We start from the raw sequence: 55,551 nt of genomic DNA, 5'->3' as shown, positions 1-55,551 counted from the left end.
ATTCTCCGTCCCGGAGGGCGAGTTGCTCGGAGTGATCGGACCCAACGGTGCGGGCAAAACCACGCTGTTCAACCTCATCTCCGGTGTCCTGCGGCCCACAGGCGGCAGTGTGCACCTGGAGGGAACAGATGTCAGCACCGCTCCGATCTCCACTCGAGCACGATCCGGCCTCGGCCGAACCTTCCAGACCTCCAGCCTCTTCCCGGGACTGAGCGTTCGTGAGAACGTGCGCCTCGCAGCGCAGGTGAAAGGCGGGCACTCCTTGTCGCTCGTCCGGTTCCCCCGGTCGTCCGACGCGGCCAACGCGGTCGCGGCAGAGCGTCTCAACGACGTCGGGCTCAGCCACCTGGCGGAGCAGAACGCCTCAGGGCTCTCCCACGGCGACAAGAGAAAGCTCGAGATCGCCATGCTGCTCGCCCAGGACCCGGCGGTCCTCCTGCTCGACGAACCGATGGCCGGCGTCGCCTCCGGTGACGTGCCCGGGCTCGTCGCCCTGATCCGGTCGCTCCACCGCGACCAGGGCAGGACCGTGCTCATGGTCGAACACCACATGGATGTCGTCCTCGGCCTCGTCGACCGGGTCGCCGTCATGCACCACGGCCAGGTGCTCGCCATCGGCAGCCCGGCGGATGTCATGGCCAACCCCGACGTGCAGTCCGCCTACCTGGGAGACCCGCTGTGAGCGCGAACATCCTCGAGGTCTCCAACCTCACAGCATCCATCGGCGGCCAGCAGGTGACCGAGAACGTCACGTTTTCGGTTCCGGCGACCGGTGTCACCGCGCTGCTCGGTCGCAACGGGGTCGGAAAGACAAGCTCGATCCGCGGGATCCTCGGACTGATCCACAGAACGGGCTCCGTCGTCCTCGACGGGAACGAGATCGGGACCCTGCACACCCACCGCATCGTGCAGCGGGGCGTCGGTTACGTCCCCGAAGACCGTGAGGTCTTCGCCAAGCTCACCGTTGCCGAGAACCTTCGTCTTGCCGAACGCGACCGTGAACCCCGCCGGGAACTCGTCGCCGACCTGTTCCCCGACCTCGTGGCGAGGGCAGGCCAGCAGGCCGGCACCCTCTCGGGCGGCCAGCAGCAGATGGTGTCTCTTGCCCGTGCCCTGCTCAACTCCAACCGACTGCTCCTCGTCGACGAACCGACGAAGGGACTCGCGCCGAAGATCGTCGGCGAAGTCACTCAGGCACTCGCAACCGCAGCTGAAATCGTGCCGATGCTCCTCGTGGAGCAGAACCTCCAGGTGGTCCGCCGACTCGCGACGCGGGCGATCGTCCTCGCCGGAGGCCGGGTGGTCTACACCGGTGGTTGCGCTGAACTGCTCGACGATGCCGACCTCACCCGCCGGTACCTCGGTGTCTCAGCAGAGCACGGGGAAACCGCATGAGCACCGTCGTCCTTTTGCTCATCACCGGCCTCGGTCTCGGCGCGCTCTACTTTCTCGTGGCCAGCGGACTCTCGCTCATCTACGGGCTCATGGGAGTCCTGAACTTCGCGCACGGATCGTTCCTCACCCTCGGGGCTTTCATGGGCTGGGAGGTCGCGCGGAGGATGGGCGACGGATCCTGGTTCACCCTGGTCGTCTCCCTCCTCGTCGGAGCCGTCGTCGGCGCCGTGTTCGCCGCTGCGACCGAGTTCTTCCTGATCCGACGGTTGTACGACCGGCACATCGAACAGGTGCTCGTCACCGTCGGGCTCGCGCTGGCCACGGTGGCTCTCTTCGAGGGCATCTGGGGAACCGACCAGATCTATGTGAACGGGCCTGCCTGGCTCGATGGCACCACCAAGGTCCTCGGCGCCAACATTCCGAACAACAGGTTCCTGCTCATCCTCTGCGCCGTGCTCGTGCTCGTCGGAATCGTCCTCTTCCTCAAGTACACGCGCTACGGGCTGATCATCCGCGCCGGAGTGGAGAACCGGTCGATGGTGACGGCACTCGGCATCGACGTGCGCCGGGCGTTCACCCTCGTCTTCGCGATCGGCGGGGCCGCGGCCGGGCTCGGCGGCGTCCTGGCCTCGCACTACACCGGCTACGTCTCGCCTCACCTCGGCGGGTCGCTGCTCATCTTCGCGTTCATCGTCACGGTGATCGGCGGGCTCGGGTCGCTGACCGGCGCCGCCATCGCGAGTGTGATCGTCGCCGTTCTGCAGCAGTTCGCGAACTTCTACTTCGACGGAACCGGCGACTTCGTCGTCGTTCTCCTCCTCGCAGTGGTGCTGCTGGTGAGACCGCGCGGACTGATGGGAGTGAAGGCATGAACGGCATCCTGAACCGGGTGTTCTCCCGGACCACCCGCGGCTGGTGGATCGGCGGGGCACTGGTCGTGGTCATGGCGATCCTGCCGCTCCTCAACCTCTCGATCCCCGGCGTCTTCCCGGGCCCGACCTATACACCAGGCACCCTGCAACTCCTTGCTCTGGCCATGCTCATGTCGGGTCTCGCCCTGTCGTACCACCTGCTCTTCGGCGTCGCCGGGATGCTGTCGTTCGGCCACGCCCTGTTCTTCGCAGCCGGGGCGTACGGTCTCGGCATCGTCCTCAAGCGGTTCGAACTGGAACTGCTCCCGGCCCTCGTGCTCGTTCTCGTCGGCGGACTTGTGCTCGCAAACGTGCTCGGAGCGATCAGCCTCCGGGTCACCGGTATCACCTTCGCGATGGTCACCCTGGCCTTCGCCCAGGCGGGGTCGGTGTGGATCCGCCGCAATTCGAACATCACCGGTGGCGATGAAGGCCTGTCACTGACGACAACACACATCCCGGATGCGCTCGTCGGGGTGCTCAACACCCGCAATCTCTACTGGCTGAGCCTCGCCGTGCTGATCGTCGTCTTCGTCCTCGTGATGTGGTTCGAGAAGTCGCAGGCGGGCCACGTGGCCCTGGCCACCCGGGAGAACGAGCTGCGCGTGCGGGTCCTCGGCGTCCGCCCGTACGCGGTGCGGCTGATCACGTTCGTCCTCGCGTCTACCCTCGCCGTTGTCGTCGGCATGGCGTACCTGCTGCTGCAGTCGGGGGTGACCACGCGGGCGGCGTCGAGCGACTTCACCCTGACCATCCTCGTCATCGTCGTTCTCGGCGGTGTCGGCTCCCGCTGGGGTGCAGTGATCGGCGGGGTCGTCTACACGCTGCTCGACCAGCGGCTCACGGCACTGGCGGCATCCGAATGGATCACCGGCTTGCCCGACGTGCTCCGGATTCCGCTTTCGGAACCGCTGTTCCTTCTCGGTACCCTGTTCATCCTGGTCGTGTTGTTCCTGCCCGGCGGGATCACAGGCTCCGCTGGAAGGATCGCCTCCCGGCGGAACCGCCCGGCGACCGCCCTGCCGATGGAGGAGTTGCGATGAACCCGGATTCCCTGCACACCCTCGGCCGCTGGACGAGCGACCGGGCCGTCGCGACCCCGGACCGGATCGCCGTCGACGACCGGGGTGTGCAGCTCAGTTACCTCGCCCTCGACGCCCGGGCGACGGCGCTCGCCGACGCGCTCCGGGCGGCGGGCTTCGGCATCGGTTACCGCATCGCCACGATCACCGGCAATTCAAGCGACCAGGTGGTGCTGTTCTTCGCCTGCGCCAAAGCCGGCGTGGTGCTCGTGCCGCTGTCGTGGCGGCTCTCACCGGCCGAACTCGCCAGCCATCTCACCGCCTCCCGCCCGGCTCTCCTGCTCGTGGAGGACGAATTCACGTCGCTGGCGGATGCCGCATACGAGCTGCTCGTCGACGGCCCGCCCCGCAGCACGCTCGGTGTCGGCGGCATCGAATCTTCCGTTCCGCCGATCCGGTGGGAGGGGGCGCGCCAGACGCGTCCCGTCCGCGACGACGACGCCCTGCTGCTCATCTTCACCGCCGGCACACTGGGGGCGCCGAAGGGTGCCGTCCTCAGCCACGCCAACTGCTTCTGGACGAACCTGGCACTCTCCCGTACCGCTGAGCTGACCAGCGCCGACGTGGTCCTTGCGGTCATGCCGCAGTACCACGTGGGCGGCTGGAACATCCAGCCGCTGCTCGCGTGGTGGGTCGGCGCGACCGTGGTCCTTGAGCGCACCTTCGACGCCGGTCGCGTGCTCCAACTGATCCCCGACCGCGGCATCACCACCATGATGGGTGTCCCCGCCAACTACCTGTTCCTGGCCGAGCATTCCGATTTCGCCGCCACCGACCTGGGCACGCTCCGCCACGCCATCGTCGGCGGGGCGTCGATGCCCGAGCCGCTGCTTCGCACCTGGCATTCGCGCGGCGTCGCCCTGACTCAGGGGTACGGGCTCACCGAAGCGTCCCCGAACGTGCTCTGCCTCCCCGACGAGGACGCCAGGACGAAGGTGGGCCTCGCCGGCAAACCGTACCCGCACGTCGAGGTGGCCGTGGCCGACCCGGTCACCGGCGAACAGATTTCCGGAGCGGCGACCGGTGAGCTCCTCGTGCGGGGGCCGAGCGTCTTCGCCGGCTATTTCGAACAACCGAACGAGAGCGCGCTCGCGCTGCGGTCCGGCTGGCTGCACACCGGCGACCTCGTCGAACGCGACGCGAACGGGTACTACCGGGTTATCGACCGGATCAAGGACATCTACATCTCCGGCGGCGAGTCGATCGCGCCCGCCGAGATCGAAGGCGTGCTGTTCGGTCACCCGGCTGTGGCCGACGCCGCCGTCATCGGCGTGCCTGACGCCCGCTGGGGTGAGGTCGGCGTGGCCTTCATCGTTCCCCGTCGCGGAGTGGCCACGGATGCCGAGGACGTCACCGCGTGGCTGGGGGAGCGGGTCGCACGATTCAAGGTGCCCCATGGCATCCGGTTCGTCGACAGCATCCCCCGGTCGGCCGCCAACAAGATCCTGCGCAGGTCTCTGCTCGCCGATTACCTGTCGACCGTTCCATCGAATCGAGAACATTCATGAGCACCCTTCCCCGTACCGCCAGGGGCACGCGCACCCGGGCGAAGCTCCTCGAGGCCGCCGAGAAGGTCTTCGCCGACGTCGGCTACCCCGAAGCGTCGATCGTGCGGATCACCGACGAAGCGGGCGTCGGCCAGGGCACCTTCTACCTCTACTTCGACTCCAAACTCGAGGTCTTCAACGAAGTGGTCGAGGACCTCAACCGGCGGGTGAGGCACGCGATGACCTCGGCCGCCGTTCGCGCGCCGAACCGGGCCGAATCCGAGCGTGCCGGTTTTCGGGCCTTCTTCACCTTCACGGCGGAACACCCGGCCCTCTACCGCATCATCCGGCAGGCCGAATTCGTCTCACCTGGCGCGCTCCGACTGCACTACACGCGCATCGTCGACGGCTACATCCAGGGGCTCCGTGAAGCACGGGGCGCCGGAGAGATCGGAGCCATCGACCCGACCGTGGCGGCGTGGGCGCTCATGGGAATCGGCGAGATGATCGGCATGCGCTGGGTGCTCTGGGGCAACTCCGACGCCGACGCCGGGAACGCCGGCGACCCGTATTCGTCGGGAACCAGCGCCGTACCCGACGACGTCTTCGAGCAGATGATGACGTTCATCGAAGGCGGCCTCGGCGTGCGCGACAACGGAATCGGCCGAACCCCGCGGAGCCACTCATGACCGCGTACGTCACCAGCACCGTCCCCGTCGACGGCGGCGACCTCACCGTCGGAATCTGGAACCCGGATGCTCAGGGCACCGCCGTCGTCGCCCTGCACGGCATCACCGCAAGCCACCTTGCCTGGCAGACCGTCGCAGAAAGGATGCCCGGGGTGCGGGTGATCGCGCCTGACCTCCGGGGTCGGGGCAGGAGCAACAAGCTGCCCGCGCCGTACGGCATGGACAGGCACGCCGACGACGTCGCCGCGATCGTCGACAGGTTCGGCCTCACCCGGCCGCTCGTCGCCGGTCATTCCATGGGGGCGTTCGTGGCCATGCAGGCGGTGCGACGGCATCCCGGCCGGATCGGCGGGGTGGTCCTCATCGACGGCGGGCTGCCGCTCGAGACCAGCGCCCAATCGCCCGCGGAGGCGATCGCCGTTCTCGGCCCCGCCGCCGAGCGGCTGTCGATGACTTTCCCCAGCAGGCAGGCCTACCTCGAGTTCTGGCGACGCCACCCGGCGTTCGCCGAGGACTGGACGCCGGCGACCGACGCGTACGTCGACTACGACCTCGACGGCACCGAACCCGAACTCCGCCCGGCCACCAAGGCCGAAGCCATGCTCGAGGACTCCCTCTGGCTCGCCGGTGACGACGCGTGGGTCTCCGACGTCAATGCCTGGGGCGCGCCGATTCCCTTCCTTGTCGCTCCCCGTGGGCTGATGAACGAGCCGGTAGGTTTGTACCCGCGAGAGGCCGTCACGACGTGGTCCTCGCTGCTGCCCGGACTATCGGTGATACCGGTGGAACACGTCAACCACTACACGATTCTCATGTCTGAGAAAGGTGCCGGCGCCGTTCGCACGGTGATCCTGGCAGAACAGAGCCGCATTTCGGCGGCGTACGCAGCAACGGAGGTGCAACAGTGACAATGGACAAAACAGTGGCGAGCGCGGCTGAAGCGGTGGCAGACATCGCCAGCGGGTCGTCGATCGCGGTCGGTGGTTTCGGGTTGTGCGGCAACCCCATGATTCTCATCCAGGCGCTGCTCGAGAAGGGCAGCGACGACCTCTCGATCGTCAGCAACAACTGCGGCGTCGACGACTGGGGACTCGGCGTGCTGCTGGCCAACCGCCGCATCCGAAAGATGACGTCGTCGTACGTCGGCGAGAACAAGGAATTCGAGCGCCAGTTCCTCTCCGGCGAGCTCGAGGTCGAGCTCACCCCGCAGGGAACGCTCGCCGAGAAGCTCCGGGCAGGAGGGGCGGGGATCGCCGCCTTCTTCACCCAGACCGGGGTGGGCACGCAGGTCGCGGAGGGCGGCCTGCCGCGTCGCTACGACGGCTCAGGCGGGGTCGCCATCGCGTCACCGCCCAAAGACGTGCGCAACTTTCCGGTGCGCGGCGAAGACAAACCGTTCGTTCTCGAAGAAGCCATTGCGACCGACTTCGCCCTGGTGCACGCCAAACGCGGTGACCGCCACGGCAACCTGGTCTTCGACAAGTCGGCCCGCAACTTCTCACCGCTGGCGGCGATGGCCGGCCGGATCTGCATCGCGCAGGTGGAAGAACTCGTCGAACCCGGTGAGATCGACCCCGACGCCGTTCACCTGCCCGGCGTCTTCGTGCACCGGGTCGTGCTCGTCGGAGAAGACATCGAGAAACGCATCGAACGTCGAACCGTTCGTTCAACGGAAGGCGACTGAGAACCATGGCACTCACCCGCAACGAAATGGCCGCGCGCGCGGCCCTCGAACTGGCTGACGGCTCCTACGTCAACCTCGGCATCGGCCTCCCAACCCTCGTCCCCAACTACGTGCCAGAGGGCGTCACCGTCACCCTCCAGTCCGAGAACGGCATCCTCGGGGTCGGCCCATACCCGACAGAGGATGCCGTCGACCCGGACCTCATCAACGCGGGCAAGGAGACCGTCACGACCCTCCCCGGCACGGCGTTCTTCGATTCGGCGCTGAGCTTCGCGATGATCCGCGGCGGCAAGATCGACGCGGCCATCCTCGGGGCCATGCAGGTCTCGGCATCCGGTGACCTCGCCAACTGGATGATCCCCGGCAAGGTCGTGAAGGGTCCGGGAGGGGCCATGGACCTCGTCCACGGTGCCGGCCGCGTGATCGTGCTGATGGAGCACGTCGCCCGTGACGGCTCAGCCAAGATCGTGAACGACTGCTCGCTCCCGCTGACCGGACGGGCGGTCGTGCACCGCATCATCACCGACCTTGCCGTCATCGACGTCACGCCCGACGGGCTCGTGCTCGTCGAACTCGCGCCGGGGGTGAGCGTCGACGAGGTCGTCGCCGCCACCGAGCCTCCACTTCGGGTCGCGCTCGGCGCCTGAAACCGACACGGACAAAGGAGTCCACCATGGCCACACTGCTCCCCGGCATCACGGCGAGAACCGTCGCAACACCGCGGCTAGCCGCGAACATCCTCGAACGCGAGACGCCGGGCAGCGGCCCGGTCGTGGTGTTCCTCCACGGCAACGTCTCGTCGAGCCTGTTCTGGCAGCCGCTCATGCTCGACCTGCCCGACACCGTCCGTCCGATCGCCATCGACCTGCGCGGTTTCGGCGACAGCGAGACGGCGCCGGTCGACGCCACCCGGGGTTTGGCCGACTTCAGCGATGACGTGCTCGGGGTGCTCGATGCCCTCGGCATCGAGCGGGCGCACTTCGTCGGCTGGAGCATGGGAGCAGGCGTCGTGCTCCAGCTGATGCTGGACCGGACGGATGTCGTCGCATCCGCCACCCTGACAGCTCCGGTCTCACCGTACGGATTCGGTGGGACGATACTCGACGGCTCGATCCTGTCGGCTGCCGCAGGCACCGGCGGGGGAGGAGCGAACCCCGAGTTTGTCGCCGCGCTCGCGGCCGGTGACATGACAGCGGACTCGCCGACCTCGCCCCGCCAGGTGTTCCGGGCGACCTACGTCGCTGCGGGCTACGAGACCGGGCTTGAGGACCTCTGGGTGGAGTCCATGCTGTCCACCAAGACGGGGGAACACAACTATCCGGGCAACGCGGCCGCCAACGACGCGTGGCCGGGATTCGGGCCCGGCGATCGCGGCGTGCTCAACACCATGACCCCGGACAACTTCAACGTGACGGCCGTCACGGAGCTGGAGAACAAACCGCCGATCCTCTGGATCCACGGCGACGCGGATGCCATCGTCAGCGACGCGTCGTTCTTCGACCTCAACATGCTCGGCGCGGTGGGGGCGATCCCGGGCTGGCCTGGGGCGGACGTGGCCCCGCCGCAGCCGATGGTGAGCCAGACGAGGGAAGTGCTGGATCGCTACCACGCCAACGGTGGCGCGGTCCGTGAGGTGCTGTTCGACGGCTGCGGACACTCGCCGCACCTTGAGCGCCCGGCGGAGTTCCGTGCGGCTCTGCTCGCTCATATCAGAGGGTGAGCCTTCGGCGGCCGCTCAGGAGGCCCGGCGTAGGATGATCGTGTGCCAGCAGTTAATTTGGGAATGCCCAAGGTCCCCGAGGTCCTCGCTCCGCGTCGCAAGACCCGACAGATCAAGGTAGGCAAGGTCCTCGTCGGCGGCGACGCCCAGATCAGCGTCCAGTCGATGACCACGACACCGACCCCGAACATCAACGCGACCCTCCAGCAGATCGCCGAGCTGACGGCATCCGGCTGCGACATCGTGCGTGTCGCCGTGCCGAGCCGCGACGACGCCGAGGCTCTGCCGATCATCGCGAAGAAGAGCCAGATCCCGGTCATCGCCGACATCCACTTCCAGCCGAATTACGTCTACGCGGCCATCGATGCCGGCTGTGCCGGCGTGCGGGTGAACCCCGGAAACATCCGCAAATTCGACGACCAGATCGCCGAGATCGCCCGCCGCGCCAAGGCCGCAGACGTATCGATCCGGATCGGTGTCAACGCCGGCTCGCTCGACCCGCGACTGCTGCAGAAGTACGGCAAGGCCACCCCCGAGGCGCTCGTGGAGAGCGCCGTCTGGGAGGCGAGCCTGTTCGAGGAGCACGACTTCCACGACTTCAAGATCTCGGTCAAGCACAACGACCCGATCGTCATGGTCAAGGCGTACCGCCTCCTCGCCGAACGGGGTGACTGGCCGCTGCACCTCGGCGTCACCGAAGCCGGCCCGTCATTCCAGGGCACCATCAAGAGCGCGACGGCGTTCGGCATCCTGCTCTCTGAGGGAATCGGCGACACCATCCGCGTCTCGCTCAGCGCCCCGCCCGCAGAAGAGATCAAGGTCGGCCTGCAGATCCTGCAGTCGTTGAACCTGCGTGAACGCAAACTCGAGATCGTCTCCTGCCCGAGCTGCGGCCGGGCGCAGGTCGACGTGTACAAGCTCGCCAACGACGTCACCGACGGCCTCGAGGGCATGACCGTTCCGCTTCGCGTCGCCGTGATGGGATGCGTCGTCAACGGGCCAGGCGAAGCCCGCGAAGCAGACCTCGGCGTCGCCAGCGGCAACGGGAAGGGCCAGATCTTCGTCAAGGGTGAGGTCATCAAGACGGTTCCCGAGTCCGAGATCGTTGCGACACTCATCGAGGAAGCGAACCGCCTCGCCGCTGAGATGCCAGCGAGCGAAACGTCGATCGGCGCCCCGGTGGTCAGCGTCAGCTGATCGTTCTTCTCATGGGACGGACTCAATAGACGGGTCGAGTCCTGACTAACCCGACCCGGAACCGAGACGCTGTGTCTCCCGCCGACACGGGGGGTTATGCGCAGTCAGGGAGTAACCGATGATGGGGCGTATGAACCTCAAAGTTCTCACGTCCGGCACACGAGGGACGTTCCGCATCACCACCGTCTCCGGGTCCGAGTATCTTCTCGTCAACGAAGAGGGCCAGCCAGTGACGCTCACCCGGATCCCGCACGAACGCCCGGACGCGGAACCGCTTCCCAAAGACCGCGAACCAGTGCCGGTGATCGACTTCGATACCGTCCGTGTCGGCGAGGAAGCGACCTTCCGCCTTCAACCAGAGAGCCGGAAGAGCAAGCCGGTGAGCAGGATCACAACAACCGTCGTCGAACTCGTCCACATCGAAGCGGCTGCCGGGCGGACCACCTGACACCGGTGCCTGGCTGACTCGGTGGATGACCGCGCAACACCTCGCGCTGCACGTCCGGCAACTTTGTGCTGCGAATTCCCGCGGGGCGTTCGGTCGAGGGGCAGGCGTCTGGTCGACTAAAATTCGGGGATGACGAATCCAGCTCCGATTGACGACGTCGCGATCGGTGGTGAGGCCATTCGACTCGGGCAGTTCCTGAAATTCGCAGGACTCCTCGACTCCGGTGGAAACGTGAAAGAGGCGATCATCGACGGTCTTGTGACCGTGAACGGCGAGGTTGACCGCCGACGCGGAAGGCAGCTGCAGCTCGGCGATATCGTCAGCTTCGATGGACGCAGGGTTCGCGTCTGCCCGTGAGGCTAGCGGCGCGGACAGAGACGGCGACCTCCAGGAGAAGAGTTGGTGATTCGTGGTCGAGTATCGCCAGAGCCTCGCCTCAGCGTCGCCTCTGATCCGCCCTGCGGGAACTCTTCGAGCCCTGCGCCCCCTGAATCGGTGCGACCTGCAGAACGCTCCGACCACCAATCCGTCCAGTCGCTGGAGAAGGACCTCTGCAGCTGGGTCACGGCACGGAGGGAAGACCGCGATTCGGGCACGAACCGATTGTGCGGAGCCGGCCCTCGGATTAATGTGAGCCCATGGTCCGAGCTCGACGGGCAGCGGTTTTCATAGCGGTCATGCTGCTTCTCGCGGGTTGCACCGCACCGCCGGCGTCCCCGGATGGGTCGACGCCTGCAACTCCGGTCCCGGAGCCAGTTCCGTCCGACTCGACGGTAGCTGGGGCGTCAGAATTCATCACGGTCGAACCCGACACGTATGGTCTCGCGCCGGTCGACCAGTCGACGGAACTGGTCGCGACCTGGGCTGAAGAATATTGCGAACTGGCAGGTCTTGCGCCGTGCACAGGAATTGAGGAGCGGGCGGTGCCTCTCTGTATTGAGAGTAGGGACTGCCACCCAGCTCTATTGGTGCCGTTCAACGAAGGGACGGCCGCATTCGTCTCGGGCGGGATCTTCGAGAAACCTCAGATTTTCGCTATATGGCGTCCAGAATCCCACCCCGATCTTGCAGAGTACGGCGGCGCTCAAAAACTCCTGCTGGCCTATCTGCTCACCGTGAACGTATGCCCGGACGTTCCCGATTCCATGCCTCGAGGAGCATCTTGCCCGCTCTAGCCAGAAACGGACAACCCGCCGCTGCTATCGCGGGACCTCAGTTGATGATCTCGCCCCGCTCGTCCGCGCGGAGCGCATCCAAGCGGTCTCTCCACGCCTGTAGCGCCTCGGGCGTCTGTCGCGTCCAATCGGTGACTTCGCCAATGACTCTCAGCGGGGAACTGCTGCGGTATGACCGGGTGGGGTTGCCGGGATACTTCTTGTCGGTCACGTTCGGGTCGTTCTCGAATACCCCCGTTGGCTCAACGGCGTAGACGCGCGGGGCTCCGTCCCCGGGAGCAAGCTCCGCAGCGAGTCCGGCACCGTCGGGAAGAGCGGTGAAGTAGATGTGGTTCATGGTGACTTCGGGACGATAGTTCGATCGGAAACCCGACGTGAGAAGATCTCCGACCCGGAGATCGGCTTTCGTGCCGTGAAAGAACGGCCCCTCGTCCAGCGCGTCGCTCACGGCGACAGTATATGAGATCCCATTCTGTCGGCGTTAAAATTCATCTCATGGGTGAAAAAGCGAGAAGCGTCGAAGAATATCTCGATGCGCTCGACCCCGCGTACCGAACAGAACTCGAACGGATCCGCGCGCTGGTGACAAAACTCGTTCCGGACACCGAAGAGACGATGAGTTACGGGATGCCGACCCTCAAATATAAGAACCGGGCACTGGTGTACTTCACCGCATCCAAAAAGCACATGAGCTTCTACCCCTCGTCATGGGCGATCGAGGAGCTGAAGGACCAGCTCAAGCCATATAAGACCACCGCACACGCGGTCCAGTTCACGCTGGGCAAGACCCTGCCCAGCCGCCTGATCGAAGACCTTGTTCGCGTGCATGTGCGCGAGATCGACGCCAACAGGCAATGAGCCAAACCCCTCGACGGGAATTTCTCGCTCAGGTCGACAGCGGACTGACGTGGTGCCGGCTGCCACCGCAGCTGCCACTGCTGCGGCAGTCGATATCCGCCTCACGGGGGAGGTGAGCCGCAGCCGACGCGCCTACCATCTGTTGTATGACCAGCATGGCTTTCAAGCCCGGAGACGACGTCTTCACTACGAACGTACGCGGCACAATCGTCGATGTTCGCGCTACCCCTTCTGGCAAGTGGGTCTTCGGAGTCGAGGACGCCAACGGCGCGGTGAGCTACTTCACCAGCAAGGCTCTCCGGCTCGCGCGGGACTAAGGGTCGATCCGTCGTCCCACCGTTACCAGGCAGATCATGACCTCAGCCAGCCCAATTCCATGATCATTGACCCTCGTCAGTCAGGTTGGTGCGCGGAAGCGGGGCCTGATCTCACACCTGTCATCCATCCGACGCGGACGTACTGAGGCGGGGGAGGGACGGAGGCAGACGTGACTGAGCCCGCCGCTTGCGCGCCGGGCTCAGTCAGGTCCAGGTCAGTAGTTGAGGCAGGTGAGGAAGTTGAAGCTGTCGCGTGCGAACTCGGCGGAGGCCGGAGCGCTATCGCGCTCGATGACGTAGTACTTCACCTTTCCTTGGGCGGCCTCCAGGATGGGGGCCCAGTCGATGTCGCCTTCGCCCACGTCGGTCAGCAAGCCGAAGCTCTCGAAGCCCAAGGTGTCAGGGGGCAGCGAGCCGTCCTTGATGTGCAGCAGTTCGATGCGATCACCGTATCGCTCGAGGAGGTCGACGACATCGACCTCGGCATCGCTTGCCCAGAACACGTCCACCTCGAAAGTGACGAAACGCGGGTCTGTGTTCTCGGCGATGACCTCCCATACTGGCTTCGTCTCGCCCGTCGCCGGGTCCGTCACGACCGTGGTGAACTCGAACCAGTGGCTGTGGGCGAGGATCTGGCCGGCCCCGCCTCTTACCGACTCCTCGCCAAGGCGGTTCAAAAGGGCAGCGCCGTCGAGGGCCTGCTGATAGGTGGTGGTGCCGTCGAAAATCCCAGCCACGGGAAACACTGCGGCCCCGGTATAGTCCTGGCCGATCGTCTCGGCGTAGTCGATGGCGGCCGGAAACGCCGCCTCGTTGGTGTAGTCGTGCGCGGAGGAGGCTTTGAGATGGTACTTCTTGAGAAGCGCTCGGAATTCTTCCGCTGAGAGCCCCTCGTATGCGCCTCCGTACAGCTCAACGTTCTTGTAGCCGATCGCCGCGAGCTCGGCAAGCACGGCCTCGATCCCGATCTCCTCCTGCCAACTCTGGTAGCTGTACAACTGGAAGGAGATCTTGCTGACAGGAACGGAGCGGCCGGCACAGTCTGCGGCCGCGGACGCTTTGTCGCCCGAGGGCGCCGCGACTGCGGGGGCGGAAGACAGGGCGCCGAACGCGGTAAGGAGAACTGCGGCGCCTAACGCGAGGTTTCGGCGGGCATGGCGGGGGTAAGCGGACATCGGATCGACCTGCTTTCTCTGACGACATTGTCGGATGGTGGATGCTGCCTTAAGGACACGAGGCGCCGCGCGCGAACTGAAATCAAACGTTCGAGCCCCACCAGGGTGCTCCACGTGCTCACGACGCTTGGAGCAACGCCTGCTGCCCCGTGCGTCCTCGAATATCACACGACGGTAACGGCTACTTGTGCCGCGCGTCAAGCAAAAGTCGTCCGCCATCCGCCATCTTCAGCGCATCGCCGGGCAAAAGTGTCACACCGAGAATCCGCCGTCGCTCTTGACAAGCTGTCCTGAAATCCAGCGGCCCTTCTCTGAAACGAGAAAGCCGACGACCCCCGCGACGTCTGCCGGGGTACCGAGCCGCCCGGTGGGTTGCTGGGCGGTTCCCGAGGCCCGGATCTCGTCTGTCATCCATCCGGTGTCGACGGGCCCGGGGTTGAGGGCGTTCGACGAGATACCCAGGTGCCCGAGTTCACGGGCTGCCGCGATCACGATCCGGTCGAGTGCGCCTTTGCTCGCGCCGTAGGGCAGGTTGTCCACGACATGGTCACTGGTCAGGGCAACGATCGACCCCCCGCCGGCCGGAATCTGTCGTGCGAAGGCGGCGATGAGGAGCCAGGCCGCACGAGTGTTCACCGCGAAGTGTCGATCGAAGCTCTCGATCGACGTGGTGAGGATGCTCGAATCCACCGATTCGGAATGGGAAAGCACCAGGGCAGAGACGGCGCCGAGTTCGGCGTTCGCGCGCTCGACAAGGAGGGTCGCCCCGGCGGGGTCTTCGAGGTCTGCCTCCACCGCGAGCACCCGTCGGCCGGTCGCTGCGATCTCGTCCGCGATAGCGGCCGGATCAGTCGCAGAACCTCCGAGCGACATCCGTTCTTCGTATGGTGACCAGTAGCTGAACGCGATGTCCCAGCCATCCTCAGCCAGTTGGAGGGCGATCGCTCGACCAATACCGTTCTTTCGCCCTACTCCCGTGATGCAGGCAACGCGTGAAGTCATCTCCCCACTATGTCAGGGCCGCATTCACTGGTGATGCTCGAACAAAAAACCCTTGAGCTTCGAACCACGCGAGCGCACGCTGAAGAAAGACGCTCCGCTCACCGACACTCCGTGGCATGAAAAGAAGGGATCGAGGGCAGATCATTTTTCCCGATTCGACCAACTACTACGCAACGCCTGAGCTCGCAGCTGCATACGACGAGGACAGTGCCGGACGAAGGGACCTGTCCTTCTATGTCGGGTTGGCGCGCGAGCTTGGTGCCTCGCGGGTCGCTGATATCGGGGCAGGCACAGGGTTGCTGTGCAGCCTCCTGGCGGGTGAAGGCTACGACGTTTTCGGAGTGGAACCAGAACCGACGATGCTCTCGCTGGCCGCCTCCCAGAAGAACGCTGCCTCCGTATCCTGGCTCCACGGAACCGCCGAGAAGCTTCCCACACACTGTGCTGACCTCGTCCTCATGACTGGACACGTCGCACAGTATTTTCTCGACGATGTGTCCTGGGCAGAGGTGGTCGCTCATGCCCAACGTGCTCTGACGCCCGGTGGTCGCGTCGCATTTGAGATTCGGAACCCGGCGGTTGAGGCGTGGAGAGAGTGGGAGACCGGGGCCAGCCGGGTTACCAGTCGCGGTCACGTTCGCACCGAAGCCACGCGCGAGGGCGATCTGGTCACCCACATCGACCACTGGACTCAGGGCTCCCGGGAATGGACCACAACCGAGACCCTCCGTTTCCCCTCGTGGAGGGATGTCATGAGGGGATTGGAAGCGGCGGGGCTATCGCTTGAACGGACGTGGGGCGACTGGGATCGCAGCCCCGTGAACGATACGTCGCCGGAGTGGATTTTTCTCGCCCGATCGAGAGACATCGACCGCGCGAGGTCGACGACGAGGGAGTCTGTGAAAATCGAACCGAAAACGTCGACTGCTCTGCACCAAGCCGTCTCCCACGCCCTGCACCGCGACGTGACCGCGCTGTCGGATGTTCGGCGAGAGCCACTCGAGTACGACGCGTTCCTCGCCCATCGAGCGGTGAGCCGCTTGCGCGGACTCGCGACCGTCGACGGCGAGCACATTCCGTGGTCCCTGATCGAAAAGCGCACCGAAGGACCGGCACTGGCCTCCCCGTACCTGCGCGGCAACGGCGAGCGTGAGTACGACGCCTACGTATCCGGGATGCTCGACGACATCGCGCCCCGCCTCCGCGCCCCACACGCCCACGGCACCCTCGTCGAGCCCGACGGCGGGATCACCCTCTGGCTCGAGGAGATCCACCACCAGGGTCAACGGCCTCTGGACGCGCGCAGCATCGTCGCTGCCGCACATGACGTGGGCGGCCTGGGCGGTCGGTGGGCGGGCCGGGAACGGGGGGAGCCCTGGTTCTTCACCGAATGGATCGACCGACACGGCCAGCCCGAAGCAGTGGAGCAGGGCTTGGCCACAGTGCGCCGCGCACACCCCCACGCGCTCGCTCGGCTCGGCGATCGGCTGCCCCGGATCGAGCAGCTGATCCTCGCGCAGCCGCGGGTCCGCGACGTTCTCGAATCGCTGCCGCACACCCTCTGCCATCACGATGCCGTCGGAGCGAACGTCTTTTCCACCGCGACAGGGACCGTGCTTGTCGACTGGGAGTCCATTGGGCCCGGCCCGGTGGGGGCAGACCTCGCCTCGCTTCTGTTCTCCTCCGTCCGTCGCGGTGATGCCTCCGCGAATGTCGTTGTGCCGCTCGTCGACGAGGCACTGCACGGATACATCCAAGGTCTCCGGGCAGAAGGAGCGAGGATCGAGCCCGCGGATGTGCGCCGTGGGTTCGACGCTGCGGTGGCGCTGCGGTGGAAGCTCGCCGTCGACGTCGTCACCGGCCTGGAGAGCGGGGAGGCGCCGAGACGCGGAAGCCAGCCGAATGAGCCGGCCTCGGAGGCGGAGCGAGAACTGATCCAGCTCATCGACCTGCTGCTGGCATCCGCTGGTCGCGTGCTCGACTGACACCCACGCACGTTCGCTCGCGCGTTCAGGATGCGCAAACGGCTCGCTGGGGGCCGGGAGGGTCGTTCGCTCGCTCAAGGGTGACCTTTCGGGACCGATCGGAGCGCCGAGTTGACGCGTTACGTCGTCCGGGATGCCGCGCAGCAGCATCCCGTGGCGACTCGGTTTCCCCGGCAGCATTTCGTGGCGAATCGAGACGCCGACCAGCGATTCAGGGGCGCCGAAATCACGCCGCGGATTCCCAGCCGGGCGCGGGATTTCGTCTAATAGACTGACCGAATCGTGGGCGGCGCCGAGGCTCCCCACGCGACTCATGGGGAGATGCCCGCGGTGACCCTGACAGCAGAACCCAGCACGCCGCTGCAGCCGGCCGAGCTCGCGCGTGCACACGACATCCTCACCACCATCGTGCGGGCATACGGTGCGAAGGTCGTCGGGCAGTCGAGCTTGCGCACAAGCCTCCTCGTCGCCCTGATGACCGGTGGGCATGTGCTGCTGGAGAGCGTGCCTGGCCTCGCCAAGACCACGGCGGCCGAGGCGATCGCCGACGCCGTCCACGCCCGATTCAAGCGGATCCAGTGCACGCCCGACCTGCTGCCGTCAGACATCATCGGTACCCAGATCTACGACCCGGCGACCGGGCGCTTCGACACCCAGCTCGGTCCTGTGCACGCGAACTTCGTGCTGCTCGACGAGATCAACCGGTCGAGCGCGAAAACCCAATCGGCCATGCTCGAAGCAATGCAGGAGCGGCAGACGTCGATCGGTGGCGTGAACTATCCGCTCCCGCATCCGTTCCTTGTGCTGGCCACGCAGAACCCGATCGAGCAGGAAGGCACGTACCACCTGCCCGAGGCCCAGCTCGACAGGTTCCTGATCAAGGAGAATCTGGGCTACCCGAGCCTGACCGAAGAAGCGGAGATCGTTCGACGGGTGAACTCCGGGATCTATGACGACAACGCCCCCGAGCTGCCGTCCGCTGCCATTCACGATGTGCTGTTCCTCCAGCAGCTCGTCCGGCGCGTCTACCTGGATCCGTCGATCCTCAACTACATCGTGCAGGCCGTCTTCGTCTCACGGAACGCCTCGCAGTACCTCTCGGCCGACCTCGCCGGGTACATCCAGTACGGGGCGAGCCCGCGGGCATCGATCGCCTTCAGCGCGGTCGCCCGCGCGTTGGCGTTGCTCAACGGCCGCGACCATGTGATCCCGGAGGACGTCAAGTTCTTCCGCCACCAGGTGCTCCGACACCGACTGATCCTCGGGTTCGAAGCGGCTGCAGACAACGTCGAACCCGAAACCATCATCGACGCGATCTTCGCGGCGATCTCCGTCCCCTAGGACACTCCGTGGACGAGCTGCTCCACCGCGTCAGAACACGACTGGCCATCCGTGCCCACCGCAAAGTGCGCGGGATGCTCGACGGTGAATACGTCTCGCTCTTCCACGGCAAGAGCCTCGACTTCGACGACCTCCGCGCCTACACCCCCGGCGACGACGTCAAGGACATCGACTGGAAAGCCACCGCACGGGTCGGTTCACCGCTGACGAAGCGGTACATCGCCACGAGAAAGCAGGCGGTGCTCCTCGTCGTCGACACCGGGCGGGACTTCGCCGCGATCGCGGAGGGTGGGATGCCCAAACGCGACATCGCGGTCCTCGCCGCAGGAGTGATCGGATACCTCGCCGTCCGCCACGGCGACCACGTCGGCCTCGTGGCCGGCGACGCAGACACCACGGAGTACGTCCCGCTCCGCGGAACGGAGTCGCACCTGGAGAGGCTGCTCCGGGTGATCCACGCACGCACGAGCCTGAGCGCCGGACCCAGCAGCCTGATGGCCCAGCTCGAGTACGTGCGGCGCACCTTCCGCCGCCGGATGCTCCTCATCGTGCTCGCCGACGACGGCGCGATCGCCGCCGGTCGCGAGGAGGAGCTGCGCCTGGTCCGGCGGCTGCACGCCCAGCATGAGATCCTCTGGATCACCATCGGCGACGCCGATCCCACCCTCGCCGACTACGCCGACCGCAACATGATCGACGTCGCCGACGGCCGGGAGCTTCCGCCGTTCCTGCGCAGGGACAGCGCCCTCCGCGCGGACTTCGCGACCGCCGTGGCGACCCGCACCGCGGCATCCGCAGAGCTGCTCGACCGGATCGGGATCTCCAGCCGCCGCATCACGAGCGACGACGACGTCGTGCCCGGCCTGTTCCGCCTGCTGGAGGTGCACAACCATGCCCGGCGTTGACAGCTTCTACCCGCCGACGATGTACGCGCCGATCTGGGCGATTTTGGGCGGCGTGCTCCTGGCGCTGGTCGTGGCCTGGTACCTCTTCGTCTGGTGGTGGTCGAAACGCAAACACCGGATGCCGGAGGCGCCCGCCGGTGCCAATCCGGTCCTCGACGCGTCGCGGTTGAAGAACAAGTACTACGACCTCATCGAGGAGGTGGAGGAGGCCTGGCGCGCCGAAGAACTGAGCACGAGGGCAGCCCACCAGAAACTGGGCACGCTGGTGCGGTTCTTCGTCTTCGAGTCCAGCGGCTTCAAGGCCCAGGTCATGACCCTCGACGACCTCAACCAGGCGAACCTCCGCTCGGTCGCGGACGCCGTCGAACAGTATTACCCGGCCGAGTTCGCGGCCGTCGAACAGGGTGACCTGCCCTACTCAGCCGATGTCGCCCGTGAGCTGGTGGGCACGTGGAACTGATCTACTGGTGGCTGCCGCTCGTCTGGCTGGTCGCGACCGCCGGTGTCATCGGCCTCGCGCTGTGGCTCCGCGCGCGACGGCGAGCCCGCACCCTTCCCGACGCCGTGCCCGTCGCGCACTCCGACCGGCTCACCGAACTCCCGGCATACCGCGCCGCGCTCGCCCGGTACCGTGCCGTCCTGTACGGCGCCGTCGTCGTGCTCTCCGTCGTGCTGATCGCTGCCGTGGTGATGAGTTCCCGCCTGGTCAGCATCAGCAGCTACCAGCCGGAGATGCGCAACCGCGACATCGTGCTCTGCCTCGACGTCTCGGGCTCGATGATCGACTACGACGCCGCGATCGTGCGGACCTTCCGTGAACTGGTCGACGAATTCGACGGCGAACGCATCGGGCTGGTGCTCTTCAACGCCTCCGCGGTCACCTACTTCCCGCTGACCAACGACTACCGGTTCGTGCGCGAGCAACTCGATCACCTGGAGACCGACCTGTCGTCGCCGCTCTCCGACTACGAATTCATCAACGGCACCCTCCTCGGCGAAGGCTCGTCGCTCATCGGAGACGGTCTCGGCTCCTGCGTCATGCGCTTCGACGATCTGCAGCAGGAACGGTCGCGTTCGATCGTGCTCGCCACCGACAACTATGTCGCCGGTGATCCAATCCTGACCCTGCCAGAAGCGGGTGATTTCGCGACCGAGAACAACGTTCGGGTCTACGGCATCAACCCCGGCGATGTGGAAAGCAAGGACTACATCGCCGAGTTCGCCGACGAAATGAAATCGGTCGTGCTCGGCACAGACGGCGGTTACTTCGCCCTCGCCGATCCGTCGGCGATCCCGTCGATCGTCGACGGGATCGAAGCGCAGCAGACCACAAGGCTGACCGGGGAGCCCATCCTGGTGCGCACCGACGAGCCCACCTTGCCCTTCCTGCTCAGCGTTCTCGGCACCGCGTTGATCATGTATTTCGGTTGGAGGCTCAAGCGATGACGTTCTCACCGCTCCTCCCGGTCGGGATGCTCGTGGTCGTCCTGGGCGCGCTCGCCGCGTTCGCGATCGTGCAGTTCGCGAAGGCACCGAGAAGGCCGGGCTCCTGGCACTGGTTGATCCGGCTGGGCATGGTTCTCCTTCTGTTCGGACTCGCGCTCCGCCCCGGCCTGCCCACGAACCTCCGGCCGCCCACCGCCTCCGGCAACGTCGACGTCTACTTCGTCGTCGACACGACGAGCAGCATGGCCGCCGAAGACTACGGCCCCGCAGGCGACCCCCGCCTCGTCGGGGTGCGCGCCGACATCGAGGCCATCGCCGAGGAGCTCGTGGGCGCCCGGTTCTCGCTGATCACCTTCGACGCCGAGACGGTGCAGCGGATGCCGCTGACCTCGGACACGTCCGCCCTCGTCTCGGGCGCGAAGGCGTTGAACCAGGAGGTGACGGCGTACTCCGGGGGCAGCAGCATTTCTGCCCCGGCCGGGTTCCTCGCTGAGCGGCTGGCCGGAGACGCCGAACAGTTCCCCGACCGCGTCCGCGTGCTGTACTACCTCGGTGACGGCGAACAGACCGTCGCCGAAGTCCCGGCCTCTTTCGAACCCGTCGGAACGTTCGTCGACGAAGGAGCGGTGCTCGGCTACGGCACGGAGGCCGGTGGTCGCATGAAGCAGTTCAACGGGTACGACGACGGGGGAGAGGACCGGCCGTACATCACCTGGTTCAGCGACTCAGGTGAACAGGAGGCGGTGTCCCGGATCGATGAGGCGGCGCTGGGCTCCATCGCCGCGCAACTCGGTGTCGACTACCTGCACAGGACCGTGGGCGAACCCATCGACGAAGCCGTCGTCGGCATAACCGTGACCAACGTCAGCGCCGAGAGCCGGCCGGTCGTCGACACCCCTGAGTTCTACTGGATCTTCGCCATCGGGTTCGGGATGCTGGCACTCATCGAAATCGGCAGCCTCGCGGTTGCCCTCCGCGACCTGCGCCGGCTGGAAGGGGCGCGAGATGCTGGTTAAGTCGACGGCCTCCGTGAAGCGGACCCGGTGGAGGATGTTCCTGTTCTCCCTCCCTCTCGTGCTCCTCGCCCTGTTCGCGGCCTGGAAGCTGTTCAGCATGCCGCTTCTCGCGCAGCGGAGCATCGACGCGTACGAGAAAGGGAATTTCGAACGGAGCGTCGAGGTCTCCGATTCGCTGATGTTCCTCAACATCGCTGAGGACTGGATTCCGTACTTCAACCGGGGCACAGCCCATGCCGCCGCCCAGTCCTACTCACACGCCACCGATGACCTCGCCCAGGCGCTCGAGAGGGCGCCGGACGATCGCCGCTGCGACGTGCGGGTGAACCTCGCCCTCGCCTGGGAGCGGCAGGGCGACTCCTACTTCGAGGCCGGTTTTTTCGCCGGGGCGACGCAGCTCTACGAAACAGCGAAGGCGGTGCTCGACGCCGGGGCAGACGAGGGTTGCTTCGTGCAACAGCCGCCGGAGGAGGAGCAACAGCCGCAGCCTGACGACTCGCAGCCGCCGCAGCCCGACGGCGAAACCAGTGAGCGTCTGCAGGAGGCCGACGAACGGGTCACGGAGAAACTGCGCCAGAGCGAACAGCAGGAGGGCGAGCAGCAACCGGATGCCGGCCCTGGCGAGCCCGAGGAAGAGAACAGCGACGGGGGAGGCGGCAAGGTCGACCAGCTGAAGGAGCGCAGCGACGAAGCCGAACAGGAGAAGCAGAACCAGGACTCCACCCAGCGCGGACAGGACGGTGGCGGGAACTACGTCGAGAAGCCGTGGTGAGCGTGACGCGGCGGGGGAGGCCTCTTGCCGGCGATAGCATGGACGAATGGTTACGCGCCTCACAAACTTTTTTCTGAAGACCCTCCGTGAAGACCCCGCAGACGCCGAGGTGATCAGCCACCGCCTCCTCGTGCGGGCCGGATACATCCGGCGGCAGGCGCCCGGCATCTTCGCCTGGCTGCCGCTCGGCCTTCGGGTGAAGAGCAAGATCGAGCGCATCGTCCACGAGGAGATGACCCGAGCCGGTGCCCATGAGGTCCACTTCCCGGCCCTGCTGCCGCGCGAGCCTTACGAGATCACCGGCCGGTGGGACGAGTACGGCGACGGGCTGTTCCGGCTGAAGGACCGCAAGGGCAGCGACATGCTTCTCGCGCCGACCCACGAGGAGGCCTTCGCTCTCCTGGTCAAGGACCTGTACTCCTCGTACAAGGAACTTCCCCTGTCGATCTACCAGATCCAGGACAAGTACCGCGACGAAGCGCGGCCGCGGGCCGGCCTGCTGCGCGGCCGCGAATTCACCATGAAGGATGCCTACTCTTTCGACCACACAGATGCCGGCCTCGAGCTCAGCTACCAGGCGCAGCGCGACGCCTACGAGCGCATCTTCACCCGTCTCGGACTCGAGTACGTCATCGTCGCGGCCGACGCCGGGGCGATGGGCGGCTCGAAGAGCGAAGAGTTCCTGCACCCGACAGCGGTCGGCGAAGACACCTTCGTGCGCTCCGCCGGGGGGTACGCGGCCAACGTCGAAGCCTGGACCACCGAAGCGCCCCCGGCGATCCCGATCGACGGGCAGGCGGATGCGCGCGTGCTGGACACCCCGGACACTCCCACCATCCAGACCCTTGTCGACCTCGCCAATGCCGAGCACCCGCGGGAGGACGGCGTCGCCTGGACGGCCGCCGACACTCTCAAGAACGTGGTCCTCTCGGTGAAGGCGCTGGACGGAACCCGGGAACTGGTCATCATCGGACTTCCCGGCGACCGCGACGTCGACCTCAAGCGCGCTGAGGTCGCTTTCGCCCCCGGCGAGATCGAAGCGGCGACCGAGGCCGACTTCGCCAAGCACCCCGGACTGGTCAAGGGTTACATCGGGCCGTGGGGCAGCGACGGAGCCGTGCTCGGCGAGAAGTCTGCCACCGGCATCCGTTATCTCCTCGACCCCCGCGTCGTCGACGGCACGAGCTGGATCACGGGCGCCAACGCTGACGGCAAGCACGTCTTCGGGCTCGTTGCCGGCCGCGACTTCGTCGGGGACGGAATCGCTGAGGTCGCCGAGGTCCGTGCAGGAGACCCTGCGCCCGACGGTTCCGGCCCGGTGGAACTCGCGCGCGGCATGGAGATCGGGCACGTGTTCCAGCTCGGCCGCAAGTACGCGGAGGCGCTCGGCCTCAAGGTTCTCAATGAGAACGGCAAGCTCGTGACGGTGACGATGGGCTCGTACGGAATCGGGATCACCCGGGTGCTCGCGATCATCGCCGAATTGAACAACGACGAGAACGGCCTGATCTGGCCTGAGACAGTCGCCCCGTTCGACGTGCATGTGGTGGCCACCGGCCGCGACGCGGCGGTATTCGAAGCGGCCGAGTCCGTCGTCGCCGACCTGGAGGCATCCGGGTTCGATGTGCTGTTCGACGACCGCCCGAAGGTGTCGCCCGGCGTGAAGTTCAGCGACGCCGAACTGCTCGGCATTCCGAAGATCGTCATCGCCGGCCGCGGAGTCGCCGAGGGACTGGTCGAGCTCTGGGACCGCCGCACGGGCGAGCGCACCCCGGTGCCGATCGCCGAGGCGGCCGCTGCGCTGAAGGGCTGACCCGGTCGCTCCCCGAAACGATCATCCCGCCGTGCTCGGACAAAAGCGGTGGAAAGTCCTCGCGCAGTTCAGCCGGTTCTGCCCGAGCAGGGGTGCCAACAGCCGTCTGTGTCCGAGCAGACGGGCTTGGGGCGGTCATCGCGGGCGCGGAGGCGCCCGCAGTGGTGACGGATGCCGACAGGGTCGGGTAAGTTAGAAGATCGATCCGCCAGTGCAGAAGTGGCGGTGGCAGCTGAATAGAGGGGTACCCCGGTGGACATCGATCTCAACGTACTGAAGATGATGGAGCGGGAAAAAGAGATCCCATTCGATGAGCTCGTCGAGATCATCGAACAGGCGATTCGCACCGCGTATGTGAAGAGCCAGACCGAACCCGGTGAGGCCGAACCCGAGGTCCGCGTCGAACTCAACCGCAAGACCGGCCACGTCGCCGTTCTCGTGCCCGAACTCGACGACGAGGGCGTTGTGATCGGCGAAGCCGAATCGACCCCGGAGGACTTCGGCCGGATCGCCGCCTTCGCGGCGAAGCAGGTCATCAACCAGCGACTCCGCGACCTCGCCGACGACGCGATCCTGGGCGAGTTCAAGGGACGCGAAGGCGACATCGTCGCGGGCGTCGTGCAACAGGGACCCAACCCGCGCATGGTGCACATCGACCTCGGCACCATCGAGGGAATCATGCCCCCTGAGGAGCAGGTGCCGGGCGAGGAGTACCGCCACGGCGCGCGCATCCGCGTCTACGTCACGAGCGTGTCGAAGGGCATGAAGGGCCCGCAGATCACCCTGTCGCGCACCCACCCGTCGCTCGTCCGCAAGCTGTTCGCCCTCGAGGTTCCCGAGATCGCCTCCGGCGTCGTCGAGATCGTCTCGCTCGCCCGCGAAGCCGGCCACCGCACCAAGATCGCCGTGCGCGCCAACGACCCGAGCGTCAACGCCAAGGGCGCCTGCATCGGCGAACTCGGCCGCCGCGTGCGCGCCGTGACCGAGGAGCTCGGCAACGAGAAGATCGACATCGTCGATTACTCGCCGAACCTCGCCACGTTCGTCGCCAACGCGCTGTCGCCCGCGAAGGTCACCAGCTCGTTCATCCTCGACGAGTCGACGAAGGCCGTGCGGGCGCTCGTCCCCGACTACCAGCTCTCACTGGCGATCGGCAAGGAAGGGCAGAACGCCCGCCTCGCCGCGAAGCTCACCGGCGCGAAGATCGACATCCAGCCGGACAGCATCCTCGAAGACGACTAAGACTTCGGAACGTGCCGATTTGAGGGGATGCTAGGATGGAACCTGTTAGAACGTGCGTCGGATGCCGAACGCGCGCCGACAGGTCCTCCCTGCTGAGGGTCGTGGTCCGGGATTTCGAGCTTGTGGCGGACACCGCCGCAGTTTTACCCGGTCGAGGTGCGTGGCTGCATCCGCAAATCCAGTGTTACCAACTCGCAGTGAAGCGGCGGGCCTTCGGGCGTGCCCTTCGCAACAGCGGGAAGCTCGACACGGCAGCACTAGAAAATTCAGTACGAGAGAACAGGCTGAACGGCTAATGGACAACTAATGAGCGGCTCGAAATGAGACCCGTCCGTAATTAACGGTCCGCCCTGTCTGGGTGGACCCAGACAGGAGAATAGTGGCTGGAAAACCACGCGTACACGAGATCGCTTCTGAGCTCGGTGTCGACAGCAAGGTAGCCCTTGCAAAGCTGAAGGAATTGGGCGAGTTCGTCAAGTCGCCCTCTTCGACCATTGAACCCCCGGTGGCACGGAAGCTTCGTGCTGCCCTCCAGGCAGACGGCGCCAAGCCCGCTGCGGATGCCCCGGCGGCACCGGCGACGAAGTCGCCCGCGAAGCCCGGCTCACGCCCGGCCCCTGCACCCGCTCCCGCCCCGGCGCCCGCTCCTGCACCCGCTCCGGCGGCACAGGCTGCTCCGGTCGCTGAGACACCTGCGGCACCTGTCGCAGAGGCCCCCGCTGCACCTGCGCCCGCCGTAGAGCCAGCAGCACCGGCTGCTGCCGCACCCGCTGCCCCGGCAGCGGACACCGGCTCAGCAGACAAGCCAGCCAGCCCGGGCGGACCCCGCCCGGGAGCGCCGCGCCCCGGGAACAACCCGTTCGCCAGCGCCCAGGGCATGGGACACCGCCCGACCGGCACCCCGCGCCCCGGCAACAACCCGTTCGCCAGTGCACAGGGCATGGGCCAGCGCCCGGCGGCAACGCCGAGCCCGAGCAACATCCCGCGTCCGCAGGCACCCCGCCCCGGCGCTCCTCGCCCCGGCGCGCCCCGCCCGGGCGGACCCGGCCAGCGTCCAGGCGGCGCAGGCGGCTTCCAGCGCCCCGGTGGCGCAGGTCGTCCGGCCGGCGCAGGCGGCTTCCAGCGTCCGGGTGCCCCGGCAGCCGGTGGCTTCCAGCGTCCAGGCGGCGCACCGGCAGGCGCACCGGGCTCGAACTTCGGCCCGAACCGCCCCGCAGGCGGCGGCGGTCGTGGTCGTGGCCCCGGTGGCGGAACAGCCGGCGCGTTCGGTCGCGGTGGCGGCAAGAGCAAGTCACGCAAGTCGAAGCGGGCCAAGAGGCAGGAATTCGAGCTCAGGGAAGCTCCGTCGCTTGGCGGCGTGAGTGTTCCCCGCGGTGACGGAACGACGATCGTCCGTCTCCGTCGTGGAGCCTCCATCTCGGACTTCGCCGACAAAATCGACGCCAGCCCCGGAAACCTCGTCACCGTGCTGTTCCACCTCGGTGAAATGGCGACGGCGACGGAGTCCCTCGACGAGGCGACCTTCGGTATCCTCGGTGAAGAACTCGGTTACCGGATCCTCATCGTCTCTCCTGAGGAGGAGGACCGCGAGCTTCTCGAAGGCTTCTCGATCGACCTCGACCAAGAGCTCGAAGACGAAACGGACGAGGACCTCGAGATCCGTCCGCCCGTCGTCACGGTCATGGGTCACGTCGACCACGGTAAGACCCGACTGCTCGACGCCATCCGGAACGCCAACGTCGTCGCCGGCGAGGCCGGTGGCATCACCCAGCACATCGGTGCGTACCAGGTCGTTGCCGAGCACGAAGGCATCGAACGCCCCATCACCTTCATCGACACCCCGGGCCACGAGGCGTTCACCGCCATGCGTGCCCGTGGTGCGCAGGTCACCGACATCGCGATCCTCGTGGTCGCGGCCGACGACGGCATCATGCCCCAGACGATCGAGGCGCTCAACCACGCACAGGCAGCCAACGTGCCGATCGTGGTCGCGGTGAACAAGATCGACAAGGACACCGCCAACCCGCAGAAAGTGCGCCAGCAGCTCACCGAATACGGCCTCGTCGCCGAAGAGTACGGCGGAGACGTCATGTTCGTCGACGTGTCGGCTCGCAACAACATCAACATCAAGGAACTCCTTGACGCTGTGCTGTTGACGGCGGATGCCGGACTCGACATGCGCGCCAACCCGAACAAGGACGCCCGCGGTGTCGCGATCGAAGCGAAGCTCGACAAGGGTCGCGGTGCGGTTGCAACCGTGCTGATCCAGTCGGGAACGCTGAAGGTCGGAGACCCGATCGTCGCCGGTACGGCTTACGGCCGTGTTCGTGCGATGGCCGACGAGAACGGCGACGCGGTTGAATTCGCGACCCCGTCACGTCCGGTCCAGGTCCAGGGCCTCTCGTCGGTGCCTCGCGCCGGTGACACCTTCCTCGTCACGGACGATGACCGCACCGCCCGTCAGATCGCTGAGAAGCGTGAAGCAGCGGAGCGCAACGCCCAGCTGGCGAAGTCCCGCAAGCGCATCAGCCTTGAGGACTTCACCCGCGCACTCGAAGAGGGCAAGGTCGAGTCGCTCAACCTCATCATCAAGGGTGACGTCTCCGGTGCCGTTGAGGCACTCGAGGAGTCGCTGCTCAAGATCGAGATCGACGACAGCGTGCAGCTGCGCATCATCCACCGCGGTGTCGGTGCGATCACGGAGTCGGACGTCAACCTGGCGACCATCGACAACGCGATCATCATCGGCTTCAACGTGCGCCCCGACCCGAAGGCTCGGGAACGTGCGGCACGCGAAGGCGTCGACATCCGGTTCTACTCGGTCATCTACAACGCCATCGACGATGTGGAAGCAAGCCTCACCGGCATGCTCAAGCCTGAGTACGAAGAGATCCAGTCCGGTGTCGCCGAGATCCGCGAGGTGTTCCGTTCCTCGAAGTTCGGCAACATCGCCGGTGTCATCGTGCGCTCCGGAACGATCACCAGGAACGCCCGGGCGCGGGTCATCCGCGACGGCGTCGTGGTGGGCGACAACCTGGCCATCGAATCGCTGCGTCGTTTCAAGGACGACGTCACCGAGGTCCGCACGGACTTCGAAGCCGGTATCGGCCTCGGCAAGTTCAACGACATCCAGATCGGTGACGAGATCGAGACCACTGAGATGAAAGAGAAGCCTCGGGTCTAGGCTCTCGACGGCTGCGGCGGTCTCTTCGGAGGCCGCCGCGGCCGGCACCCCGGGAAGAACATTCCCACGGACCCCTTTCGGGTCCCTGGCCGAAGGAGAACATCATGGGCGAGAACCCACGAGCACGAAAACTGGCCGACCGCATCCAGGAAGTCATCGCGAAGCGCATCGAGCGCGGCATGCGTGACCCCCGGCTCGGATTCGTCACCATCACCGACGTCCGCGTCACCGGTGACCTTCAGCACGCCAGCATCTTCTACACGGTGTACGGCTCAGACGAGGAACGCGCCGACACAGCCCGTGCCCTCGAAGCGGCGAAGGGGATGCTGCGCAGCGAGGTGGGCAAGAACATCACCGCCAGGCTGACCCCGAGCCTCGAATTCATCCACGACGCGCTCCCGGAGAACGCCAAACACCTCGACGAGCTGCTGGCCCAGGCCCGCGAGCGGGACGAGTCGATCGAAGCCCTCAAGTCGACGGCCACCTACGCCGGCGACGAGGACCCGTACGTCAAGCCGCGCGTGATCGCGGACGACGAGAACTAAGAACGCACGCCTGCAGGGCTGCGTGGTGCCTCAGGGCAGCACGTAGCCCTGTTCTCGTTTCACGGCAAGGCCGTCGGCGAGGAGACCGGCCAGCGCGCGGTCGCGCTGCGGAGCATCCGGCCACAGCGAATCGATCTCGACGCTCGACACCGGGATGTGAGCCGCGCGCAGCTCGGCCATGATCAGGCCGCGCACATGGCGGTCGCTGCCCTCGTACTTCTTCTGCAGAGGCTTGCGTTTGCCTTCGAACGGCGGGTAGCCGGCCAGTCGCCAGGCGCAGGCATCCGCGATCGGACAGGCATCGCAGCGCGGGTTTCGTGCCGTGCAGACGATCGCGCCGAGTTCCATGATGCCCGCGTTGAACGCGTGCGCATCGGTCAGGTTCTCGGGCAGCAGCACCTCGAGCGCCGCGAGGTCGCGTCGCGACGAGGGCGGACCGGGCTCACCGTCGCCGTCCACCGCCCGGGCGAGGACGCGCCGGGTGTTCGTGTCGACGACCGGGTGCCTGGCGCCGTACGCGAACACGGCCACGGCACGCGCGGTGTAATCCCCGACCCCCGACAGCGACAGCAGTGCGTCGACGTCGTTGGGGACAAGCCCGCCGTGCCGCTCGGTGATCTCCACGGCCGCCGAGTGCAACCACAAAGCCCGCCGCGGGTAGCCGAGGTTCGCCCACGCCCGCACCGCCTCACCCGCGGGGACAGCTGCGAGGTCCGCGGGGGTCGGCCAGCGCTCCAGCCACTCCGCCAGGCGGGGGATCACCCGAGTGACCGGAGTCTGTTGCAGCATGAACTCCGAGACCAGCGTTCCCCAGGCAGGAAAACCCGGTTCCCGCCACGGCAGGGCGCGGCCGGACTCGGCGAACCACCCGATGATCCGGGCGGCAAGGGCTGGGGTTGTGCGCATCGAATCCAGCGTAGGCGACCGCCAGCCCCTCCTTCACCTGCGAAATCCCGCGGGGTAGGCTCGGTGCCATGAGACTCGTCACGACACCCCGGGTCGACCTCCTGCGCGACCTGAGGGCCGAGATCCTGCACAACTACCGTGTCGGCCGGATACTCATCGCCGTCGACGGCATCAGCGGCTCCGGCACGGCGGCGTTCGCCGACGACCTGGCCGAGGTGTTCCGCGAGGACGACCGCTCCGTGTTCCGGGCCTCCATCGACGACTTCCACCGGCCGCGCGAGGAACGGTTCGCCCGGGGCCGCGACTCCGGCGAAGGCTACTATTCCGATTCGTTCGACTACTCCCTGTTCCGGCGCGTGCTGATCGAACCGTTCCGGATGGCGGGGAGCGTCGGATTCCAGCTCCTCGGGTTCGATGAGGAACGGAACGTGGGGGAGGAGGCGCGCTGGGTGACCGGCCCGAAGGACGCGTTCCTGATCGTCGACGGCGTGTTCCTTCACCGCCCTGAGCTGCGCGGACTCTGGCACTACTCCATCTGGCTCGACGTGCCCGTCGACGAGGCGTACCGGCGCCTGCAGAAGTCGATCGGTGCGGACCCGCGCCCGGATGCCTCGTCCAACGCCCGTTACGTCGGCGGGCAGTCGCTCTACACCGTCGATGCCGCGCCCCGCGGGCAGGCCTCGGTGGTGATCGACAACGCCGATGAGGCGCACCCGACCCGGATGTTCCTCGACAGCTGCTGACCGGCATCCGCCCCGGTTGTTGCGGCCAGGTCACCCGTTCCGGACCAAAGCATCCGGCGCGCCGGGTGTTCTCGACCGCAACGGATGACGTCGCGGCCGGGGGAGCCGCTCGGGCACCCCAATGGCATCTGCCCGATGCCCTTGACGCGCGTGCCCATCGGGTGGACTCTTGAGCATCGTGGACGCTGGCGAAGGAGCGAGCTCATGAAAGCAATCGATCGAGTCGGAGCGTTCAGCGGAGCGGCGTACGTGCTGCTCGCCAACCTCAGTGCCGCGCTGGTGGGGGTGGGACCCGAGGGTGCGGAGTCTCCCGGCCAGCGGGTCCTCGATGAGTCGCAGAGAATCGCCGAGAACCCGTGGGCGCGCCTCTCGCTTGCTCTGGTGGTTCTCGCGACGATGGCCTTCATGATGTTCGTCGGCTATCTGTGCTCGCTGGTGCGGAACGCCGGGTGGCTGGCGACGACGGCGCTCGTTGGAGGGATCCTGGCGATCATGGCGAACCTCGCCTCCATGACCATCGTGTTCACGATAGCGGCCCTGCGGGACGACCTCTCACCTGAGGTGGCCCGGGTTCTGGAAACCGGTGATGGAGCCGGGCACCTGGCACAACTTCTGTCCTACGGAGTGTTCGCGTTCTTCGCCTCCGCTGCGGCGCTGGTGACCCGAATGCTCGGACGGGTGCTGAGCTGGGCCGGCATGGCTGTCGGCGCCACGAGCATTGTCGTCCTCGCCGCGAGCGGGCTTCCGGCGAGCGACGAATTCTTCCTCTGGCCGTTCCTTCTCGTCATCCTGTGGATTGTTGTGATCAGCCTCCGGCTCGGCTTCGCCCGGAACCGGAAAACAGGACAGCCGGTCCGCGACACGTCGTCTGTCGAAGGCGTGAACTGACGGCCGGGTCACCCGTTCCGGACCAAAACACCCGGCGCGCCGGGTGCTCTCGACCGCAACGGATGACTTCGCGGCTCAGCCAGGCAGACGCTCCAGCACCTCACGGGGCGACAGGAACCGCCCGGACTCCTCGACCTCATGCACGAGCGCGGTCAGCACCTCGTTCACCGGCGCCCGGAACCCGGCCAGCCTCGCCTCTCGCACGACGGCCCCGTTGAGATAGTCGATCTCGGTGCGCTGGCCGCGTTTGAGCGACTGCAGCGTCGAACCGGGATTCGGCACCGAGCCCATGCGGGCCGCGAACCGCAACGGCAGCACCTGCCCGAGAACGATCGGCAGCCGGGCGAACAGCCTCAGGTTGCGGTCGCTGAGGCCCTGCAGGGACCCGAATCGGATGCCGCGGGCGATCCCCGCGCGCACCGCCTCCCGCATGCTCCTGGTCATCACCCGTCGAAGCCCGCGGTGGCCGATGACCTCCTGCACGCTGAGGCCGGTGATCGCGGGGAGGGCGTTCAGCTGGTTGACGACGAGCTTGGTCCACTGGGCGCCGACGAAGTTGGGGAGCGCCTCCACCGGCAACGCTTCGCCGAGCACGGCGGCAAAGCGCAGGACCTCGGCGTCGGGCGCTCCCGAGCCGCGGCCGAGGTACGTCGTCGCGGGTGTGGTCACCGTGACCGACCCCGGCTCGAGGTACGACGCGGCGATGATCGACAGTGCCCCGAAACACGACGACTCCGGCAGCGCCTCGCTCGCGGTCCGCACCCCGTCGAGCCCGTTCTGCACGACGAGCACCGGGATGCCGCCGAGAGCGCCGCCGTGTTCGGCGAGCGCCGCGGGGGCGTCCTGCGCCTTCACGGTGAGGAGCGCGAGGTCGACGGGCCCGGAAAGCGTCGGGACGGCGACGAGGCGGGTCGTCCGCCAGTCGCCGAAACCGCCGGACAGCCGGAGACCGGATGCCGTGACCGCCGCCAGCTGCGCCCCCCGTGCCACAAGGATCACCTCGTGCCCGGCTTTGTCGAGCAGTGCGGCAAAGGTGCAGCCGAGTGCCCCAGCCCCGATCACGGCGATTCGCATCCTGCCAGCCTACGATCCTTCGCAGGCGCGTCGACGCCGCATCCGCTGTGGGAAGATGGTCTGTCGTCGAAGCGCAAGAGTTGGAGTGCAGTGAGTTCCGGAATTCTGCTCGTGGACAAACCCCAGGGGATCACCAGCCACGACGTCGTCGCCCGCACGCGCCGGCTCGCCGGAACCCGCAGGGTTGGCCACGCCGGCACCCTCGACCCGATGGCCACAGGGCTGCTCATCCTCGGGGTCAACGCTTCCACCCGGCTGCTGACCTACGTGGTCGGTCTCGACAAGGAGTACCTGGCGACGATCCGGCTCGGCTCGACGACCACCACCGACGACGCCGAGGGAGACCTCGTGAACACCGCCTCGCCGGATGCCGTCTCCGCGGCCTCCGAAGCAGCGATCGCGGCAGGCGTCCACGCGCTCACCGGCGCGATCAGCCAGGTTCCTTCGAGCGTCAGCGCCATCAAGGTCGACGGAAAGCGCGCATACGCCCTCGTGCGTTCCGGTGAAGAGGTCGTTCTGAAATCCCGCCCGGTGACGGTGTCATCCTTCGATGTCCTCGAACGACGGGATGCCGCGGGCACGATCGACCTGGACGTCCGGGTCGTGTGTTCCTCGGGCACCTACATCCGCGCCCTCGCACGCGATCTCGGTTCCGCCCTCGGCATCGGCGGTCACCTCACCGCGCTGCGCCGCACCCGCATCGGTCCGTTCGACATCGCCGACGCGTCGAGGCTCGCCGAGCTGGACGTGGCCGCCAGCCTGCTCCCGCCCGCCGCCGCGGCATCCGCTCTCTTTCCCCCGGTTGCCCTGACCGAAGCGCAGGCCGTCGACCTCGGTCACGGAAAACGCGTCGACGCAGCCGGGCTCGGCGACCTCGACGAACCGGGACCTGACGGCCTCTACGCGGCGGTCGCCCCGAACAACCACCTCGTCGGCCTGCTCCGCATCACCGACGGCGTCGCGAAGAGCGCCGTGAACTTTCCGCCCGACGAGGCGACGGATGCCGCGGGCGGGCCGGGCGCATGATCGTCTGGTTCACGGCGGTCCAGGTCGCCGTCGCCGTCCTCGCCGGGCTGCTCTGCGTCGTCCTCGGCCTGGCCGGCCGAAAGCCGAGCGACCTCAGCCTCGGCGCCCTCGCCCTCGTCGAACTGCTTCTGCTCGTGCAGCTGGGAGTCGCGATTCTCGCGCCGGCGATGGGTAACGAGCCCGTGGGTAACATGCTCGAGTTCTACACCTACCTGATCTCCGCCCTGATCCTTCCGCCCGCCGCAGCCTTCTGGGCGCTCGTCGACCGCAGCAGGTGGAGCACGGTGATCCTCGGAACCGCCGCCCTGGCGATCGCCGTCATGGTCTACCGGATGCAGCAGATCTGGACCACCCCGCTCGGCTGACCGGCCGGCCGTGGCTGCGTTGGCTAATACACTGGATAAGACATGACCAAGAACACAGGGGCGGCCGGAACGGCCGCCGAGGCAACCGGGGTGCGCCCCACGCGCATCTCCGGGATCGGACGGGTCCTCGTCGCCGTCTACGGCGTACTGGCCCTCGCAGCGACCGGGCGCTCGTTCGTGCAGATCGCCGGACGATTCGACGATGCCCCCGTCGCCTACTCCCTCTCGGCTCTCGCCGCCGTCGTGTACATCGTCGCCACCGTCGCCCTCATCCGGAGCGGAAACGGCTGGTACCGGGTCGCCTGGATCGCGATCAGCTTCGAGATGCTCGGAGTGCTCGTCGTCGGGCTGCTCAGCATCCTCGATCCGCAACTGTTCCCCGACGACACCGTGTGGTCGTACTTCGGCCGAGGCTACCTGTTCATTCCGCTCGTGCTGCCGATCCTCGGCCTCTGGTGGCTGGCCAGGCACCGACCGACCGGCGGCCCCACCGCATGATCACGTTCTCCACGCCCTCCGACGTTCCGGGCGACTTCGGCCCGTCGGCCGTCACGATCGGCAAGTTCGACGGCGTTCACGCCGGCCACCGCGCCGTCATCGCCCGGCTCCGCGCCACCGCCACCGACGAGAACCTCCGCTCCGTCGTGGTGACCTTCGACCGGCATCCGCTCGCCCTCCTCGCCCCCGAGAAATGCCCGCCGGCGCTGGTCGGGGCTGACCAGAAGCTGGACCTGCTCGCCGAAACCGGAGTCGACGCGACGCTGCTGCTCTCGTTCGACCGCGACCTGTCGCTCCAGCCGCCCGAAGACTTCGTCCAGCAGGTCCTCGTCGACGCGCTCTCCGCGCGCCGAGTGCTCGTGGGCAGCGACTTCCGTTTCGGCCACCGCGGCGCGGGCGATGTGTCGCTCCTGATCGACCTGGGCGCACAGTACGGTTTCAGCGTTGAGGTCGTCGGGGACGTCACCCCGAGGGACGGCAGAAGAGTGTCATCGACCTGGATTCGTGAGCTGCTGACCGAGGGCCGGGTGTCCGACGCCGGCGTGCTGCTCGGGCACGAGCCGTCGGTGCGCGGCGTCGTCGTACACGGGGCGAAGCGCGGCCGCGAACTGGGGTACCCGACAGCGAACCTGTCTCCTGAGTCCCACGGGCTGATCCCCGCCGACGGTGTCTACGCCGGCTGGCTCAAGGTCGCAGACGCACGGTATCCAGCAGCGATCTCGGTCGGGAACAACCCCACGTTCAACGGGGTCGCCCAGAAGCAGGTCGAGGCCTACGTGCTCGATGAGGACATCGACCTCTACGGCCAGGTCGTCGAGGTCCTGTTCGTCGACCGCATCCGCGGCATGGTGGCATTCACCGGGATCGAACCGCTGATCGTCCAGATGGGCGATGACGTCGAACGGGTGCGACAGATCCTCTCCTGACCAGGTCAGGCCAGGCCGGGTGCCGGCGCCGGTGCGGGCGCGAAGATCGCCGCGCGGGCCGGAGGCTGCATCGCCTTGCGCCCGTTGAGGAACAGCACGATGCTGGCGGCATCCGCGACGATCTCGGACCCCGACCCGATCCTCCAGCCGGCGTCGGCCGCGACCAGCGTCCGGTTGCGTAACAGGGCACGAGTCGACCGGGAGGCCCTGAGTGCACTCACCGTCGCCACCCGATGGGTCGTTTCGGCGCTGAACGGCAGTTTCACGTCGAGAGGGTGCAGGGCGTCATAGCCGTGGACGACGACCTCCGACAGTTCCCCGATGTTGGTCCGGCCCCGGCCGGACGCCTTCTCCTGGGCGATGGCGCGAAGCTGACGCCGCAGTTCGTCGGTGCCGCCGCTGTCGGCGATCCCGCGGGCGATGTCGTCGAACGTGCGCATCGGGTTCACGTGCCGCCCTGCGACGGATGCCCGGACCACGTCACCCGCAAGACGGACCGACCCGGTGCCGACCCGCCACGCGAGGTGCGACATGGTGTCCTTGACGCTCCACCCCTCGCACAGGCTCGGCGCGGCCCACTGCGACGCCGTCAGGGCGTCCAGTCCGTCGCAGACGATGTCGAGAGCGTCGGCGATCCGCGCCCCTCGGGCCGAGGAAGCGGAACGGGAATGGGAGTCGGACATAGCCCAACCCTAAGCCCGCCGTCTCGCCATGGTCGAGCCTCTGGCCACCTATGCTGGACCGGTGACGGCCTCCGCGAACAGACCCCTGCTCGCCGGACGTCTCCTTGCCTTCGTCGGGATCCTGCTGGTCGCAGCGAACCTCCGAACAGCCGTCGCAGCGCTGTCGCCCATCCTGAGCCGGGTCTCGGCCGAGGTTCCGCTGAGCCCGCTGATCATCGGGCTGCTCGGGGCCCTGCCTCCCATCTGCTTCGCCGTCTTCGGCATCTTCACGCCGATGCTCGTCCGCAGATCCCGACTGGAGATCGTGGTCGTGATCAGCCTCGTCGCGATCGTGCTCGGGCACGTCCTGCGCGGAGCAGCCGGGAACGTCGCCGTGCTCGTCCTCGGCAGCATCGTTGCCTTCGGAGGCATCGGTGTCGGCAACGTGCTGCTGCCGCCACTCGTCAAGAAATACTTCCCCGACCGGATCGGGATCGTCACCGCCCTGTACGTCACAACCCTCTCGGTGAGCACGTTTCTCCCGCCGCTGATCGCGGTACCCGTCGCGGATGCCGCCGGCTGGCGGGTCTCGCTCATGATGTGGGCTGCAGTTGGCGTCCTCGCCATGATCCCCTGGACCAGTCTCCTGCTGCGGCAGCCGTCGCCGGATCGGGCTTCGGTGGAGGAGGCGCGGCCGGAGGTCGTCCGCAACCTGCGGAGGTCACCCCTCGCCTGGGCGCTCGTCGTCATCTTCGGGCTCTCAGCGGTGCACGTGTACGCCATGTTCGCGTGGCTCCCCGTCCTGCTGCAGGACCTCGCGGGAGTGGACGACGCGACAGCCGGCACCCTCCTCGCCCTGTTTGCGTTCATGGGCTTCCCCGCAGGACTGCTCATCCCGGTGCTCGCCGCCCGGATGAAGAACGTCGCCATTCTCGTCTACGCGGCCGTCGCGTTCTTCGTCGCCGGCTACCTGGGCCTTCTCCTGGCCCCGGCCGCGGCCCCGGCGCTGTGGGTGGCACTCGCCGGGCTCGGCCCGATGCTCTTCCCGCTTTCCCTCGTGCTGATCAACCTGCGCACGCGCACGGGCAACGCCGCGATCGCCCTCAGCGGTTTCGTCCAGAGCCTGGGGTATGTGCTCGGCGCGGCAGGCCCCCTCGCCGTCGGAATGCTGTACACCGCAACCGGCAGCTGGACTGCCCCGCTCGTGCTTTTGATCCTGCTCGCGCTCGGCTGCGTCGGCGCGGGAGCCGTCGTGGGGCGCAGGCGGATGCTGGAAGACGGGGCTTGACCGCAACTTCCGCTGCGGCTTCGAGTGACTCCGTGCTCATATGAGCAGAAAAGGCTACGAGTGTTGAAATGAGCAGGACCCCCGCCTACGCTGGTCGGGATGGCGAGGGGAGAGCAGTGGAGATCATCGACAACGACGAGTTGCTGTCCATCCGTGCGGCTGAACTCTATTACGACGAGAACAAGACGCAGGACGAGGTCGGAGCGATCCTCAAACTCACCCGCTGGAAGGTGGGCAGGCTCCTCGCCTCGGCGAAAGACAAGGGCTTCATCCGGATCGAAATCGTTCATCCCCGGGCCCGTCGTCTGACCCTCGAACGCAGCCTCAAGGAGCGCTTCGCCCTGTCGGATGCCATCGTCGTCCCGACGGCGGGCACTCACGACGCTGACGATCTCCGTGCCCGCGCCGCGCAGGGCGCAGCCGACTACCTCGCCAGCCTGCGCCCCGTCCCGCGCACGCTCGGCATCAGCTGGGGCCGCACCCTCCACGACGTCGCCGAGCATCTCGCCGACGGGTGGGCGACCGGTGTGAACGTCGTGCAGATCAACGGCGGTGTCAGCGTGAACCAACGGGCGGGAACGGCCGCCGCGACCGCCTTCGAAATCGCCAGGAAGGCATCCGGCCAGGCGACGCTGCTGCCCAGCCCCGCGATCCTCGAACGGCGTGAGACCAAGCTGAGCATCGAAGCCGACCGCACCGTGGCCGGCGTGCTCAACATGGCGGCGAACGCCTCGGCTTACCTGTACAGCGCAGGAGTCGCCGGTGCCGATTCAGCGCTCGTCGAGAGCGGCTACCTGACGAGCTCCGATGTCGACGAGCTCGTCCGGCGCGGCGCGGTCGGAGACGTCGTCGGCCGCTACATCGACGCCGCGGGCATGATCGTCGACCCGTCCCTGAACGACCGGACCGTGGGCATGAGCCTCGATGCGCTCCGCAGTGCCACGACGAGCATCGCCGTCATCGCGGGGGAGGGCAAGCACGCCGTCGCCCGGGCCGTCGTCACGAGCGGCCTCTGCACCGTGCTCGTCACCGATGAGGGCACAGCCCTCGACCTGCTCAACCCAGTCTTTCCGGCCTGACCGGGCCGCATTCCAGGAGGAACCATGACAGACACCCAGAAGGCCCTTGTGCCGCGGCCGACTGCCCTCGAACTGTTCGACGGTCCGGTCACCGATGCGAGTCTGCGTCGCTACCTCGAGGGCATCCCCGGGATCGACGCCGTCGGGCTCGAGCAACGCGCGGCCGGTCTCGGCACGCGGTCGATCAAGACCACGTCGAAGAAACGGGCCCTCGACACGATCATCGGGCTGATCGACCTCACCACCCTCGAGGGAGCCGACACGCCGGGCAAGGTGCGCTCGCTCGTCGCGAAGGCGATCACCCCGGATGCCTCCGACCCGTCGACCCCGCGCGTCGCCGCTGTCTGTGTGTACGGCGACATGGTCCCGTACGCCGTCGAAGCCCTCGGCGTACACCACGCCAAAGGAACCGGCTCGGGAATCCAGGTCGCCGCAGTCGCCACGGCGTTCCCCTCCGGGCGTGCGTCCCTCGCCATCAAGCTCAGCGACACCGCTGACGCCGTGGACGCCGGAGCTGACGAGATCGACATGGTCATCGACCGTGGCGCGTTCCTCTCCGGCCGGTACGGCCAGGTGTTCGACGAGATCGTCGCCGTCAAGGAGGCGTGCCGCCGCTCCGACGGCAGCTACGCGCACCTCAAAGTGATTCTCGAGACCGGCGAACTCAACACCTACGACAACATCCGGCGCGCGTCCTGGCTTGCCATCCTCGCCGGCGGAGACTTCATCAAGACGTCGACGGGCAAGGTCGCACCGGCGGCCACGCTCCCGGTCACCCTCCTCATGCTCGAGGTCGTGCGCGACTGGAACCGCCTCACCGGCGAGAAAATCGGCGTGAAGCCGGCCGGTGGCATCCGCACGTCGAAGGATGCCATCAAGTACCTCGTCACGGTCGCCGAGACGGTGGGCGAGGAGTGGCTGCAGCCGAGCCTGTTCCGGTTCGGTGCGTCGAGCCTGCTGAACGACGTGCTGCTGCAGCGGCAGAAGATGACGACCGGGCACTACTCCGGCGCCGACTACGTCACGATCGATTAAGGATAATCATGAGCTTTCTGGACTACGCGCCTGCCCCTGAGTCGACGGCGATCCTTTCCCTGAAGAGCGACTACGGCCTCTTCATCGACGGCGAATTCGTCGACGGACACGGCACGCCGTTCTCGACCATCTCCCCGGCGACCGAGAAGACGATCGCCACGATCGCGTCGGCCAACGACGAGGACGTGGACCGTGCCGTCGCCGCCGCGCGCCGCGCCTACGACAAGACCTGGTCGCGGATGTCGGGCTCCGACCGCGGCAAATACCTGTTCCGCATCGCCCGCCTCGTTCAGGAGAGAGCCCGTGAACTGGCCGTGGCCGAGAGCCTCGACAACGGCAAGCCGATCAAGGAAAGCCGCGACGTCGACGTGCCCCTCGTCGCCGCCTGGTTCTTCTACTACGCCGGCTGGGCAGACAAGCTCGACTACGCGGGTGCCGGTGCGAACCCGGCAGCGCTCGGTGTCGCCGGGCAGATCATTCCGTGGAACTTCCCGCTGCTCATGCTGGCGTGGAAGATCGCGCCGGCGCTGGCCGCCGGCAACACCGTCGTGCTGAAGCCGGCGGAGACCACCCCGCTGACCGCGCTGCTGTTCGCTGAGATCCTGCAGCAGGCGGACCTGCCCGCGGGCGTCGTCAACATCATCACCGGAGCCGGCGCGACGGGCTCCGCCCTCGTCGACCACCCGGGCGTCGACAAGATCGCCTTCACCGGTTCGACGAACGTGGGGCGCGGCATCGCCAAGGCGATCGCCGGCAGTGACAAGCGGGTCACCCTCGAGCTCGGCGGCAAGGCCGCGAACATCGTCTTCGACGATGCGCCCATCGACCAGGCCATCGAGGGGATCGTCAACGGCATCTTCTTCAACCAGGGCCACGTCTGCTGCGCCGGATCCCGTCTGCTCGTGCAGGAGAGCATCCACGACGAGGTCGTCGACCGGCTCAAGGAACGCCTCTCGACCCTGCGTCTCGGTGACCCGCTCGACAAGAACACCGACATCGGTGCGGTCAACTCGGCCGCGCAGCTCGAGCGGATCAGGACGTTGAGCGACATCGGCGAGAGCGAAGGCGCCGACCGGTGGAGCGCGGACTGCGTGATCCCGGCAGACGGGTTCTGGTTCCCGCCGACGATCTTCACGAACGTCTCAACGAGCCACCGCATCGCCCGCGACGAGGTGTTCGGCCCGGTGCTGTCCGTCCTCACGTTCCGTACCCCGGCCGAGGCGATCGCCAAGGCCAACAACACGCCGTACGGGCTGTCCGCCGGTATCTGGAGCGACAAGGGCAGCCGCATCCTGGCCGTCGCTGACAAGCTCCGGGCCGGTGTGATCTGGGCCAACACGTTCAACCGGTTCGACCCGGCCAGCCCGTTCGGCGGCTACAAGGAGTCCGGCTACGGGCGCGAGGGCGGCCGTCACGGGCTCGCCGGCTACCTCAAGCCCGCCGGATCAGCCCGCGCGGTCACTGCCTCACCGGCGTCAGACTCCACCGATTCCGTTATCACGACGACCAAGGAAGCCGCCAAATGAGCCGCCTCGCCGTACCCAAGACGTACAAGCTCTACATCGGCGGAAAGTTCCCCCGCTCGGAGTCCGGCCGCACCTATGAAGTGGTGACGACGAAGGGCGCGTTCCTCGCCAACGCCGCGAAGGCATCCCGCAAGGACGCGCGCGACGCCGTCGTGGCCGCCCGTTCCGCTGTGTCTGGCTGGGCGAACGCCACAGCGTACAACCGCGGCCAGGTGCTGTACCGGATCGCGGAGTTGCTTGAGGGCCGCCGGGCGCAGTTCATCGACGAGATCGTCCAGTCGGAGGGGGTGTCGACGGCGGCAGCCACCCGCCAGGTCGATGAGGCCATCGACCGCTGGGTCTGGTACGCCGGCTGGGCCGACAAGTACGTGCAGGTCACCGGCAACGCCAACCCCGTCTCAGGCCCGTACTTCAACCTGTCGGTGCCTGAGCCCACCGGGGTCGTCGCCATCGTCGCCCCGCAGGACTCGTCGCTGCTCGGGTTCGTGAGCGTCGTCGCCCCGGCACTCGTCGCCGGCAACACCGTCGTCGTGCTGGCCTCCGAGCGGCTGCCGCTGTCGGCGATCACCCTCTCCGAGGTGCTCGCCACGAGCGATGTGCCCGGCGGCGTCGTCAACATCCTCACCGGGTCGCCCGCGGAGGTCGCTCCGTGGCTTGCCTCACACGCCGACGTCAACGCGATCGACCTCACCGGAGCCGGTGCCCTCGACTGGGTCGACCTCGAGATCGCCGCCGCCGAAACGCTCAAGCGGGTGTTGCGTCCCGAGGGCGGGGCCGACCCGGCCGCACCGAGCCTGGACCGGATCACGGCGCTGACCGAGACGAAGACGGTCTGGCACACGAAGAGCCTGATCTAGTTCCTGGGCTGGGGCTGAGGGGTGTCTGTTGCTCAGCTTCACCCAGCAGCGCACCCTCGTGGACCGATCGAGTCGCCACGATGTGTCGTTGGTGGCGTCGAGATGCCTCGAGTCGTCCCCCGATGGGTGGGTGAGGGACAACTCGTGGCCATTCGGCGGGATCGATGGGGCCCACAGGGTCGTTCGCGCGATCGGTCGGGCCACAAGGGTCGTCCCGGTGCTCGGGAGTGACCTTTCCAGGCCGATCGCGCATGTGGGAGGCTTCGGCCATGGAAGATGAGACCGTCGCCACCGATCTGCGTTCCCGCTACGAGCGGTTCGCCCGCATCGAAGCCGACCCGCGGTCGCCGCTCTACGCGGAGTGGGCCCGTGGCGTCGCATCCGACGACGAGGTGGTCGCGCGAATCCGAACCCTGCCCGCGGTGAAACAACAGGCGAACCTCGTCTTCGCCAGTGCCCGCTACACCGGAATCCCGCTCGCCCCGTGGGCGGATGTCCGTGACACCTTCCTCGAATCCTGGGATGCCATCGCGGCGTGCGCGCGCAAGCGCAGCACCCAGACGAACGAGGCCCGACGGCTCGCCACCCTCCTGCCCGCCTTCGCGGGCCTCCCGCAGCCGTTCGCGTTGATCGAGGTCGGGGCCTCCGCCGGTCTCTGCCTGTACCCGGACCGCTGGCGATACGACTTCGGCGGTGGCCGCACCATCGGCGACGCGGATGCTCCGCTTCTCTCCACACGCGCAAACGAAGCGACCCCGATACCCGACGCCGTGCCGGATGTGGCCTGGCGTTCCGGCCTCGACCTCGAGCCGCTCGACGTCTCGAACGACGACGACATGCGCTGGCTCGAAACCCTTATCTGGCCGGTCGGCGACGGCGCCGCAGACGCCGAACGTCTCGACCGGCTGCATGCGGCAGCCGACATCGCCCGTTCAGATCCGCCCCGACTGATCCGCGGCGACCTCCTCACCGAGACGGAGCAGCTCATCGAGGAGGCGTCCCGTCACGCTGAGCACGTGATCGTGTTTCACTCGGCTGTGCTCGCGTACCTGCCCACAGACGCCCGAACGGAGTTCGCCGCACTCATGGCATCCGCCCCTGCGACCTGGATCGCGAACGAGGGCCTCGGGATCGTGGCCGGAACCGACCGGATTCCGGATGCCCCGGCCGGAGCGTTCGCCCTCACCGTCGACGGCACGGCTGTCGCTCTGACGGACCCGCACGGCTCCTGGCTGAGCTGGCTGAACCCCTGACGTCGAACCCGCTGGCGGAGGGGGCTCAGGAGACCAGCCGTTCGCGTGGGTGACGAGAGCCGGTCGACGCCGCGTGGGGTTCGTCGATCTCGGCCCACACCGCGTCGAGGGAGAGGCCGAGGACCGCAGCGATCGAGGCGATTGTCGTGAAGGCAGGGGTCGCTACGCGGCCTGACTCGATCTTGCGGAGCGTTTCCGGTGAGACACCGGCATCGAGTGCCGTGTCGAGCATCGAACGCTCTTTTCGGGCTCGGCGCAACAGGGCACCGAGGCGCTGTCCGCGCTCGACCTCTGCTGGGGTGAGTGGCAACCTGACCATGCTTCGATTCTACCGGGATAATATGGCCGGTATAGTTATTGGTCACAGAAGGAAGGCACCGCATGATCGAAATCCTCAGCCCCGCCGAACTCGCCCGGGCCCGGGAGACGGGTGCCGTCGTCGCGAACATCCTGCAGGCACTGAAGGCCCGGACCACGATCGGCACGAACCTCCTCGACATCGACCGGTGGGCACAGGCGATGATCGTCGAGGCTGGAGCGCAATCCTGCTACGTCGACTACGCGCCGTCCTTCGGGCGCGGGCCGTTCGGCCACTACATCTGCACGGCCGTCAACGACGCCGTGCTCCACGGGCTGCCGTTCGACTACTCGCTGGCCGACGGCGATCTGCTGACCCTCGACCTCGCCGTCTCCCTCGGCGGAATTGCCGCAGACTCGGCCATCAGCTTTCTCGTCGGCACCTCGCAGCTCCCGGAGAGCGTCGCCCTGATCAGCGCAACCGAACGCGCACTGAGCGCGGGGGTGGCGGCCGCCGGACCCGGGGTTCGCATCGGCGACATCTCGCACGCGATCGGCTCGGTTCTCGGCGAGGCAGGCTACCCGGTCAACACCGAGTTCGGCGGTCACGGCATCGGCTCGACGATGCACCAGGATCCGCACGTGCCGAATACCGGGCGCCCCGGCCGGGGTTATCAGCTGCGCCCCGGGCTGCTGCTCGCACTGGAGCCGTGGGTGATGGCGGACACCGCGCAGCTGGTCACGGATGCCGACGGCTGGACGCTCCGAAGCGCGACGGGCTGCCGGACCGCGCACAGCGAGCACACGATCGCGATCACCGACGACGGAGCCGAGATCCTCACACTCAGTGGCTCCGGCGCATCGCGGTGATCCCCACCCACAGCCCGACCGCAGCGAGCACGAAAGCCGCCACGAACCCGCTGAGAACGACGGGGGCGCCGAAGTCGCCGGCGAAGAGGGCCCTGGTTGCACCGACGACGTGACTGATCGGGTTGATCGCCGCAGCCACCCGCATCCATTCCGGTCCCTGTTCGACGGGCAGGAGCATCCCGGAGAGAATCATCAGCGGAAAGATCGCCGCCTGCTGCACCGCCCAGAACATCCAGTCCTTCGACCGGCTGGCGAGGGCGAGGGCGTAGCTCAGAGCACCGAACCCCATGCCGAAAATGGACAGGAGTACGAGGGAGACGAGCATGCCGGGGACGTTCAGCCGGAAGCCGAACGGCACCGTCACGAGGGCGATCACGGCGGCCTGAACGGCGATGGGCACCATCTCCTTGAGCGCCCGCCCGACGAGCAACGCCGACCGGGCGATCGGGGCCACGAGGGTCCGTTCGTGCGACCCGGTCTGCATCTCGTAAAGCAGGTTGGAGCCCGTGGCGCTCGTTCCGAACAGGGCGATCATCACGAGGATGCCGGGCACGAACCAGGCGAGGACGTCGGGCGCCGGCTGGCCGGACGACCCGATCAGGAGCGGGCCGTACAGGCCGAGGAAGACCACCGGCTGCAGCAGGCTGAAGATGAGCGAGAACGGGTCGTGCATCACCGGCTGAAGCTCCCGCCGGAAGACGAGCCAGGTGTCGCGGACGACGCGCGGCCGAGCCGGTGCGGCGAGTGTGGTCATGAGGGTACCTCTGCGTTCTGGTCGAATGAGGAGGGCAGATCGGATGCCGGTTCGGAGGCGCTGTCATCGCGGAGACTGCGACCGGTGAGGGCGAGGAACACGTCGTCGAGCGTCGGCTGGCGGAGGGCCGCCGTTCGCGCCGGCAGCCGTGCGGCGTCGAGTTCGCGGAGGAGCCGAGGCAGGACACCGTCGCCGTGCTCGAGCGTGATCTCGAGAATCCGCTCGTCGTGCGCGGCGCGGGTCGTCCGCGCGTTCGGCAGGGAGGAGGAGACGGCCTCGGCGGCGCGCCCGACATCTCCGACCGATTCGAAGCCGAGGCTGATCACGTCGCCCGCGAGCCGCGCTTTGAGCGCAGGCGCGGTGTCGTCGGCGATCATCCGGCCGAAGTCCATCACCATCACCCGCTCGGCGAACTGGTCGGCTTCTTCGAGGTAGTGGGTGGTGACGAAGACCGTCGTCCCGTGCTCGCGCCGCAGCGTGAGAATGTGCTGCCACAGATTCGCCCTGCTCTGCGGGTCGAGTCCGGTGGACGGCTCGTCGAGAAACAACAACTCGGGGGAGTGCATGAACCCGAGGGCGATGTCGAGACGCCGTTTCTGACCACCGCTGAGCCCGAGCACCGCCCGCTTCTCCAGCCCGCCGAGGCCAAGCGACTCGATCAGTTCGTCGGCGCGAGAGACGGATGCCGCGCGCGACATCCCATAGAACGCCCCCTGGCTGAGCAACTCGTCTCGAACCCGGTGGTTGTGTCCGCCGCTGTTGCCCTGACCGATGTAGCCGATCCGGGTACGGACCTCGGCCGGGGCTGACCGGATGTCGAACCCAGCGACCGTCGCCGAGCCCCGGGTCGGCGGGAGGAGGGTGGTGAGCATCCGCAGGCTTGTCGACTTGCCTGCGCCGTTCGGCCCGAGGAAGGCGACGAGTTCGCCGCGCTGCACGTCGATCGTCAGGTCGCTGACCGCTTCGGTCGTCGTCTTCTTCACGGTGAAGGTGCGGCTGAGACCGTCGGTGCTGATCATCGTGTCGTTCGTCATGGGCACCACGATAGAAGCGATAGAGGTCGCTTTTCGTCCTCTATTCGAAGGAAAATTGTGGCATGGCACAGACGACCTCGCGGACGCTTGAACTTCTCTCGCTGCTCCAGACGCACCGTCACTGGAGGGGAACCGAACTGGCAGCGCGCCTCGGCGTGACCCCGCGAACGCTCCGTCGCGACATCGAGCGGCTGCGCGAACTCGGGTACTCCGTCTCGGCGACGCGCGGGTCGATCGGCGGATACCAGCTCGAGGGCGGGGCCGACATGCCACCTCTGCTCCTTACCGACGACGAAGCGGTCGCCCTCGCGATCGGGCTGCGCAGCTACGCGGCGGGAGGCATCGCCGACGGCGAGCTCACCGCTCTGACGGCGCTCGCCAAGATCGAGCAGATCCTCCCTGCCGAACTGCGACGCCGGGTCAACGCGCTCGCCGATGTTCAGCCGATGCGGCGCGATGTCCCGAGGGTACCCGCTGATCTGCTCGGGCAGCTGGCGCTCGCCTGCCGCGACGGTGATCGCATCCGGTTCAGTTACACGGCTCGCGACGGAGCCGAAACCCATCGGCTGGTGGAACCCCATTCGATCGTGTCGAGTTCGCGGCACTGGTTCCTCGTCGGCTGGGATGGCGACCGGGCGGACTGGCGAACCTTCCGGGTCGACCGGATCAGCCGTTTCCTCAACACGCGGGTCCGGGCGCCGAAGCGGAACCTGCCCGCCGAGGACGCCGCGGAGTTCATCCAGGCCGCTGTCGCCTCACTCGACGAGATCCGGCAGACGGCCGATCTGGTGATGGAGTTGCCGCTCGACGCGATGACCGGCCGGTTCGGACCGTGGGCCGAGGGGGCAGCCGCCGATGGGCCGGACCGAACCCGGTGGCCGGTCGGCGGCGAATCGTTCGAGGCGATGATCGGCGCCCTGGCCTGGATCGAAGCAGGCGTCGAGTACCGCATCGAAGGGAACCCGGAGTTCGCGGCATCCGTCACCGAGGCGGCCACGCGGATGCTCCGTGCGGCGGCACCGGAGATGGCGGCACCCCGTTCTGGGGCGGGTCAGAAACCGAGAAAGATAACGAAACGGTAACGGCACCGCCTAGAGTGATTCCACCATAACCTTTTGCCCGAGAAGGAACAGGTGGTCGATGACGACTACAGGCATCCGTCCGGCGGGAATCTATCCGCTCGGCGCGAGTTTCTGCGCCGCCCTGGCCATTGTGATCCTGCTTTTCCTCAACCCGGTGAGCACCCCGGTCTACGCCACCGACATGTTCGGAGAACTCCGCCAGCCCGGAGAGCCGTCGTTCATCGCCGGGCACCGCGGCGACCGGTCTACGGCGCCGGAGAACACGCTGGCGGCACTCGAGCGGGCGATGGCCTCTCCCCTCGAGTTCGTCGAAACGGATGTCGCCCGCTCGCGAGACGGGGTGCCGGTCCTCTTCCACGACCGGACCCTCGGCCGGACGACCGACGGCAAAGGCCCGCTCGCCGATCGGACGCTCGAAGAACTCAAGCAGCTCGATGCCGGCTCCTGGTATTCGAACGCCTTCGCGGGGGAGCGGATCCCCACGCTCGAAGAATTCCTGGTCGTGTTCGCGCCGACGGGCAAGAAGGCGTTGCTCGAGCTGAAGGGGTACTGGTCGGTCGAGCACCTCGCCGCTGTCACCGACCTTCTCGACCGGTTCGACCTCGGCGACCGGGTGATCTTCATGAGCTTCAACCTCGGCTCGCTGACAAGCGCCGCGGAGCTGGCGCCGGGCACGCCCCGGGTCGCCATCGTCCGCTCGCTGCCCGAAGACACCGTCGGCTTCGCCCGGTCCTTCCGGGTGATCGGCGTGGTGACGCAGGCGTCGGCGATCGCCGAACGCCCCGACGTCGTCGACGACATGCACGCCGCGGGACTCGGTGTCATGGTGTACACCCTCAACTCCAGTGAGACCTGGGCGCAGGCGCGGGCGCTCGGTGTGGACGGGATCATCACCGACAAGCCGTCGAGCCTCGACAAGTGGCTCGCCCAGACGGCACCCGGCACCTGAGCCCGACGGTACCCCCGGGGGGTATAGTGGTCTTGCGCGTGATCCGCGCGGAAGAGGACCTGATGGCTGAGAACACCGCGACCCTCGAGATTTCGGGGATGACCTGCGCGAGCTGCGTTGCCCGCGTCGAGAAGCGCCTCGGCCGCCTGGACGGCGTCGTCGCCGAGGTCAACCTCGCAACGGAGAAGGCGAGCGTCCGCTACCCGGACGCTGTGTCGGTCGACGACCTCGTCGCTGCGGTGGAGTCAGCCGGGTACTCGGCGGTGCTCGCCCCGGAGAAGCGGGCAGAGACATCCGAATCTCCTGCGCGCGAGGCAGATCCCCTGCGCACCCGCCTTCTCGTGAGCGCGCTTTTCAGCCTGCCGGTCGTCGTCCTGGCCATGGTCCCGGCCTGGCAGTTTCCGAACTGGCAATGGCTGTCTCTCACACTGGCGGCGCCGGTCGTGGTTTGGGGTGGTTACCCGTTCCACCGGGCAACCTGGGTGAACCTCCGCCATCGCTCCCTGACCATGGACACCCTCATCACGATGGGCACCGGCGCGGCGTTCCTCTGGTCGCTCTGGGCGCTGTTCTTCGGCACGGCGGGCATGCCGGGGATGACCCACGAGTTCCGGTTGTTCACCCCAGACGCCGGCGCGGCATCCACCATCTACCTCGAAGTCGCCGCGGGTGTGACGGTGTTCCTTCTGCTCGGCCGATACCTCGAGCAGCGCTCGAAGCGCACGGCCGGCCAGGCGCTGCGCGCACTCCTCGAGCTCGGGGCGAGGGATGTCACGGTGCTGCGCCACGGGACGTCGCGCGAAGCCACGATCCCCATCGACGACCTCGCCGTTGGCGACCTGTTCGTCGTCAGGCCGGGGGAGAGGATCGCGACGGACGGCGTCGTGGAGTCCGGGTTCGCGGCCGTGGACGAGAGCATGCTCACCGGCGAGTCCCTTCCGGTCGACGTCACCGCCGGCGACAGTGTCACCGGCGCCACGGTCGCGAGCGGCGGACGGCTGGTCGTGCGGGCCACCCGGGTCGGCAGCGCCACGAAACTCGCGCAGATGGCCCGGCTCGTCGAGGCCGCCCAGCTCGGAAAGGGCCGCGTCCAGCGTCTTGCCGACCGCATTTCGGCGATCTTCGTGCCTGTCGTCATCGTTCTTGCCGCCGTCGTGCTCGTGGCCTGGGTGCTCACCGGCAACCCTGTCGCGTCAGGGTTCACCGCGGCCGTCGCCGTGCTCATCATCGCCTGCCCCTGCGCCCTCGGGCTGGCCACGCCGGTCGCCCTGCTCGTCGGGACGAGCCGCGGCGCGCAGTCCGGCATTCTCATCACCGGACCCGAGGCGCTGGAACGGGCCCGCGGGATCGACATGATCGTGCTCGACAAGACCGGCACGGTGACCACCGGGGTCATGACCCTCACCGGCGTCACGGTGACGGACGACATGGCGCTGCGCCGAGCCGCGTCCCTCGAAGCCCACTCGGAGCATCCGATCGCCCGCGCCCTCGTCGCCGGGGCAGGTCCGGTTCCTCTTCTCCCCGTCACCGGGTTCGCATCGGCCTCCGGGCTGGGCGTCACCGGCACGGTCGACGGCCTGCACGTCGTCGTCGGGCGGCCGCGGTTCGCCGCGGAACACGGCTGCGCGATGTCCGCCGTCCTCGCCGACGCGGTGTCGGCCGCTGAGACTTCCGGGGCGACCGTCGTCGTGGCCGGGTGGCACGGAGAGGTCCGCGGGGTCTTCGCCGTCTCGGACTCCGTGAAGCCAGGCGCCCGTGCCGCCGTCGACCGGCTCAGGCGACAGGGCCTCACCCCGATCCTGGTCACCGGAGACAACGAACGCGCAGCACACCGTGTGGCCGCCGAGGTCGGCATCGACCGGGTGATCGCCGGTGTTCTGCCGGAACAGAAAGTCGACGAGGTCCGTCGCCTCCAGGGTTCCGGGCACCGCGTCGCGATGGTCGGTGACGGGGTCAACGACGCCGCAGCGCTGGCCACAGCCGACCTCGGCATCGCCATGGGAACCGGAACGGATGCCGCCATGTCGGCCGCCGACATCACCCTGGTCCGTGCAGAGCTCGGCGCCGTGCCGGATGCCGTCGCGCTGTCCCGGCGCACGCTCAGCACCATCCACGGCAACCTGTTCTGGGCCTTCGCCTACAACGTCGCCGCGATCCCGCTCGCGGCGTTCGGCCTGCTCAATCCGATGGTCGCCGGGGCGGCCATGGCGTTCTCGAGTCTCTTCGTCGTGCTGAACAGCCTGCGCCTGCGTCACTTCGCCCCGGGCGCCTGAACGTCGACCGCACCACGCCGACGGCGAATCCAGCGAATTCCCGGGCGTCCATGCCCTACAATTGCTGTGCGCCCGCTTTTCGCGGTGCGTCGATCCGCATGAAGATTTCGCGTTGATCGGCCACCGAACCAGCGCCCGCATGTCTCGGCCAGTGGCATCCGCCCGGCCATTCGACTGCTCAGGAGGAGCATGCCGCACACCGGTACACGACGTTCATCCGGCCGACAGGCCAACCGCGGCTCGTCATCATCGCGCGGTTCCCAGGTTCGGGGTTCCGGGTCGCGACACGACGACGAAGCGCCCATCATCCCGATCCTCGCCCGCAAGGTGCGCGAGGTCGAGGCGAAAGCCCAGAAGGGCAAGGTGGGTCCGACCAACCGGACCAAGTTCCAGGTGATCGCGTTCCTCGTGCGTGAGGAACGCGCGAAGGTCAAGGCAGACAAGGACCTCAGCGATGCCTCGCGCGTCGAACTCCTCAAGCGCCTCGACGGCGTGGCCACCATCCTGGCCAAGACCGCAGCCCGCGACACGTCGCTCATCACCCTCCTCGAAGCGGATGCCGCGACAACGCCCGTCGCGCAGAAACTCCGACGCGACTGGCTGATCGAGTCCGGCGCCGAACTGAGCCCAGACGAGCTCATCATCACCACGAGCAAACCGGCCGTTGAGGCCGTCGTGCCGGCCGAGCTCGCCGAGAAGCAGGTCATCCCGCAGTCGGTCAAATCCCGCCTGCTCGCCAACCCGTTCCTCGCCCCCGACCTCGACCAGCCCGCGCCGCCGCCGCCCGTCCGCGGCCGTCTCGGCAACTGGGAACTCATGGGCCCGCTGTACAAGGCCTTCGAACAGGGTTCAGGCGGCCGTGCCGCCAGTATGGACCTGCCCGAGGCGCCGAAGATCGACCGGCTGTCGCCGAAGAACCTCGAAATCATGCGGCACCAGGCCCGTTTCGTCGAATCCGTTCGTGACGGGCACCGCACCTTCCTGCTCGCCGACGAACCGGGTCTCGGCAAGACGGCCCAGTCGGTGCTCGCCGCCTCGGTCGCGAACGCCTACCCGCTGCTGGCCGTGGTGCCGAACGTGGTGAAGATGAACTGGGCCCGCGAAGTCGAACGGTGGACGCCGAACCGACGCGCCACCGTCGTGCACGGCGACGGCCGGGACCTCGACGCCTTCGCCGACGTCGTCATCGTCAACTACGAAGTGCTCGACCGTCACCTCGCCTGGCTCGGAACCCTCGGGTTCAAGGGCATGGTCGTCGATGAGGCGCACTTCATCAAGAACCTGCACTCGCAGCGGTCGCAGCATGTCCTCTCACTGTCCCAGCGCATCCGCAAGCAGACGCCCGGCGGAAACCCGCTCCTGATGGCGCTCACCGGAACACCGCTGATCAACGACGTCGAGGATTTCAACGCGATCTGGCAATTCCTGGGCTGGACCCAGGGCGACAAGCCCGCGCCCGCGCTGATGGAGAAGCTTGAAGACACCGGGCTCACCCCGGCCGACCGGGAGTTCTACCCCGAAGCACGCAGCGCCGTGATCGACATGGGCATCGTCCGGCGCCGCAAGGTCGACGTGGCCAAGGACCTGCCGTCGAAGATGATCGCCGACATGCCGGTCGAACTCGACGACGACCTCGGGCGTTCCATCCGCGACGCCGAGCGTGAACTCGGCGCGAGGCTCCTCGCCAAGTACCGTCGGATCCTCGACGCACGCGGCGAACGCGCCTCGTTCGGCGGAGGCCCGGACACCGACATCATGCGCCTCGTCGCGCAGGGTGAACTCGATGAGGCGAAGGCCTCCGGCGGCGCCGAGAACGTCTTCACCATGGTGCGCAAGATCGGCCAGGCGAAGGCCGTCCTGGCATCCGACTACACCGCACAGCTGGCGCACTCCGTCGGCAAGGTGGTCTTCTTCGCGAAGCACATCGACGTCATGGACACCGCGGAGCAGGTGTTCGCCGGCCGCGGGCTGCGCACCGTGTCGATCCGCGGCGACCAGTCGACCCCCGCGCGCCAGTTGGCCATCGACGCGTTCAACAACGACCCGTCCGTCGCCGTCGCGGTCTGTTCGCTCACTGCAGCCGGTGTCGGGCTGAACCTGCAGGCGGCCTCGAACGTCGTGCTCGCCGAGCTCAGCTGGACCGCGGCCGAGCAGACGCAGGCCATCGACCGGGTTCACCGTATCGGCCAGGAGGAACCCGTCACAGCCTGGCGGATCATCGCGGCGCACACCATCGACGCGAAGATCGCCGAACTCATCGACAGCAAACACGGGCTCGCAGCCCGTGCACTCGACGGCAGCGACCAGGATCTCGGGTCGAGCGACTCGGTGCAGCTCAACGCGCTCATCGCACTGCTGCGCGACGCGCTGGCGGCGTAGCAGTGGCGAAGGCGGCCGCGAAGCCGGCGGTGCCGGACTTCACGCGACCGGCGCTCGCCCCGGGCATCCTCGCGGCGATCGTGCTGTTCGTCGGCGTCGCCCTGATCGACAGCAGCCTGTTCATCATCGTGCGTTTCGTCGTAGCGATCCTCGCCATGATCATCGCGTGGTTCGCCATCCAGGCTCGCGCGTGGTGGTGGCTGATCGTTCTCGTTCCCATCATCGTGCTGTGGAACCCGATCGTCCCGCTGGAACTCAACGGGACGGGCTGGATGTCAGCGCAGCTGATCGCCCCGATCTTCTTCGTGGCGGCAGGCATCATGATAACCGTCCCCCGGGCCCAGACCAGCGCGCGCTGAGAATGCCCTGTCGGAGCTACGCTCCGGGTTCGGCGGTGAGCTCTTCGGCCTCGGCCGGGGTGTCGGCCTTCACCGAGGGATCATCGGCGACACGATCGGCCTGCTCGCCCGGTTCGTCCGTCACTGTGTCGCTGTCGGTGCCTGCACCGGCCGGTTCATCGGCGACGATGTCGGCATCCTGTGGCACAGAGAAGTCGGTGAGCGGGTCGTTGTCGTTCGTGTCGTGTGTCATGGTTCGAGGCTACGCGTGCGGCGCATCGAACTCCACTGTCGCGCTGCACTGTCGCGCTGCACTGTCGCATTGGGCGCGGCAGAATTCAGGCCGCGAGAGCGGCCTTCACGGCGAGAAGCGACGGGTTCGTCGCCGACGAGCCGTCCGGGTAGATCACGGTCGGAACCGTCTGGTTGCCGCCGTTGAGGCTCGCCACGAGGTCTGCTGTGCCCGGAACTTCTTCGATGTTGACTTCGGTGTACCCGATGCCGGCCTTGTCGAGCTGTGACTTCAGGCGGCTGCAGTAGCCGCACCAGGTCGTCGAGAACATCGTGATCGTGCCGGCAGTGGGGACAAAATCCATGAAAAGGGGCCTTTTCGTTGGGGGGCGAACGGGGGGCGGAAACCGCCGGCCAGCGAACGGGCCGGAACTCACGCTATCCTCAATGCAGCAATGGCGCTGCCTTTTTCATTCCCCTTTTTCCAGCACGAGGAACAACCCCATGAGAATTGGTGTGCTCACCAGCGGCGGCGACTGCCCCGGACTGAACGCCGTCATCCGCGGCGCTGTGCTCAAAGGCACCCGGATTCACAACCAGGAGTTCGTCGGCATCCGCGACGGGTGGAAGGGTCTCGTCGAGGGCCTGACCATGCCGCTCGACCGGCACAGCGTCCGCGGCCTGGGCAAGCAGGGCGGCACCGTGCTCGGCACCAGCCGTACCAACCCGTTCGAAGGACCCCACGGCGGCCCGGACAACATCCAGGCCACGATGGACCGGCTCGGCGTCCAGGCCCTCATCGCCATCGGTGGCGAAGGCACGTTGGCCGCCGCGAAACGACTGACGGATGCCGGCCTCAAGATCGTCGGCGTTCCGAAGACGATCGACAACGACCTCGACGCCACCGACTATTCCTTCGGCTTCGACACCGCCGTCGAAATCGCGACCGAAGCCATCGATCGCCTGCGGACCACCGGGGAATCGCACCGGCGCTGCATGGTGGTCGAGGTGATGGGACGCCACGTCGGCTGGATCGCCCTGCACGCCGGAATGGCTGCAGGCGCGCACGCGATCCTCATCCCCGAGCAACCCCAGTCGATCGAGCAGATCTGCGCGTGGGCGAAGAGCGTGGGTGACCGCGGCCGCGCGCCCGTCCTCGTGGTCTCCGAGGGTTTCACTCTCGACACGATGGAGAGCGCCCACTCCGAGAAGGGCCTCGACGCGTTCAACCGCCCGCGGCTCGGTGGCATCGCCGACGTGCTGGCGCCGATCATCGAGGAGCGCACCGGAATCGAGTCCCGCGCCACCGTGCTCGGCCACCTTCAGCGTGGAGGTGTGCCCAGCGCATACGACCGGGTGCTCGCGACCCGCCTCGGCATGGCGGCGATCGACTCCGTCATGAATGAGCAGTGGGGCACCATGGTCTCGCTCCGCGGGACTGAGATCGTCAACGTGCCGTTCGCCGACGCCCTCGGCGGGCTGAAGACCGTGCCGCAGGCCCGTTACGACGAAGCCGCCATCCTCTTCGGCTGACGCCGCCCGCGCCCGGCCACGATCGCGGGGTTCGTGAGCGGCCGGTCCGCGCGGCCATGCCGTTCGTCTGACGCTGATGCAGGTTCTGGCGCCCGAAACCCGGCGTTTGCGTCAGATAAGCGGGCGGATGCGGCGAGGCGGGATGAGCGGATGCATCGGCACGGTTCGGTGGTTCGTCTGACGCTGATGCAGGTTCTGGCGGGGGCGGTTTCAAGCGGTCATTGCAACAGCACCTGTTCGATGACTTCGGCCGGCTTCGCGAACTCGAGTCGTTTGCGGGGCCGGTCGTTCATTTC

At 67.3% G+C, this 55,551-nt stretch carries 57 protein-coding genes (1 of these 57 only partly in view); 46 read left to right on the top strand and 11 right to left on the bottom strand.

Annotated elements, in window-relative coordinates; genetic code table 11:
* From ABIE24_RS13305 to ABIE24_RS13245, 13 genes are all read left to right on the top strand, one after another.
* Positions 1–682 carry the 3' portion of an ABC transporter ATP-binding protein gene (locus ABIE24_RS13305; protein WP_354500430.1) on the top strand. It extends 77 nt beyond the left edge of the window, so 682 of the gene's 759 nt are visible here — the last part of the coding sequence; the start codon falls outside the window, past its left edge; it ends in the stop codon at positions 680–682.
* Positions 679–1,395, top strand: a complete 717-nt coding sequence (locus ABIE24_RS13300; RefSeq protein WP_354500428.1) for an ABC transporter ATP-binding protein — start codon at positions 679–681, stop codon at positions 1,393–1,395. Before ABIE24_RS13305 ends, ABIE24_RS13300 begins: the two co-directional genes overlap by 4 nt.
* Entirely contained in the window at positions 1,392–2,267 is an 876-nt protein-coding gene (locus tag ABIE24_RS13295; RefSeq protein ID WP_354500426.1) for a branched-chain amino acid ABC transporter permease, read from the top strand. Before ABIE24_RS13300 ends, ABIE24_RS13295 begins: the two co-directional genes overlap by 4 nt.
* Positions 2,264–3,349: a branched-chain amino acid ABC transporter permease gene (locus ABIE24_RS13290; RefSeq protein ID WP_354500424.1), complete on the top strand. Its 1,086-nt coding sequence runs from the start codon at positions 2,264–2,266 to the stop codon at positions 3,347–3,349. Before ABIE24_RS13295 ends, ABIE24_RS13290 begins: the two co-directional genes overlap by 4 nt.
* Positions 3,346–4,896 (top strand): class I adenylate-forming enzyme family protein, encoded by a 1,551-nt coding sequence (locus ABIE24_RS13285; protein ID WP_354500422.1) that lies wholly within the window; start codon positions 3,346–3,348, stop codon positions 4,894–4,896. Before ABIE24_RS13290 ends, ABIE24_RS13285 begins: the two co-directional genes overlap by 4 nt.
* The gene (locus tag ABIE24_RS13280; protein WP_354500420.1) at positions 4,893–5,564 is read left to right on the top strand and encodes a TetR/AcrR family transcriptional regulator; all 672 of its coding nucleotides are present in this window, start codon (positions 4,893–4,895) and stop codon (positions 5,562–5,564) included. The genes ABIE24_RS13285 and ABIE24_RS13280 overlap by 4 nt, the downstream gene beginning before the upstream one ends.
* A complete protein-coding gene (locus ABIE24_RS13275; protein WP_354500418.1) occupies positions 5,561–6,472 on the top strand; it encodes an alpha/beta hydrolase in 912 nt (303 codons plus the stop codon). The genes ABIE24_RS13280 and ABIE24_RS13275 overlap by 4 nt, the downstream gene beginning before the upstream one ends.
* A 2-nt stretch (positions 6,473–6,474) precedes the next feature.
* Complete coding sequence (locus ABIE24_RS13270; RefSeq protein ID WP_354500417.1) at positions 6,475–7,248, top strand: CoA transferase subunit A; 774 nt, start codon at positions 6,475–6,477, stop codon at positions 7,246–7,248.
* 5 nt (positions 7,249–7,253) lie between these two features.
* Positions 7,254–7,895, top strand: a complete 642-nt coding sequence (locus tag ABIE24_RS13265) for a CoA transferase subunit B (RefSeq protein ID WP_354500415.1) — start codon at positions 7,254–7,256, stop codon at positions 7,893–7,895.
* Between the two features lie 26 nt (positions 7,896–7,921).
* A complete protein-coding gene (locus ABIE24_RS13260) occupies positions 7,922–8,968 on the top strand; it encodes an alpha/beta fold hydrolase (RefSeq protein ID WP_354500413.1) in 1,047 nt (348 codons plus the stop codon).
* 42 nt (positions 8,969–9,010) lie between these two features.
* Complete coding sequence (ispG, locus tag ABIE24_RS13255; RefSeq protein ID WP_354500411.1) at positions 9,011–10,165, top strand: flavodoxin-dependent (E)-4-hydroxy-3-methylbut-2-enyl-diphosphate synthase; 1,155 nt, start codon at positions 9,011–9,013, stop codon at positions 10,163–10,165.
* Between the two features lie 130 nt (positions 10,166–10,295).
* Complete coding sequence (locus ABIE24_RS13250) at positions 10,296–10,613, top strand: hypothetical protein (protein WP_354500409.1); 318 nt, start codon at positions 10,296–10,298, stop codon at positions 10,611–10,613.
* A 129-nt stretch (positions 10,614–10,742) separates the two neighbouring features.
* Positions 10,743–10,970 (top strand): RNA-binding S4 domain-containing protein, encoded by a 228-nt coding sequence (locus ABIE24_RS13245; RefSeq protein ID WP_354500407.1) that lies wholly within the window; start codon positions 10,743–10,745, stop codon positions 10,968–10,970.
* 855 nt (positions 10,971–11,825) lie between these two features.
* Here the strand turns inward: ABIE24_RS13245 and arr are convergent.
* On the bottom strand, positions 11,826–12,236 hold the full coding sequence (arr, locus tag ABIE24_RS13240; protein ID WP_354500405.1) for an NAD(+)--rifampin ADP-ribosyltransferase: 411 nt from the start codon (positions 12,234–12,236) through the stop codon (positions 11,826–11,828).
* 47 nt (positions 12,237–12,283) lie between these two features.
* Here arr and ABIE24_RS13235 point away from each other — a divergent pair, with 47 nt between their 5' ends.
* Both ABIE24_RS13235 and ABIE24_RS13230 read left to right on the top strand, forming a co-directional pair.
* Positions 12,284–12,646: an iron chaperone gene (locus ABIE24_RS13235; RefSeq protein ID WP_354500404.1), complete on the top strand. Its 363-nt coding sequence runs from the start codon at positions 12,284–12,286 to the stop codon at positions 12,644–12,646.
* Between the two features lie 146 nt (positions 12,647–12,792).
* Complete coding sequence (locus tag ABIE24_RS13230) at positions 12,793–12,963, top strand: hypothetical protein (protein WP_354500402.1); 171 nt, start codon at positions 12,793–12,795, stop codon at positions 12,961–12,963.
* 215 nt (positions 12,964–13,178) lie between these two features.
* Here ABIE24_RS13230 and ABIE24_RS13225 read toward each other — a convergent pair whose 3' ends face one another.
* Positions 13,179–14,138, bottom strand: a complete 960-nt coding sequence (locus ABIE24_RS13225) for a sugar phosphate isomerase/epimerase family protein (protein WP_354500400.1) — start codon at positions 14,136–14,138, stop codon at positions 13,179–13,181.
* Positions 14,139–14,390: 252 nt separating this feature from the next.
* The gene (locus tag ABIE24_RS13220; protein WP_354500398.1) at positions 14,391–15,140 is read right to left on the bottom strand and encodes an SDR family oxidoreductase; all 750 of its coding nucleotides are present in this window, start codon (positions 15,138–15,140) and stop codon (positions 14,391–14,393) included.
* 116 nt (positions 15,141–15,256) lie between these two features.
* Here ABIE24_RS13220 and ABIE24_RS13215 point away from each other — a divergent pair, with 116 nt between their 5' ends.
* The 12 genes from ABIE24_RS13215 (at position 15,257) to rbfA (ending at position 29,389) form a co-directional block, all read left to right on the top strand.
* Entirely contained in the window at positions 15,257–17,125 is a 1,869-nt protein-coding gene (locus tag ABIE24_RS13215) for a methyltransferase domain-containing protein (RefSeq protein ID WP_354500396.1), read from the top strand.
* 321 nt (positions 17,126–17,446) lie between these two features.
* Positions 17,447–18,466, top strand: a complete 1,020-nt coding sequence (locus tag ABIE24_RS13210) for an AAA family ATPase (protein ID WP_354500501.1) — start codon at positions 17,447–17,449, stop codon at positions 18,464–18,466.
* A gap of 8 nt (positions 18,467–18,474) precedes the next feature.
* Complete coding sequence (locus tag ABIE24_RS13205; RefSeq protein ID WP_354500394.1) at positions 18,475–19,371, top strand: DUF58 domain-containing protein; 897 nt, start codon at positions 18,475–18,477, stop codon at positions 19,369–19,371.
* Positions 19,358–19,831, top strand: coding sequence for a hypothetical protein (locus ABIE24_RS13200; RefSeq protein ID WP_354500392.1), 474 nt, complete (start codon positions 19,358–19,360; stop codon positions 19,829–19,831). The genes ABIE24_RS13205 and ABIE24_RS13200 overlap by 14 nt, the downstream gene beginning before the upstream one ends.
* Positions 19,822–20,817, top strand: a complete 996-nt coding sequence (locus ABIE24_RS13195; protein ID WP_354500390.1) for a VWA domain-containing protein — start codon at positions 19,822–19,824, stop codon at positions 20,815–20,817. The genes ABIE24_RS13200 and ABIE24_RS13195 overlap by 10 nt, the downstream gene beginning before the upstream one ends.
* Entirely contained in the window at positions 20,814–21,833 is a 1,020-nt protein-coding gene (locus ABIE24_RS13190) for a VWA domain-containing protein (protein WP_354500388.1), read from the top strand. The genes ABIE24_RS13195 and ABIE24_RS13190 overlap by 4 nt, the downstream gene beginning before the upstream one ends.
* Positions 21,823–22,605: a tetratricopeptide repeat protein gene (locus ABIE24_RS13185; RefSeq protein ID WP_354500386.1), complete on the top strand. Its 783-nt coding sequence runs from the start codon at positions 21,823–21,825 to the stop codon at positions 22,603–22,605. Before ABIE24_RS13190 ends, ABIE24_RS13185 begins: the two co-directional genes overlap by 11 nt.
* A 46-nt stretch (positions 22,606–22,651) precedes the next feature.
* The gene (locus tag ABIE24_RS13180) at positions 22,652–24,418 is read left to right on the top strand and encodes a proline--tRNA ligase (protein ID WP_354500384.1); all 1,767 of its coding nucleotides are present in this window, start codon (positions 22,652–22,654) and stop codon (positions 24,416–24,418) included.
* Positions 24,419–24,670: 252 nt separating this feature from the next.
* Positions 24,671–25,660 (top strand): transcription termination factor NusA, encoded by a 990-nt coding sequence (gene nusA / locus ABIE24_RS13175; RefSeq protein ID WP_354500382.1) that lies wholly within the window; start codon positions 24,671–24,673, stop codon positions 25,658–25,660.
* A 35-nt stretch (positions 25,661–25,695) separates the two neighbouring features.
* On the top strand, positions 25,696–25,956 hold the full coding sequence (locus ABIE24_RS13170; RefSeq protein ID WP_354500380.1) for a YlxR family protein: 261 nt from the start codon (positions 25,696–25,698) through the stop codon (positions 25,954–25,956).
* Positions 25,957–26,039: 83 nt separating this feature from the next.
* On the top strand, positions 26,040–28,844 hold the full coding sequence (infB, locus tag ABIE24_RS13165) for a translation initiation factor IF-2 (RefSeq protein ID WP_354500378.1): 2,805 nt from the start codon (positions 26,040–26,042) through the stop codon (positions 28,842–28,844).
* 104 nt (positions 28,845–28,948) lie between these two features.
* Entirely contained in the window at positions 28,949–29,389 is a 441-nt protein-coding gene (gene rbfA / locus ABIE24_RS13160) for a 30S ribosome-binding factor RbfA (protein WP_354500376.1), read from the top strand.
* 30 nt (positions 29,390–29,419) lie between these two features.
* On the opposite strand, the gene ABIE24_RS13155 is transcribed toward rbfA, so the two are convergent.
* On the bottom strand, positions 29,420–30,295 hold the full coding sequence (locus ABIE24_RS13155; protein WP_354500374.1) for an iron-sulfur binding domain-containing protein: 876 nt from the start codon (positions 30,293–30,295) through the stop codon (positions 29,420–29,422).
* A 68-nt stretch (positions 30,296–30,363) separates the two neighbouring features.
* On the opposite strand from ABIE24_RS13155, the gene ABIE24_RS13150 reads away from it, so the two are divergent.
* Both ABIE24_RS13150 and ABIE24_RS13145 read left to right on the top strand, forming a co-directional pair.
* The gene (locus ABIE24_RS13150) at positions 30,364–31,038 is read left to right on the top strand and encodes a nucleoside/nucleotide kinase family protein (RefSeq protein WP_354500372.1); all 675 of its coding nucleotides are present in this window, start codon (positions 30,364–30,366) and stop codon (positions 31,036–31,038) included.
* Between the two features lie 204 nt (positions 31,039–31,242).
* Positions 31,243–31,926, top strand: a complete 684-nt coding sequence (locus tag ABIE24_RS13145) for a hypothetical protein (protein WP_354500370.1) — start codon at positions 31,243–31,245, stop codon at positions 31,924–31,926.
* 75 nt (positions 31,927–32,001) lie between these two features.
* Here ABIE24_RS13145 and ABIE24_RS13140 read toward each other — a convergent pair whose 3' ends face one another.
* Positions 32,002–33,000, bottom strand: a complete 999-nt coding sequence (locus tag ABIE24_RS13140) for a ketopantoate reductase family protein (RefSeq protein WP_354500368.1) — start codon at positions 32,998–33,000, stop codon at positions 32,002–32,004.
* A 90-nt stretch (positions 33,001–33,090) separates the two neighbouring features.
* Here ABIE24_RS13140 and truB point away from each other — a divergent pair, with 90 nt between their 5' ends.
* From truB to ABIE24_RS13120, 4 genes are read left to right on the top strand one after another with little or no spacing between them, the layout of a single operon-like run.
* Positions 33,091–34,026, top strand: a complete 936-nt coding sequence (gene truB, locus ABIE24_RS13135; protein ID WP_354500366.1) for a tRNA pseudouridine(55) synthase TruB — start codon at positions 33,091–33,093, stop codon at positions 34,024–34,026.
* Positions 34,023–34,391, top strand: a complete 369-nt coding sequence (locus tag ABIE24_RS13130) for a hypothetical protein (protein WP_354500365.1) — start codon at positions 34,023–34,025, stop codon at positions 34,389–34,391. The genes truB and ABIE24_RS13130 overlap by 4 nt, the downstream gene beginning before the upstream one ends.
* Before the next feature lie 42 nt (positions 34,392–34,433).
* Entirely contained in the window at positions 34,434–34,889 is a 456-nt protein-coding gene (locus ABIE24_RS13125; RefSeq protein WP_354500363.1) for a hypothetical protein, read from the top strand.
* Positions 34,886–35,815, top strand: a complete 930-nt coding sequence (locus ABIE24_RS13120; protein WP_354500362.1) for a bifunctional riboflavin kinase/FAD synthetase — start codon at positions 34,886–34,888, stop codon at positions 35,813–35,815. Before ABIE24_RS13125 ends, ABIE24_RS13120 begins: the two co-directional genes overlap by 4 nt.
* A 5-nt stretch (positions 35,816–35,820) precedes the next feature.
* Here ABIE24_RS13120 and ABIE24_RS13115 read toward each other — a convergent pair whose 3' ends face one another.
* Positions 35,821–36,498, bottom strand: a complete 678-nt coding sequence (locus ABIE24_RS13115) for a maleylpyruvate isomerase family mycothiol-dependent enzyme (protein ID WP_354500360.1) — start codon at positions 36,496–36,498, stop codon at positions 35,821–35,823.
* A gap of 61 nt (positions 36,499–36,559) precedes the next feature.
* On the opposite strand from ABIE24_RS13115, the gene ABIE24_RS13110 reads away from it, so the two are divergent.
* The 6 genes from ABIE24_RS13110 to ABIE24_RS13085 all read left to right on the top strand — a co-directional run bounded on the left by ABIE24_RS13110 (position 36,560) and on the right by ABIE24_RS13085 (position 43,515).
* A complete protein-coding gene (locus ABIE24_RS13110; protein WP_354500358.1) occupies positions 36,560–37,765 on the top strand; it encodes an MFS transporter in 1,206 nt (401 codons plus the stop codon).
* 68 nt (positions 37,766–37,833) lie between these two features.
* A complete protein-coding gene (locus ABIE24_RS13105; RefSeq protein ID WP_354500356.1) occupies positions 37,834–38,844 on the top strand; it encodes a sugar-binding transcriptional regulator in 1,011 nt (336 codons plus the stop codon).
* Between the two features lie 24 nt (positions 38,845–38,868).
* Positions 38,869–39,879 carry a deoxyribose-phosphate aldolase gene (gene deoC / locus ABIE24_RS13100; protein ID WP_354500354.1) on the top strand — a complete coding sequence of 337 codons (1,011 nt, stop codon included), beginning with the start codon at positions 38,869–38,871 and terminating at the stop codon, positions 39,877–39,879.
* An 8-nt stretch (positions 39,880–39,887) separates the two neighbouring features.
* Complete coding sequence (locus ABIE24_RS13095; protein ID WP_354500352.1) at positions 39,888–41,405, top strand: aldehyde dehydrogenase family protein; 1,518 nt, start codon at positions 39,888–39,890, stop codon at positions 41,403–41,405.
* Complete coding sequence (locus ABIE24_RS13090) at positions 41,402–42,262, top strand: aldehyde dehydrogenase family protein (RefSeq protein WP_354500350.1); 861 nt, start codon at positions 41,402–41,404, stop codon at positions 42,260–42,262. Before ABIE24_RS13095 ends, ABIE24_RS13090 begins: the two co-directional genes overlap by 4 nt.
* 269 nt (positions 42,263–42,531) lie before the next feature.
* On the top strand, positions 42,532–43,515 hold the full coding sequence (locus tag ABIE24_RS13085; RefSeq protein WP_354500348.1) for a DUF2332 domain-containing protein: 984 nt from the start codon (positions 42,532–42,534) through the stop codon (positions 43,513–43,515).
* A gap of 25 nt (positions 43,516–43,540) precedes the next feature.
* Here ABIE24_RS13085 and ABIE24_RS13080 read toward each other — a convergent pair whose 3' ends face one another.
* Entirely contained in the window at positions 43,541–43,834 is a 294-nt protein-coding gene (locus tag ABIE24_RS13080; protein ID WP_354500347.1) for a helix-turn-helix domain-containing protein, read from the bottom strand.
* Positions 43,835–43,896: 62 nt separating this feature from the next.
* On the opposite strand from ABIE24_RS13080, the gene map reads away from it, so the two are divergent.
* Positions 43,897–44,682 (top strand): type I methionyl aminopeptidase, encoded by a 786-nt coding sequence (map, locus tag ABIE24_RS13075; RefSeq protein ID WP_354500345.1) that lies wholly within the window; start codon positions 43,897–43,899, stop codon positions 44,680–44,682.
* Here the strand turns inward: map and ABIE24_RS13070 are convergent.
* Both ABIE24_RS13070 and ABIE24_RS13065 read right to left on the bottom strand, forming a co-directional pair.
* On the bottom strand, positions 44,657–45,436 hold the full coding sequence (locus ABIE24_RS13070) for an ABC transporter permease (protein ID WP_354500343.1): 780 nt from the start codon (positions 45,434–45,436) through the stop codon (positions 44,657–44,659). The two genes, map and ABIE24_RS13070, sit on opposite strands and share 26 nt — an antisense overlap.
* Positions 45,433–46,470 (bottom strand): ATP-binding cassette domain-containing protein, encoded by a 1,038-nt coding sequence (locus tag ABIE24_RS13065; RefSeq protein ID WP_354500341.1) that lies wholly within the window; start codon positions 46,468–46,470, stop codon positions 45,433–45,435. The genes ABIE24_RS13070 and ABIE24_RS13065 overlap by 4 nt, the downstream gene beginning before the upstream one ends.
* Positions 46,471–46,532: 62 nt before the next feature.
* On the opposite strand from ABIE24_RS13065, the gene ABIE24_RS13060 reads away from it, so the two are divergent.
* The 5 genes from ABIE24_RS13060 (at position 46,533) to ABIE24_RS13040 (ending at position 53,512) form a co-directional block, all read left to right on the top strand.
* Positions 46,533–47,552: a helix-turn-helix transcriptional regulator gene (locus tag ABIE24_RS13060; RefSeq protein ID WP_354500339.1), complete on the top strand. Its 1,020-nt coding sequence runs from the start codon at positions 46,533–46,535 to the stop codon at positions 47,550–47,552.
* Positions 47,553–47,610: 58 nt separating this feature from the next.
* Positions 47,611–48,501 carry a glycerophosphodiester phosphodiesterase gene (locus tag ABIE24_RS13055; protein WP_354500337.1) on the top strand — a complete coding sequence of 297 codons (891 nt, stop codon included), beginning with the start codon at positions 47,611–47,613 and terminating at the stop codon, positions 48,499–48,501.
* Positions 48,502–48,563: 62 nt separating this feature from the next.
* On the top strand, positions 48,564–50,774 hold the full coding sequence (locus tag ABIE24_RS13050) for a heavy metal translocating P-type ATPase (protein WP_354500336.1): 2,211 nt from the start codon (positions 48,564–48,566) through the stop codon (positions 50,772–50,774).
* 189 nt (positions 50,775–50,963) lie between these two features.
* Positions 50,964–53,153, top strand: a complete 2,190-nt coding sequence (locus ABIE24_RS13045; RefSeq protein WP_354500334.1) for a DEAD/DEAH box helicase — start codon at positions 50,964–50,966, stop codon at positions 53,151–53,153.
* A gap of 2 nt (positions 53,154–53,155) precedes the next feature.
* Complete coding sequence (locus tag ABIE24_RS13040; RefSeq protein WP_354500332.1) at positions 53,156–53,512, top strand: DUF6804 family protein; 357 nt, start codon at positions 53,156–53,158, stop codon at positions 53,510–53,512.
* 16 nt (positions 53,513–53,528) lie between these two features.
* Here the strand turns inward: ABIE24_RS13040 and ABIE24_RS13035 are convergent, their stop codons facing one another.
* The gene (locus tag ABIE24_RS13035; protein ID WP_354500330.1) at positions 53,529–53,744 is read right to left on the bottom strand and encodes a hypothetical protein; all 216 of its coding nucleotides are present in this window, start codon (positions 53,742–53,744) and stop codon (positions 53,529–53,531) included.
* Between the two features lie 85 nt (positions 53,745–53,829).
* On the bottom strand, positions 53,830–54,087 hold the full coding sequence (locus ABIE24_RS13030; protein WP_354500328.1) for a mycoredoxin: 258 nt from the start codon (positions 54,085–54,087) through the stop codon (positions 53,830–53,832).
* Positions 54,088–54,226: 139 nt separating this feature from the next.
* Between ABIE24_RS13030 and ABIE24_RS13025 the strand changes: the two genes are divergently transcribed.
* A complete protein-coding gene (locus ABIE24_RS13025) occupies positions 54,227–55,255 on the top strand; it encodes a 6-phosphofructokinase (RefSeq protein ID WP_354500326.1) in 1,029 nt (342 codons plus the stop codon).
* Positions 55,256–55,551: the final 296 nt, after the last annotated feature.

The organism is Mycetocola sp. 2940, from assembly GCF_040548835.1.
GTDB lineage: Bacteria > Actinomycetota > Actinomycetes > Actinomycetales > Microbacteriaceae > Mycetocola_A.
This window is presented reverse-complemented; position numbering and strand designations above follow the sequence as displayed.

What these genes read in the sequence shown, in the direction of transcription:
- ABIE24_RS13295 (WP_354500426.1), top strand. Translation starts at nt 1,392, where the DNA reads ATGAGCACCGTCGTCCTTTTGCTCATCACCGGCCTCGGTCTCGGCGCG.
- ABIE24_RS13290 (WP_354500424.1), top strand. Translation starts at nt 2,264, where the DNA reads ATGAACGGCATCCTGAACCGGGTGTTCTCCCGGACCACCCGCGGCTGG.
- ABIE24_RS13285 (WP_354500422.1), top strand. Translation starts at nt 3,346, where the DNA reads ATGAACCCGGATTCCCTGCACACCCTCGGCCGCTGGACGAGCGACCGG.
- ABIE24_RS13280 (WP_354500420.1), top strand. Translation starts at nt 4,893, where the DNA reads ATGAGCACCCTTCCCCGTACCGCCAGGGGCACGCGCACCCGGGCGAAG.
- ABIE24_RS13275 (WP_354500418.1), top strand. Translation starts at nt 5,561, where the DNA reads ATGACCGCGTACGTCACCAGCACCGTCCCCGTCGACGGCGGCGACCTC.
- ABIE24_RS13270 (WP_354500417.1), top strand. Translation starts at nt 6,475, where the DNA reads ATGGACAAAACAGTGGCGAGCGCGGCTGAAGCGGTGGCAGACATCGCC.
- ABIE24_RS13265 (WP_354500415.1), top strand. Translation starts at nt 7,254, where the DNA reads ATGGCACTCACCCGCAACGAAATGGCCGCGCGCGCGGCCCTCGAACTG.
- ABIE24_RS13260 (WP_354500413.1), top strand. Translation starts at nt 7,922, where the DNA reads ATGGCCACACTGCTCCCCGGCATCACGGCGAGAACCGTCGCAACACCG.
- ABIE24_RS13250 (WP_354500409.1), top strand. Translation starts at nt 10,296, where the DNA reads ATGAACCTCAAAGTTCTCACGTCCGGCACACGAGGGACGTTCCGCATC.
- ABIE24_RS13245 (WP_354500407.1), top strand. Translation starts at nt 10,743, where the DNA reads ATGACGAATCCAGCTCCGATTGACGACGTCGCGATCGGTGGTGAGGCC.
- ABIE24_RS13235 (WP_354500404.1), top strand. Translation starts at nt 12,284, where the DNA reads ATGGGTGAAAAAGCGAGAAGCGTCGAAGAATATCTCGATGCGCTCGAC.
- ABIE24_RS13230 (WP_354500402.1), top strand. Translation starts at nt 12,793, where the DNA reads ATGACCAGCATGGCTTTCAAGCCCGGAGACGACGTCTTCACTACGAAC.
- ABIE24_RS13225 (WP_354500400.1), bottom strand. Translation starts at nt 14,138, where the DNA reads ATGTCCGCTTACCCCCGCCATGCCCGCCGAAACCTCGCGTTAGGCGCC.
- ABIE24_RS13220 (WP_354500398.1), bottom strand. Translation starts at nt 15,140, where the DNA reads ATGACTTCACGCGTTGCCTGCATCACGGGAGTAGGGCGAAAGAACGGT.
- ABIE24_RS13215 (WP_354500396.1), top strand. Translation starts at nt 15,257, where the DNA reads ATGAAAAGAAGGGATCGAGGGCAGATCATTTTTCCCGATTCGACCAAC.
- ABIE24_RS13210 (WP_354500501.1), top strand. Translation starts at nt 17,447, where the DNA reads ATGCCCGCGGTGACCCTGACAGCAGAACCCAGCACGCCGCTGCAGCCG.
- ABIE24_RS13200 (WP_354500392.1), top strand. Translation starts at nt 19,358, where the DNA reads ATGCCCGGCGTTGACAGCTTCTACCCGCCGACGATGTACGCGCCGATC.
- ABIE24_RS13190 (WP_354500388.1), top strand. Translation starts at nt 20,814, where the DNA reads ATGACGTTCTCACCGCTCCTCCCGGTCGGGATGCTCGTGGTCGTCCTG.
- ABIE24_RS13185 (WP_354500386.1), top strand. Translation starts at nt 21,823, where the DNA reads ATGCTGGTTAAGTCGACGGCCTCCGTGAAGCGGACCCGGTGGAGGATG.
- ABIE24_RS13180 (WP_354500384.1), top strand. Translation starts at nt 22,652, where the DNA reads ATGGTTACGCGCCTCACAAACTTTTTTCTGAAGACCCTCCGTGAAGAC.
- ABIE24_RS13170 (WP_354500380.1), top strand. Translation starts at nt 25,696, where the DNA reads ATGGAACCTGTTAGAACGTGCGTCGGATGCCGAACGCGCGCCGACAGG.
- rbfA (WP_354500376.1), top strand. Translation starts at nt 28,949, where the DNA reads ATGGGCGAGAACCCACGAGCACGAAAACTGGCCGACCGCATCCAGGAA.
- ABIE24_RS13155 (WP_354500374.1), bottom strand. Translation starts at nt 30,295, where the DNA reads ATGCGCACAACCCCAGCCCTTGCCGCCCGGATCATCGGGTGGTTCGCC.
- ABIE24_RS13150 (WP_354500372.1), top strand. Translation starts at nt 30,364, where the DNA reads ATGAGACTCGTCACGACACCCCGGGTCGACCTCCTGCGCGACCTGAGG.
- ABIE24_RS13145 (WP_354500370.1), top strand. Translation starts at nt 31,243, where the DNA reads ATGAAAGCAATCGATCGAGTCGGAGCGTTCAGCGGAGCGGCGTACGTG.
- ABIE24_RS13140 (WP_354500368.1), bottom strand. Translation starts at nt 33,000, where the DNA reads ATGCGAATCGCCGTGATCGGGGCTGGGGCACTCGGCTGCACCTTTGCC.
- ABIE24_RS13130 (WP_354500365.1), top strand. Translation starts at nt 34,023, where the DNA reads ATGATCGTCTGGTTCACGGCGGTCCAGGTCGCCGTCGCCGTCCTCGCC.
- ABIE24_RS13125 (WP_354500363.1), top strand. Translation starts at nt 34,434, where the DNA reads ATGACCAAGAACACAGGGGCGGCCGGAACGGCCGCCGAGGCAACCGGG.
- ABIE24_RS13120 (WP_354500362.1), top strand. Translation starts at nt 34,886, where the DNA reads ATGATCACGTTCTCCACGCCCTCCGACGTTCCGGGCGACTTCGGCCCG.
- ABIE24_RS13115 (WP_354500360.1), bottom strand. Translation starts at nt 36,498, where the DNA reads ATGTCCGACTCCCATTCCCGTTCCGCTTCCTCGGCCCGAGGGGCGCGG.
- ABIE24_RS13105 (WP_354500356.1), top strand. Translation starts at nt 37,834, where the DNA reads ATGAGCAGGACCCCCGCCTACGCTGGTCGGGATGGCGAGGGGAGAGCA.
- deoC (WP_354500354.1), top strand. Translation starts at nt 38,869, where the DNA reads ATGACAGACACCCAGAAGGCCCTTGTGCCGCGGCCGACTGCCCTCGAA.
- ABIE24_RS13095 (WP_354500352.1), top strand. Translation starts at nt 39,888, where the DNA reads ATGAGCTTTCTGGACTACGCGCCTGCCCCTGAGTCGACGGCGATCCTT.
- ABIE24_RS13090 (WP_354500350.1), top strand. Translation starts at nt 41,402, where the DNA reads ATGAGCCGCCTCGCCGTACCCAAGACGTACAAGCTCTACATCGGCGGA.
- ABIE24_RS13085 (WP_354500348.1), top strand. Translation starts at nt 42,532, where the DNA reads ATGGAAGATGAGACCGTCGCCACCGATCTGCGTTCCCGCTACGAGCGG.
- ABIE24_RS13080 (WP_354500347.1), bottom strand. Translation starts at nt 43,834, where the DNA reads ATGGTCAGGTTGCCACTCACCCCAGCAGAGGTCGAGCGCGGACAGCGC.
- map (WP_354500345.1), top strand. Translation starts at nt 43,897, where the DNA reads ATGATCGAAATCCTCAGCCCCGCCGAACTCGCCCGGGCCCGGGAGACG.
- ABIE24_RS13070 (WP_354500343.1), bottom strand. Translation starts at nt 45,436, where the DNA reads ATGACCACACTCGCCGCACCGGCTCGGCCGCGCGTCGTCCGCGACACC.
- ABIE24_RS13065 (WP_354500341.1), bottom strand. Translation starts at nt 46,470, where the DNA reads ATGACGAACGACACGATGATCAGCACCGACGGTCTCAGCCGCACCTTC.
- ABIE24_RS13060 (WP_354500339.1), top strand. Translation starts at nt 46,533, where the DNA reads ATGGCACAGACGACCTCGCGGACGCTTGAACTTCTCTCGCTGCTCCAG.
- ABIE24_RS13055 (WP_354500337.1), top strand. Translation starts at nt 47,611, where the DNA reads ATGACGACTACAGGCATCCGTCCGGCGGGAATCTATCCGCTCGGCGCG.
- ABIE24_RS13050 (WP_354500336.1), top strand. Translation starts at nt 48,564, where the DNA reads ATGGCTGAGAACACCGCGACCCTCGAGATTTCGGGGATGACCTGCGCG.
- ABIE24_RS13045 (WP_354500334.1), top strand. Translation starts at nt 50,964, where the DNA reads ATGCCGCACACCGGTACACGACGTTCATCCGGCCGACAGGCCAACCGC.
- ABIE24_RS13035 (WP_354500330.1), bottom strand. Translation starts at nt 53,744, where the DNA reads ATGACACACGACACGAACGACAACGACCCGCTCACCGACTTCTCTGTG.
- ABIE24_RS13030 (WP_354500328.1), bottom strand. Translation starts at nt 54,087, where the DNA reads ATGGATTTTGTCCCCACTGCCGGCACGATCACGATGTTCTCGACGACC.
- ABIE24_RS13025 (WP_354500326.1), top strand. Translation starts at nt 54,227, where the DNA reads ATGAGAATTGGTGTGCTCACCAGCGGCGGCGACTGCCCCGGACTGAAC.